This is a genomic window from Flavobacterium sp. J49, from assembly GCF_011742145.1.
Lineage (GTDB): Bacteria > Bacteroidota > Bacteroidia > Flavobacteriales > Flavobacteriaceae > Flavobacterium.
In genome coordinates, this window is sequence record NZ_JAAQQU010000094.1 from 1 (window position 1) to 57671 (window position 57671).

61 protein-coding genes and 2 pseudogenes (1 of these 63 running past the window's edge) are annotated in these 57671 nt (G+C 37.5%); 11 read left to right on the forward strand and 52 right to left on the reverse strand.

Going from position 1 to position 57671, the window contains the following annotated elements; translation table 11 throughout:
* The 5 genes and pseudogenes from HA632_RS02390 to HA632_RS02410 form a co-directional block, all read right to left on the reverse strand.
* Positions 1-1436: pseudogene (locus HA632_RS02390) on the reverse strand (hypothetical protein); the annotation flags it as partial.
* Between the two features lie 384 nt (positions 1437-1820).
* On the reverse strand, positions 1821-2765 hold the full coding sequence (locus HA632_RS02395; RefSeq protein ID WP_176305641.1) for a nitronate monooxygenase family protein: 945 nt from the start codon (positions 2763-2765) through the stop codon (positions 1821-1823).
* A gap of 22 nt (positions 2766-2787) precedes the next feature.
* Entirely contained in the window at positions 2788-4395 is a 1608-nt protein-coding gene (locus tag HA632_RS02400; RefSeq protein WP_176305642.1) for a S8 family serine peptidase, read from the reverse strand.
* A 25-nt stretch (positions 4396-4420) separates the two neighbouring features.
* Positions 4421-5608 carry a tRNA 2-thiouridine(34) synthase MnmA gene (gene mnmA / locus HA632_RS02405; protein WP_176305643.1) on the reverse strand — a complete coding sequence of 396 codons (1188 nt, stop codon included), beginning with the start codon at positions 5606-5608 and terminating at the stop codon, positions 4421-4423.
* 124 nt (positions 5609-5732) lie between these two features.
* Positions 5733-6440: a toxin-antitoxin system YwqK family antitoxin gene (locus HA632_RS02410; protein WP_176305644.1), complete on the reverse strand. Its 708-nt coding sequence runs from the start codon at positions 6438-6440 to the stop codon at positions 5733-5735.
* Between the two features lie 321 nt (positions 6441-6761).
* Here HA632_RS02410 and HA632_RS02415 point away from each other — a divergent pair, with 321 nt between their 5' ends.
* Positions 6762-7706, forward strand: a complete 945-nt coding sequence (locus tag HA632_RS02415; protein ID WP_176305645.1) for a fasciclin domain-containing protein — start codon at positions 6762-6764, stop codon at positions 7704-7706.
* Positions 7707-7876: 170 nt separating this feature from the next.
* Here HA632_RS02415 and yidC read toward each other — a convergent pair whose 3' ends face one another.
* The 8 genes from yidC to eno all read right to left on the reverse strand — a co-directional run bounded on the left by yidC (position 7877) and on the right by eno (position 18910).
* Positions 7877-9784, reverse strand: coding sequence for a membrane protein insertase YidC (gene yidC / locus HA632_RS02420; protein ID WP_176305646.1), 1908 nt, complete (start codon positions 9782-9784; stop codon positions 7877-7879).
* Positions 9785-9833: 49 nt separating this feature from the next.
* On the reverse strand, positions 9834-11450 hold the full coding sequence (locus HA632_RS02425) for a CTP synthase (RefSeq protein ID WP_176305647.1): 1617 nt from the start codon (positions 11448-11450) through the stop codon (positions 9834-9836).
* Between the two features lie 186 nt (positions 11451-11636).
* A complete protein-coding gene (locus tag HA632_RS02430; RefSeq protein WP_176305648.1) occupies positions 11637-11870 on the reverse strand; it encodes a DUF3820 family protein in 234 nt (77 codons plus the stop codon).
* Positions 11871-11960: 90 nt separating this feature from the next.
* Positions 11961-12365 (reverse strand): OsmC family protein, encoded by a 405-nt coding sequence (locus tag HA632_RS02435; protein WP_176305649.1) that lies wholly within the window; start codon positions 12363-12365, stop codon positions 11961-11963.
* Positions 12365-14407, reverse strand: coding sequence for a LysM peptidoglycan-binding domain-containing protein (locus HA632_RS02440; RefSeq protein ID WP_176305650.1), 2043 nt, complete (start codon positions 14405-14407; stop codon positions 12365-12367). Before HA632_RS02440 ends, HA632_RS02435 begins: the two co-directional genes overlap by 1 nt.
* Before the next feature lie 95 nt (positions 14408-14502).
* Entirely contained in the window at positions 14503-16032 is a 1530-nt protein-coding gene (guaA, locus tag HA632_RS02445; RefSeq protein WP_176305651.1) for a glutamine-hydrolyzing GMP synthase, read from the reverse strand.
* Positions 16033-16125: 93 nt separating this feature from the next.
* The gene (locus HA632_RS02450; RefSeq protein WP_176305652.1) at positions 16126-17463 is read right to left on the reverse strand and encodes a peptide-N-glycosidase F-related protein; all 1338 of its coding nucleotides are present in this window, start codon (positions 17461-17463) and stop codon (positions 16126-16128) included.
* Positions 17464-17617: 154 nt separating this feature from the next.
* Positions 17618-18910, reverse strand: coding sequence for a phosphopyruvate hydratase (eno, locus tag HA632_RS02455; protein ID WP_176305653.1), 1293 nt, complete (start codon positions 18908-18910; stop codon positions 17618-17620).
* A gap of 221 nt (positions 18911-19131) precedes the next feature.
* On the opposite strand from eno, the gene HA632_RS02460 reads away from it, so the two are divergent.
* Positions 19132-20193, forward strand: a complete 1062-nt coding sequence (locus HA632_RS02460; RefSeq protein WP_176305654.1) for a hypothetical protein — start codon at positions 19132-19134, stop codon at positions 20191-20193.
* A gap of 37 nt (positions 20194-20230) precedes the next feature.
* Here HA632_RS02460 and carA read toward each other — a convergent pair whose 3' ends face one another.
* From carA to rpsL, 33 genes and pseudogenes are all read right to left on the reverse strand, one after another.
* Complete coding sequence (gene carA, locus HA632_RS02465) at positions 20231-21352, reverse strand: glutamine-hydrolyzing carbamoyl-phosphate synthase small subunit (RefSeq protein ID WP_176305655.1); 1122 nt, start codon at positions 21350-21352, stop codon at positions 20231-20233.
* 687 nt (positions 21353-22039) lie between these two features.
* Positions 22040-22462: pseudogene (gene rplQ / locus HA632_RS02470) on the reverse strand (50S ribosomal protein L17); the annotation flags it as partial.
* 62 nt (positions 22463-22524) lie between these two features.
* Positions 22525-23517 carry a DNA-directed RNA polymerase subunit alpha gene (locus HA632_RS02475; protein WP_121312871.1) on the reverse strand — a complete coding sequence of 331 codons (993 nt, stop codon included), beginning with the start codon at positions 23515-23517 and terminating at the stop codon, positions 22525-22527.
* Positions 23518-23540: 23 nt separating this feature from the next.
* Complete coding sequence (rpsD, locus tag HA632_RS02480) at positions 23541-24146, reverse strand: 30S ribosomal protein S4 (protein ID WP_176305657.1); 606 nt, start codon at positions 24144-24146, stop codon at positions 23541-23543.
* An 81-nt stretch (positions 24147-24227) separates the two neighbouring features.
* Entirely contained in the window at positions 24228-24611 is a 384-nt protein-coding gene (rpsK, locus tag HA632_RS02485; RefSeq protein ID WP_133533891.1) for a 30S ribosomal protein S11, read from the reverse strand.
* 8 nt (positions 24612-24619) lie between these two features.
* Complete coding sequence (rpsM, locus tag HA632_RS02490; RefSeq protein WP_171222661.1) at positions 24620-24994, reverse strand: 30S ribosomal protein S13; 375 nt, start codon at positions 24992-24994, stop codon at positions 24620-24622.
* Positions 24995-24997: 3 nt separating this feature from the next.
* Complete coding sequence (gene ykgO / locus HA632_RS02495; RefSeq protein ID WP_002987490.1) at positions 24998-25114, reverse strand: type B 50S ribosomal protein L36; 117 nt, start codon at positions 25112-25114, stop codon at positions 24998-25000.
* A 10-nt stretch (positions 25115-25124) separates the two neighbouring features.
* The gene (infA, locus tag HA632_RS02500) at positions 25125-25340 is read right to left on the reverse strand and encodes a translation initiation factor IF-1 (RefSeq protein WP_008254466.1); all 216 of its coding nucleotides are present in this window, start codon (positions 25338-25340) and stop codon (positions 25125-25127) included.
* 5 nt (positions 25341-25345) lie between these two features.
* Positions 25346-26689, reverse strand: coding sequence for a preprotein translocase subunit SecY (gene secY, locus HA632_RS02505; RefSeq protein ID WP_176305658.1), 1344 nt, complete (start codon positions 26687-26689; stop codon positions 25346-25348).
* Positions 26690-26700: 11 nt separating this feature from the next.
* Complete coding sequence (gene rplO / locus HA632_RS02510; RefSeq protein ID WP_176305659.1) at positions 26701-27153, reverse strand: 50S ribosomal protein L15; 453 nt, start codon at positions 27151-27153, stop codon at positions 26701-26703.
* Between the two features lie 12 nt (positions 27154-27165).
* Complete coding sequence (gene rpmD, locus HA632_RS02515; RefSeq protein WP_121312865.1) at positions 27166-27348, reverse strand: 50S ribosomal protein L30; 183 nt, start codon at positions 27346-27348, stop codon at positions 27166-27168.
* 12 nt (positions 27349-27360) lie between these two features.
* Positions 27361-27885: a 30S ribosomal protein S5 gene (gene rpsE / locus HA632_RS02520; protein WP_176305728.1), complete on the reverse strand. Its 525-nt coding sequence runs from the start codon at positions 27883-27885 to the stop codon at positions 27361-27363.
* Between the two features lie 3 nt (positions 27886-27888).
* Complete coding sequence (gene rplR, locus HA632_RS02525) at positions 27889-28242, reverse strand: 50S ribosomal protein L18 (RefSeq protein ID WP_171222658.1); 354 nt, start codon at positions 28240-28242, stop codon at positions 27889-27891.
* 11 nt (positions 28243-28253) lie between these two features.
* Complete coding sequence (rplF, locus tag HA632_RS02530) at positions 28254-28796, reverse strand: 50S ribosomal protein L6 (protein WP_121312862.1); 543 nt, start codon at positions 28794-28796, stop codon at positions 28254-28256.
* Positions 28797-28812: 16 nt separating this feature from the next.
* Positions 28813-29211, reverse strand: a complete 399-nt coding sequence (rpsH, locus tag HA632_RS02535; protein WP_176305660.1) for a 30S ribosomal protein S8 — start codon at positions 29209-29211, stop codon at positions 28813-28815.
* Between the two features lie 141 nt (positions 29212-29352).
* Positions 29353-29622 carry a 30S ribosomal protein S14 gene (rpsN, locus tag HA632_RS02540; protein WP_171222655.1) on the reverse strand — a complete coding sequence of 90 codons (270 nt, stop codon included), beginning with the start codon at positions 29620-29622 and terminating at the stop codon, positions 29353-29355.
* Between the two features lie 3 nt (positions 29623-29625).
* On the reverse strand, positions 29626-30177 hold the full coding sequence (rplE, locus tag HA632_RS02545) for a 50S ribosomal protein L5 (RefSeq protein WP_176305661.1): 552 nt from the start codon (positions 30175-30177) through the stop codon (positions 29626-29628).
* A 2-nt stretch (positions 30178-30179) separates the two neighbouring features.
* Positions 30180-30494 (reverse strand): 50S ribosomal protein L24, encoded by a 315-nt coding sequence (gene rplX / locus HA632_RS02550; RefSeq protein WP_176305662.1) that lies wholly within the window; start codon positions 30492-30494, stop codon positions 30180-30182.
* Positions 30495-30506: 12 nt separating this feature from the next.
* A complete protein-coding gene (rplN, locus tag HA632_RS02555; protein ID WP_007803649.1) occupies positions 30507-30875 on the reverse strand; it encodes a 50S ribosomal protein L14 in 369 nt (122 codons plus the stop codon).
* A gap of 2 nt (positions 30876-30877) precedes the next feature.
* A complete protein-coding gene (gene rpsQ / locus HA632_RS02560; RefSeq protein WP_162128603.1) occupies positions 30878-31135 on the reverse strand; it encodes a 30S ribosomal protein S17 in 258 nt (85 codons plus the stop codon).
* A 19-nt stretch (positions 31136-31154) separates the two neighbouring features.
* Entirely contained in the window at positions 31155-31346 is a 192-nt protein-coding gene (gene rpmC, locus HA632_RS02565; RefSeq protein WP_176305663.1) for a 50S ribosomal protein L29, read from the reverse strand.
* 13 nt (positions 31347-31359) lie between these two features.
* The gene (gene rplP / locus HA632_RS02570; protein ID WP_176305664.1) at positions 31360-31785 is read right to left on the reverse strand and encodes a 50S ribosomal protein L16; all 426 of its coding nucleotides are present in this window, start codon (positions 31783-31785) and stop codon (positions 31360-31362) included.
* A gap of 19 nt (positions 31786-31804) precedes the next feature.
* Positions 31805-32554, reverse strand: a complete 750-nt coding sequence (gene rpsC / locus HA632_RS02575; protein ID WP_176305665.1) for a 30S ribosomal protein S3 — start codon at positions 32552-32554, stop codon at positions 31805-31807.
* Between the two features lie 5 nt (positions 32555-32559).
* Positions 32560-32970, reverse strand: a complete 411-nt coding sequence (rplV, locus tag HA632_RS02580) for a 50S ribosomal protein L22 (protein WP_176305666.1) — start codon at positions 32968-32970, stop codon at positions 32560-32562.
* A 6-nt stretch (positions 32971-32976) separates the two neighbouring features.
* Positions 32977-33255, reverse strand: coding sequence for a 30S ribosomal protein S19 (rpsS, locus tag HA632_RS02585; protein WP_007136562.1), 279 nt, complete (start codon positions 33253-33255; stop codon positions 32977-32979).
* Between the two features lie 10 nt (positions 33256-33265).
* Positions 33266-34090, reverse strand: a complete 825-nt coding sequence (gene rplB / locus HA632_RS02590; RefSeq protein WP_176305667.1) for a 50S ribosomal protein L2 — start codon at positions 34088-34090, stop codon at positions 33266-33268.
* 6 nt (positions 34091-34096) lie between these two features.
* Complete coding sequence (rplW, locus tag HA632_RS02595; protein ID WP_176305668.1) at positions 34097-34387, reverse strand: 50S ribosomal protein L23; 291 nt, start codon at positions 34385-34387, stop codon at positions 34097-34099.
* A gap of 6 nt (positions 34388-34393) precedes the next feature.
* The gene (rplD, locus tag HA632_RS02600) at positions 34394-35023 is read right to left on the reverse strand and encodes a 50S ribosomal protein L4 (RefSeq protein ID WP_176305669.1); all 630 of its coding nucleotides are present in this window, start codon (positions 35021-35023) and stop codon (positions 34394-34396) included.
* Positions 35023-35640 (reverse strand): 50S ribosomal protein L3, encoded by a 618-nt coding sequence (gene rplC, locus HA632_RS02605; protein WP_162126315.1) that lies wholly within the window; start codon positions 35638-35640, stop codon positions 35023-35025. Before rplC ends, rplD begins: the two co-directional genes overlap by 1 nt.
* A gap of 99 nt (positions 35641-35739) precedes the next feature.
* Positions 35740-36045 carry a 30S ribosomal protein S10 gene (gene rpsJ, locus HA632_RS02610; protein ID WP_026710316.1) on the reverse strand — a complete coding sequence of 102 codons (306 nt, stop codon included), beginning with the start codon at positions 36043-36045 and terminating at the stop codon, positions 35740-35742.
* 11 nt (positions 36046-36056) lie between these two features.
* On the reverse strand, positions 36057-38213 hold the full coding sequence (gene fusA, locus HA632_RS02615) for an elongation factor G (protein WP_176305670.1): 2157 nt from the start codon (positions 38211-38213) through the stop codon (positions 36057-36059).
* A gap of 10 nt (positions 38214-38223) precedes the next feature.
* Positions 38224-38700 carry a 30S ribosomal protein S7 gene (rpsG, locus tag HA632_RS02620; protein WP_171222646.1) on the reverse strand — a complete coding sequence of 159 codons (477 nt, stop codon included), beginning with the start codon at positions 38698-38700 and terminating at the stop codon, positions 38224-38226.
* 24 nt (positions 38701-38724) lie between these two features.
* Positions 38725-39108 carry a 30S ribosomal protein S12 gene (rpsL, locus tag HA632_RS02625; protein WP_007136570.1) on the reverse strand — a complete coding sequence of 128 codons (384 nt, stop codon included), beginning with the start codon at positions 39106-39108 and terminating at the stop codon, positions 38725-38727.
* Positions 39109-39288: 180 nt separating this feature from the next.
* Between rpsL and HA632_RS02630 the strand changes: the two genes are divergently transcribed.
* From HA632_RS02630 to rlmB, 6 genes are all read left to right on the forward strand, one after another.
* Positions 39289-40956, forward strand: a complete 1668-nt coding sequence (locus HA632_RS02630) for a hypothetical protein (RefSeq protein ID WP_228778744.1) — start codon at positions 39289-39291, stop codon at positions 40954-40956.
* A 95-nt stretch (positions 40957-41051) separates the two neighbouring features.
* Positions 41052-44195, forward strand: a complete 3144-nt coding sequence (locus tag HA632_RS02635) for a SusC/RagA family TonB-linked outer membrane protein (RefSeq protein WP_176305671.1) — start codon at positions 41052-41054, stop codon at positions 44193-44195.
* A 9-nt stretch (positions 44196-44204) separates the two neighbouring features.
* Positions 44205-45623, forward strand: coding sequence for a SusD/RagB family nutrient-binding outer membrane lipoprotein (locus HA632_RS02640; protein ID WP_176305672.1), 1419 nt, complete (start codon positions 44205-44207; stop codon positions 45621-45623).
* A gap of 34 nt (positions 45624-45657) precedes the next feature.
* A complete protein-coding gene (locus HA632_RS02645; RefSeq protein ID WP_176305673.1) occupies positions 45658-46560 on the forward strand; it encodes a hypothetical protein in 903 nt (300 codons plus the stop codon).
* A 15-nt stretch (positions 46561-46575) separates the two neighbouring features.
* The gene (locus tag HA632_RS02650; RefSeq protein ID WP_176305674.1) at positions 46576-47424 is read left to right on the forward strand and encodes a hypothetical protein; all 849 of its coding nucleotides are present in this window, start codon (positions 46576-46578) and stop codon (positions 47422-47424) included.
* Positions 47425-47490: 66 nt separating this feature from the next.
* Complete coding sequence (rlmB, locus tag HA632_RS02655; RefSeq protein WP_176305675.1) at positions 47491-48225, forward strand: 23S rRNA (guanosine(2251)-2'-O)-methyltransferase RlmB; 735 nt, start codon at positions 47491-47493, stop codon at positions 48223-48225.
* A gap of 161 nt (positions 48226-48386) precedes the next feature.
* Here rlmB and HA632_RS02660 read toward each other — a convergent pair whose 3' ends face one another.
* On the reverse strand, positions 48387-49151 hold the full coding sequence (locus HA632_RS02660) for a rhomboid family intramembrane serine protease (protein WP_176305676.1): 765 nt from the start codon (positions 49149-49151) through the stop codon (positions 48387-48389).
* A gap of 289 nt (positions 49152-49440) precedes the next feature.
* Here HA632_RS02660 and HA632_RS02665 point away from each other — a divergent pair, with 289 nt between their 5' ends.
* Positions 49441-50718 (forward strand): replication-associated recombination protein A, encoded by a 1278-nt coding sequence (locus tag HA632_RS02665; RefSeq protein ID WP_176305677.1) that lies wholly within the window; start codon positions 49441-49443, stop codon positions 50716-50718.
* Here the strand turns inward: HA632_RS02665 and HA632_RS02670 are convergent.
* The 3 genes from HA632_RS02670 to radC are packed head-to-tail and all read right to left on the reverse strand — an operon-like array spanning position 50715 to position 52822.
* Positions 50715-51446, reverse strand: a complete 732-nt coding sequence (locus HA632_RS02670) for a hypothetical protein (protein ID WP_176305678.1) — start codon at positions 51444-51446, stop codon at positions 50715-50717. The two genes, HA632_RS02665 and HA632_RS02670, sit on opposite strands and share 4 nt — an antisense overlap.
* A 1-nt stretch (position 51447) precedes the next feature.
* Positions 51448-52131, reverse strand: coding sequence for a YjjG family noncanonical pyrimidine nucleotidase (locus HA632_RS02675; protein WP_176305679.1), 684 nt, complete (start codon positions 52129-52131; stop codon positions 51448-51450).
* Position 52132: 1 nt separating this feature from the next.
* Positions 52133-52822, reverse strand: coding sequence for a DNA repair protein RadC (radC, locus tag HA632_RS02680; RefSeq protein WP_176305680.1), 690 nt, complete (start codon positions 52820-52822; stop codon positions 52133-52135).
* Between the two features lie 52 nt (positions 52823-52874).
* Here radC and HA632_RS02685 point away from each other — a divergent pair, with 52 nt between their 5' ends.
* Entirely contained in the window at positions 52875-53489 is a 615-nt protein-coding gene (locus HA632_RS02685) for a DUF1287 domain-containing protein (RefSeq protein WP_176305681.1), read from the forward strand.
* Between the two features lie 8 nt (positions 53490-53497).
* Here HA632_RS02685 and murC read toward each other — a convergent pair whose 3' ends face one another.
* Both murC and HA632_RS02695 read right to left on the reverse strand, forming a co-directional pair.
* Positions 53498-54853, reverse strand: coding sequence for a UDP-N-acetylmuramate--L-alanine ligase (gene murC / locus HA632_RS02690; RefSeq protein WP_176305682.1), 1356 nt, complete (start codon positions 54851-54853; stop codon positions 53498-53500).
* A 2-nt stretch (positions 54854-54855) separates the two neighbouring features.
* On the reverse strand, positions 54856-55554 hold the full coding sequence (locus tag HA632_RS02695; protein WP_176305683.1) for a lipopolysaccharide assembly protein LapB: 699 nt from the start codon (positions 55552-55554) through the stop codon (positions 54856-54858).
* Positions 55555-55930: 376 nt separating this feature from the next.
* Here HA632_RS02695 and HA632_RS02700 point away from each other — a divergent pair, with 376 nt between their 5' ends.
* On the forward strand, positions 55931-57671 hold the 5' end (the start) of the coding sequence (locus tag HA632_RS02700; protein ID WP_176305684.1) for an Ig-like domain-containing protein. 3287 nt of this gene lie beyond the right edge of the window; the window shows 1741 of its 5028 coding nt (coding positions 1-1741); the start codon lies at positions 55931-55933; its stop codon lies beyond the right edge, outside the window.

Here is a 57671-nt window from a genome sequence, read left to right on the forward strand (position 1 = left end):
TTAATGTTGTAAGTAACGGCTGCATCGGGTGTGCCTGTAAAAGTAAAAGTTGCGGTATCATTGGCACAGATAGTTGTTGGACTCACCGTTATACTTGCCGTTGGCAATGGTAAAACGGTTAAGGTAACACTACTGGTTTGCGGGTTAATACAACTCGGTGTACCCGAACTCGCTACACTTACAATATTGATAGTGGTGTCAGCCGAAAATGTTCCGATAATGGTAGCTATTCCGCCTGCATTTAAGGTAACCGTTTGATTGGCTCCGCCGTTAATGTTATAAGTAACTACTGCATCAGGTGTACCTGTAAAAGTAAAAGTAGCACTATCATTGGCACAGATAGTCGTTGGACTCACCGCTACACTCACTATTGGTAATGGTAATATTGTAATGGTTACCGTTGCTACGTCAGGAGCACATAGCGCAGAAGAAACAATATAAGTAAACACATATGGACTTCCAGCAAGTATCATCGTAGTAACATCTAAGGTACCTTGAAAACCATTTGTGGTAGCTATTGGCCCACTCCAAACACCAGTATTATCCGGCGACCCACCTAAAAGATTAAACAAATCAAAAGGTGCTGTTGCAGCTATCTCATTGACACAAATACTTCTATCCCCATCTGCTCCAGCATCATTTGGCTCATAAAGATTCACCAAGACTTCAAGTCTATCAACACTTTCACAAGGCGGATCAACAGTTGAAGCATAATAAGATTGTCCGTTAACCAGCGGCGTAGCCGGATTTAAAGGAATTCCGAAAACCGGAGTCAGATACCAATTATTATTTCCCGACGCCACTAAATCTGAAACTGTAGGTGGACTTCCCGGTATGTTACAAAACTCCTGAACAGCATTTCCCGTTGGCGGCGGTACCAAACCAACATTGACAAAAACAGACAACCTTGAAGTTTGACAACCGGTATCCGGATTCGTTTGACTTATATAATAAATGGTATTATCATTTAAAATATCTGTTGGAGAAAGTGCCGTCCCGCCAGTTGGAGTTGTATACCATTGCAAATTATTTCCAAAAATAACAAATTGAGGATTTGAAGGCGTTGCCTGATTCAAACTGGTCACACAAACCCCTTGGAAATTTGCTCCGGTTGGCGCGGTATATATGGTTACTGTTACGCTTTGTCTTGGACCACAGTTTCCCGTATTGTCATCAGCAAAATAATCTTCTCCATTAACTAGAACCGTAGAATTGTTCAATTGTGTATTTGAAGTAGCTGTCGCATACCATTTAATACCACCACCATTATCGGTAGCGACTAAACTGGCAACAGTTGGCGATTGGGTATCACAAAAAGATTGAGTGGTATTTGTCACTGTTGGACATTGAGAATAAATAAAACCATTCTGCCCAATTAGTGTTAATACTAAAACACAGTAAAAGAAGTAATTTTTGGCGAGAGTAGTTATTCTCATAAGCAGTTCTATTTAATACATTTGAATTCGTACAACATCACTCCTCTTCATTTTGAGACAATAAAACTTCAACCTCAATTAGCAACCGATTATAGCAAAAATCCATAGTATTGGTCGAAGTAAAATTACCACTACTATATTACCTATAATTTTGGTGGCAAACATTCACTTGTTAAAATGTTATAAACAAAATAATCAACATTGCTAACACCTTTTCAACACATCGACCACATTACATCTGTTTGATATATTGGTATTTAAAAAAATACTCTCCAAAAAAATAGGGTTACCAACAATCTTATAGAATCAATAAAAAATAAAAATTGTTAATAACTTTACGCGTTGACGTAAACCTATTAACAATAAACTGTAAAAAGAAAGTAATTAAAAAATCGAATGCTGGATTTCTCTCTTTGCCAATTCAAACTCAGAAATAATCTCATTTATAATTTCCTCTACCGATTTGATTTCATGTATTATTCCGGCGATTTGACCAATCTCTAATTCCCCTTCAATCAAATCCCCTTCAAACATCCCGCGTTTGGCTCTTGCTCTGCCTAAAAGTGTTTTTAACTCCTCTGTTGTTGGACATTTGGCATATAGTTCTTGTAGGTCGTTATAAAATTTATTTTTAATCAAACGAACCGGAGCCAATTCTTTTAGGGTCAATTGCGTATCTCCTTCTTTAACATTGACAATGGTTTGCTTAAAATTTTCATGGGCTGAACTTTCAAAAGATGCTGCAAAACGCGATCCCATCTGAACACCATCAGCACCTAATACCATAGCAGCCAACATACCTCTACCCGAAGCAATACCTCCGGCAGCAATCAAGGGAATCGAAATTTGTTCTTTGACCATTGGAATCAAAGTCAATGTAGTTGTTTCTTCTCTTCCATTGTGTCCACCGGCTTCAAAACCTTCAGCAACTACAGCATCAACACCCGCTTCTTGGGCTTTTAGGGCAAACTTGGAACTGCTCACCACATGAACCACCGTAATACCTCTTTCCTTTAAGTAACCCGTCCATGTTTTTGGATTACCGGCTGACGTAAACACAATCTTCACTCCTTCTTCAATGATGATTTGTATAATTTCTTCAATATTGGGATACAACATTGGAACATTAACCCCAAAAGGTTTGTCTGTTGCTGCCTTGCATTTTTGAAGATGTTCCCTCAATACTTCAGGATACATAGAACCGGCACCAATCAAACCTAATCCACCGGCATTACTGACGGCACTGGCTAACTTATAACCGCTGTTCCAAATCATTCCACCTTGAACTATTGGGTATTTAATATTAAAAAGTTGGGTTATTTTATTCATCTAAAAAGAAAATACTTAGGGTTTAATTCTTGATAATTTTTCCGGATTGTACCAATGAATTACTTTTTATTATATAATAGTACATACCGGAAGTCAAATGTTCTAAAGAAAGTTGTTGATTGGAAATAATGTCTCGCTCTAAAATCATTTGGCCCAAGTTATTGTAAAGTGACATAGTTGCCACTTCAAAACCGTAAGGAAAAGACACCGAAACAACATGATCAACCGGATTCGGATAAACCAAAAACCTACCCATAGTAGTATTGTTTACTGACAACGAAGCGATAGTTAAAGCACTCTGAAAATCGGGGATTCCATAACCGTACTGATTTGTTGGACTCGTAAATCTGTCAGCAGACTGTTTGACAAAATCAACCACTTGCTGGTTGGTTGCCCAAGGAATCGCTTGCCAAAAGCTGGCAACTGCACCCGCCATAATCGGACATGAAAAAGAAGTCCCGCTGGCCGTTACAATAGCTCCGCTTGTATTTGATAAAGTTGCACTTTGACCTTTGGCCATTACATCGGGTTTTATTCTTCCGTCGAAACTAGGTCCGATAGAACTAAAATTTGAATAAGTCTCGTCAAACTGAACCGAGCCAACCGCTAAAACATTAGTAGCTTCAGCCGGAACACCAATATGCGGATTAACTGTACTTCCGGTATTTCCTGCGCTGGCAATCACTATCATTCCTTTACTGAAAGCCATATTAGCGCCTTGTGAAGCAAACGCTTTATTTCCCGTCATATCAGTATAGGTATAACTGTAACTCGGATTATCATAGCCAAAATACCCCAATGAAGTTGTAATAACATCAACACCAAGCCTGTCAGCTTCTTCTGCTGCTTGTACCCAATAGCTTTCTTCTACAGGATTTTCAGCCACTACATCTTCTGTAATAAATAAATAATACTGTGCATCGGGAGCAGTTCCTACCAACTGTCCATCGACAAAACCTGCCATACAGGACAACGTCATAGTTCCGTGATTATGGGTTGAAAAAACATCTGTATTTCCACCGACATAATTGTATCCGCCCAAATACAAACCATTATTAAACATCCTGTTGAAGGGAATAATGGTATTGACTGCCGAGAATCCGGAATCCATGACGGCTATTATTTTTCCTGAACCGGTAAAATCTTGTTGGTGTAACAAATGAGCATTTAACATTTGCACCTGATTGGCTGAATTCCCATAGGCAAAAGTAGTTTGAACATCCATTTGCTTATTTACCGCAACAATCGTATTAGGTCTGCTCATTCTGGCATTAAGAGAATGATTTGCATAGTGTATATGATCTACAAAGGACAATGCGGACAAAGCCTGAATATCGGCTAAACTACCTCGTACATGAAGACAATTAAGCCATTTGGACTGGGCTTTTACTTGAATGCCTTGAGCGGCTGTGATTTGGTCGATGTAAGATTGTTCAATGGGCGCGTCACTAACAGCCAAAGCAATTCCCTGTGCTGCTCTTCTGTCTAAAGCCCTTTGGGTTAACATGGATAAAGGATTGCTTAAGAATGTTTGCGCATTGGGTTTGCCATTAAAATAAACCCAAGCATCTTCTTGAGCATAGCCTATTAAGCTACACAGAAAGAATGCAAAAAGTAACAGTTTCTTCATAGCTATACTTTTGTAAAGTGCTAATTTATGAAATTACTCCTGAACCAACTAATTCGTCTCCAATATTCCAGGCGACAAACTGCCCTTCCGTGATCGCTGATTGTGGTTCATCAAAAGAAACATATAAACCGCTTTCAAATTGATACAAAGTAGCTTTTTGTAAAGCCTGACGGTAACGAATCCGAGCCATTACTTGCATGGTTTCACCGTTTTTAAGCGTCAAATCTTCTCGTATCCAATGAATTTCTGAAGGTTGCACGCACAACGTTTTTTTAAACAGACCTGGATGGTTCGCCCCTTGACCCGTATAAATCGCGTTGGTTTTTACATCAGTGGCTATGATAAAAAGGGCTTCTTTAGTACCACCAACGTTCAATCCTTTTCTTTGACCAATGGTGAAATAATGAGCACCTTGATGCTTACCCACCACTTTTCCATTTTCTGAAGTATAGGAAATGCCACGGGACTCAAAAGCCAATTGCTCTTCTAATGAATTAAAAGTTGGAATTTCTTGGTTGTAGATATTATCATCGGCTGCGATTTCATAAATCAAGCCTTCCTTGGGTTGTAATTGTTGCTGCAAAAATTCAGGCAAACGCACTTTACCAATAAAGCACAAGCCTTGAGAATCTTTTTTTTCTGCAGTAACCAAATCCAATTGCATGGCAATTTCACGCACTTCGGGTTTGGTTAATTCTCCTATAGGGAATAAAGATTTGGACAATTGTTCTTGTGACAACTGACAAAGAAAATAAGATTGGTCTTTGTTACCGTCAATTCCCGCCAACAATTGATACGTTTCTTTTCCGTCTTTTTGGATAGTTCCTTTTCGGCAATAATGTCCGGTTGCCACATAATCGGCGCCCAAACTTAATGCGATTTTCATAAAAACATCAAACTTGATTTCACGATTACATAACACGTCAGGATTTGGCGTCCTTCCTTGCTCGTATTCGTTAAACATATAGTCGACAATCTTTTCTTTGTATTGTTCGCTTAAATCAACCGTTTGGAAAGGAATTCCCAGTTTTTCAGCCACCAGCAATGCATCGTTACTGTCTTCCAGCCACGGACATTCATTGGAAATGGTTACCGAATCGTCGTGCCAGTTCTTCATAAAAAGACCGATGACTTCATAGCCTTGTTCTTTTAACAAATAAGCAGCAACACTCGAATCAACACCTCCGGAAAGCCCGACAACAACTCTTTTCATTTTTACAGCAAAATATTTTGCTGCAAAGTTAAGTCAAAATATGAATAATTAAATCAACGCTCATTAGTTTAAGCAATTCTGAAGTAACCAAAACTTATAAACTTATTGGTATGAATTTGAAAAATTACTCTTTTGGTTGTTTAGGCATATTGGGTCTTTTGAAGTTTTTATTTTCGTAGTTCATGTTGACCTCTTTTATTTTTCCTTTTTCAAGAACTTTCCAGATCCCTATTTTCTTTCCGTTTTTGAATACACCTTGACCGGTAATTTTGTTGGTAGCATCTCTGTAAATCGCCAAACCATCCAATAGGTTATTCTTATAATTACTTTCCTCCATTACCACGTCATTTTCGGCATAACTTTTATACGGTCCTTCTTTAATTCCGTTCTTATAGGTGGTTTCCTCCGCAATTTTTCCGCTGTTGTAGTAAACCTTTCTAACCCCATTCAACTTTCCATTGGTATAATTTTCCAAAGTCATGATAACTGGAGAATTGAGATGATAGTATTTCCATTCGCCTTCAAATTGTTTATCAACCACTTTGCCTTCGCTGACTTTATTGTTCTTTTGATTGAAGAAAGTTGTATAACATGAATTGTCATTGGCACTGAAATCTCTGGTAGCAATTACAGTCCCCGCTTTGGTATCATCAAAGAATTTAAAAACACCAACTTCTTTTCCATGGTCGAAAGTTCCTTCATATCTTGGTCTTTTCGACTCTTCATAAATACCTTTCCAAAGACCGTGCTTCTTGCCATTTTCGTCTAACTGATTAAAATTTTGGGCGAAGAGAAAAAAGGTATTCAATAAAAAAAGAAAAATATATTTCATAAGAGAAAGTGGTTAACGGGATAAAAAACTATGTACAAATTTATAGTTAATATAGAAACGGCAAATATTTTTTTTTAGTATAACGCCCATTGTTAAAAATATTCTAAAATCGATACCCGTTTTGTTTAACTTTTTACACATAACTTTAGAAGTCGAAATTGACAAAACTTACGAAAAACAATATAAACCACTGTTTTAATGACACTTACACCTGTTAAACAAAACTGTTAAAATATTTATAAAATTTGTTTTGTTTATTTTTTTGTGATTTTCGTTAAACAAAAAGAAGTAATTTAGCACAAACATTTAAACAAAAAAACTATGAAAAATCTAACTAAATTAGTAGGAATTGCTTTGCTGTCCGTTTTTGCTTTTTCGTGTAGCGATGACGATGACAACTCAAATCAACTTCAAACCATTGCTGCAATTGCTGCTGCAGATGCCAACTTCAGTATTTTGGTTGAGGCATTAACCCGAACAGGATTAGCTTCAACGTTTGACAGTCCGGGAGATTTTACCGTATTTGCTCCAACGAATGACAAGTTTCAAGCTTTTTTAACCGCTAACGGATTCGCAAATGTTAATGCCGTTCCTATTCCGTTACTAACTGAAATCTTGAAAAACCATGTTGTGTCCGGTTCATTTTACAGTAACGAATTGGCTACCGGTTATGTAAAAACATTAGCTAAAGGCGCTGCTTCCAGCACAAACACTTTGAGTATGTATGTAGAAATTGGTTCTACAGTAAAATTAAACGGTGGCGCAAGCAATGGCGGTGCAACTGTAGTAACTGCCAACATTGAAGCGTCTAACGGTGTTATTCATGTGGTTGACAATGTGATTGGTCTGCCGACAGTTGTAAACCATGCTGTAGCAAACCCGAACTTCACAACTTTAGTGGGCTTAGTAAGTGGCGCTGGTTTAGTTCCAACACTAAGCGGAACAGCCGGTTCACCATTCACAGTTTTTGCTCCTACAAACGGCGCATTTACCACTTTTGAATCACAAAATCCAGGTGTATTGGCGAGCTTGACTTCGGCTCAAGTAACCTCTGTTTTAACTTATCATGTAGTTGGAGGTGCCAATGTACTTTCTACAGGAATTCCGTCAACACCAATTACTACATTGGAATCAGGAACATTCACTATTGTCGGAACCACCATAACGGATGAAGCCAACAGACAAACCGGCATTGTTGCAGTAGATGTTCAAGGTTCAAATGGCGTAATCCATGTAATCAATAACGTATTATTACCATCGTTATAATTAACCCATTGCTATGAAATAGAAAAGCGCAGTTCACACTGCGCTTTTTTTATGACCCTAATTCTAATGTCCTATAGTTGGCCGCTTTTACGGCAGCAGTTGTGTAAAATAAAAAACTCTGTTTAAAGGTATCTTATTAAACAGAGTTTTGAAAATTTACAATTCGGTAATTATTTCTTTTTGTTTTGAAGCTTCTTTTGCTCTTCGGCTTGCTCCATCATTTCACGCATCTTTCTTTGGAACTTTCCTTCTGTTTTAGGCTTAGCTTTATTCTCCTGAATTTGAGCATGAATTTTATCACTGTCGATAAAGTATTTTTTAATCACCAACATAATGCCAATGGTAATCAAGTTGGAAATAAAGTTATACAAACTCAAACCTGAACCGTAGTTATTGAAGAACAACAACATCATTATCGGCGAAAGGTAAATCATGATTTTCATAATTTTACCCATATCCGGCATACCTTCTTGTGGCGGTTGGGCCATAGCTTGATCACCTGAAGTCATTTTCATATAAAAGAAAATCGCAATAGCAGCCAAAATCGGGAACAAACTGATGTGATTGCCATAAATAGCTGATATAATAGGAATGTGCGTATCCCAAGTAATTACGGCATCAAAAGAAGACAAATCTTCTGCCCAAAGGAATCCTTTTTGTCTCAACTCAATGGCTGACGGGAAGAATTGGAAAGACGCATACATAAACGGAATCTGAATCAAAGCCGGTATACATCCTGCCATCGGATTCACTCCTGCTTTGTTGTATAATTTCATCGTTTCCTGTTGCTTTTTCATTGGATCTTTTTTGAATTTTTCTCCAATTTCCATGATTTCGGGACGCAATACTTTCATCTTGGCTTGTGACAAGAACGACTTGAACGTGATAGGTGACATCGCAATTTTGATTAAAATTGTAAAGACAATAATTGCAATTCCCAATCCCATAAAAGTGCTCAGGAAACCAAATAACGGCACAAAAATGAATTTGTTAATCCACCCGAAAATCCCCCAACCTAATGGTATAATCTCGTCTAAGTTTCTGTCATAATCGTTCAAAATGGTATAGTCTGACGGACCGTAATACCAATTCATTTTATAATCTAACTCGCCATTGGTATAAGCTAAGGCAGAGTTAGTTTTGAATTCTTTAGTGAAAATTGTGTCTTTGGAAACATCATCTACTAAATCATGTGAATGCAACTTGGCAGTCTCAAAAGGGGTTTTGGTCAACAAGATTGAAGAGAAAAAATGCTGTTTATAGGCAATGTAAGTTACTTTCTCCGGCGTTTCTTCTTTATCTTTTCCTTGGCCTACATAATCGTCTTTTCCTTCTTCATATTCAAAAACAATTTCAGCATAACGATTTTCATAAGAGATGCTTTTTTCGTTTCTGTAGGTTTTCATGTTCCATTGGAAATCGACCGGTTTTGAAGTATTCAAAGTGGTGTTTAAACCTTGAGAGCGAATATCGAAATCAAGCATGTAATCATTCGGTTTTAATACGTATTTGTATTCCAAATAACTATTGGCGCTCGACTTCAATTTCATCGAAAGCACTTGGTTACCATCAACTTTAGTCAAGGTTGGCTCAAAAAATAAATCTTTGGTATTCAACACTCGGTTGTCTTTGGTTTGCAACTGCAAATTAAAATTAGCATTGTTATTTTTGATTAACTCAACCAATTCTTTCGACTTTTTGTCAAATTTTTTGAATTTTTTTAGCGTGGCATCAGCTATATAACCGCCTTTGTTGGCAATTTTCAGCACCATCAATTCGTTTTCAATGGTGGTAAACTCTTCTTTCGCAGAAGGTAAAGTCGCTGAGTAAGCAAAGCTTCCTAAAGTACCTTGTAGTTTTTGAATTTTAACCGAATCGGCTACAGTAGTATCGGTGATGGTTTGGGCAACTTCTTTTGTGGTTTCCCCTTTTGCCTTTGTTTCTGCCGCTTTTTCTGTTTTGGCTTTGTCCTGATTCTTTACTTCATCTTCTCTGTTATTGTACATCATCCAAAGGATAATCACAAAGATTAAAGCAAAACCGATAATCGAATTAAAATCAAATTTCTTTTGTTCCATTTTTTAATTATTTGTCATATGAAGCAACAAGGGATTAATTGTTACCACTTTATTTTTTATGTTTTACCATTGCGGCCACAAAGCTAACGAAAATTGGGTGTGGATTGGCAACAGTACTCTTATATTCCGGATGGTATTGTACACCGATGAAAAAAGGATGATTTCCTAATTCAATGATTTCAACCAAACCGGTATCAGGATTAACTCCCGAAGCTTTTAAACCGGCAGCTTCCAATTGTTTTCTGTACTCATTATTGAATTCATAACGGTGACGGTGACGTTCTTGGATTTGGCTTTTGCCATAAATTTCATGGGCCAAACTTCCTTCTTTAATATCACATTTCCATGCTCCTAGACGCATCGTTCCGCCTTTGTCGGTAATGTTTTTTTGTTCTTCCATAATGGAAATTACCGGATGCTTGGTTTCCTCATTCATTTCAGTAGAATTGGCTTCTTTTAAGCCGAGGACATTTCTTGCATACTCGATAACCGCCATTTGCATACCTAAACAAATTCCGAAAAAAGGAATGTTGTTTTCACGGGCATAACGAACCGTATCAATTTTTCCTTCGATACCTCGACCGCCAAAACCAGGTGCCACCAAAATTCCGTCTAATCCTTGTAATTGTTCCGCTGCAGAGTTTTCATCAAGATATTCTGAGTGAATGCTGATTACGTTTACTTTGGTCTGATTTGCAGCACCGGCGTGAATAAACGCTTCTAAAATCGATTTATAGGAATCTTGTAATTCTACATATTTTCCAACCAAACCAACGTTAACCGATTGTTTCGGATGTTTTAATCGGTGTAAAAAAGTATTCCAGGTTTTTAAATCCGGAGCGGCTTTTTTAGGCAAGTTTAATTTCTTTAAAGCTACGATGTCTAAACCTTCTTCCAACATCAAATTGGGCACTTCATAAATCGTTGAAGCATCTATAGATTGAATAACGGCTTCGCGTTTAACATTGCAAAATAACGCTAATTTTTGACGCAATTCGTCTGACAATTCGTGTTCGGTTCTACAAACTAGGATATCGGCTTTAATTCCGCTTTCCATCAAGGTTTTTACCGAGTGTTGGGTTGGCTTTGTTTTTAATTCTCCGGCTGCCGCCAAATAAGGAACCAAGGTCAAATGGATTACTAATGAATTAGATTCTCCCAACTCCCATACCAATTGACGCACAGATTCGATATAAGGCAACGATTCGATATCACCGACTGTTCCGCCAATTTCTGTAATCACAATGTCGAAATCACCTGATTGACCAAGCAATTGCATGCGGTCTTTAATTTCGTTGGTAATATGAGGAACGACTTGAACCGTTTTTCCTAAAAATTCACCTCTTCGCTCTTTTTCTATTACCGAAAGATATACTCTTCCTGTAGTTACGTTATTCGCTTGTGAAGTCGGAACGTTTAAGAAACGCTCGTAATGGCCTAAATCCAAATCGGTTTCCGCACCATCATCCGTTACGAAACATTCTCCGTGCTCGTAAGGATTTAAAGTTCCGGGATCAACATTGATGTAAGGATCAAACTTTTGTATGGTCGTTCGATAACCTCTAGCCTGTAGTAACTTGGCTAGGGAAGCTGCGATGATTCCTTTTCCTAAGGAAGATGTCACACCGCCGGTAACAAAAATGTATTTTGTTTGTGTTTGGTTCATTGTAAATTATGTTGTTGTGTTGTTGTTGTAAAAAACGAGGCAAAAATACAATATTAAAGTCAATTTGAAGAGGTGTTAATTTGAAAATTTGAAAATGATAATTCATACTTAATAAAACAAAATTTTCAAATCTTCAAATCGTTAAATTTTCACCCGAAGGCAAAGCCTGAATTGAGCGAAGCTAAATTAAATTGGTCTAGGATATTGCTTTTTGATATTGCGCACCAATTCTTCCAAACCGTTTAATTTGAGTTCGTATACAAGTTGGAGTTGCTCACCGAGTTGTCCTTTCGGAAATCCTTTTTGCGAATACCAAACCACGTAATATTCGGGCAAGTCAATCAGATAGTAGCCTTCATATTTGCCGAAAGGCATCTTGGTGTGTGCTAGTTTGATAAGAAGTTGTTGTTGTGAATTCATTAAAAGAAAATAGAATAAAGAATATAGAACATAGACTTGAAATTAATGAGAAAGAATCTATGTTCTATTTTCTATTCTCTTTATTCTAAATCATTTCCAATTAAAAACGATTTCTCTTTTGATATCAGGATGTAAGCTAAAATGCACCGGACAAGTTAATGCTGTTCTTTCCAAAATAGTTTTGGTCTTCTCATCGGCTTCGACATTCATTTCGAAAGTCACGTGAATTTCGGAAATTCTCCTTGGGTCGGCGGCCATTATCTTAGTTACTTCGGCAGTTGAACCGGTAAAATCCACTTCCATTTCTCGGGCTTTGATTCCCATAACGATCATCATACAAGTCGCAAATCCATTGGCGACAGTATCGGTTGGAGAAAAAGCTTCTCCTTTGCCGTTATTGTCTAATGGTGCATCTGAAATGATTTCGCTTCCTGATTGCAAGTGAATGGAAGAGGTTCTTAAATCTCCTAAATAAGTAACTTTGGATGTGGGCATTATAAAGCTTCTTTGATGGTTAAATCAGTGTCGTAATACAAAATATAAATTCCGTTATTAGAATAACCGTAGCTAGTATTTTGGGTATAATCGAATTTGTTTTCTATTTGCTCGGAAGCATCGGTTTGAATGGTTTCTTCAAAAGTCTTTTCCTGAGACAAACGCAGTAAAGCATCAAATGTCACATCAAAACCTCTTATGGCGTATTGATTGGGAATGATTTTATTGAACTTCTTGTACTTCGCATCAAACTGATTGGCTTCAATAGTTTCGTTAGGTCTGGACAAGGACGGATAGAGTAATTTCAATTTCGTCAAACGGGTTAAAGATATTTCTTCAAAATCTAATGTTTCATTAGGTTCCATTATGACCAATTGTACTTGATAGTCTTTTTGCGCAGCCAGCATTGCATTGGTCATCGCCAAAATCATCCCGGTACTTTCGGAAGCCAACAGTACATAGTTCATTTTGTCCTTTTGTAAATGCACCCGCAAACTGTCAGCTACAAAACTTCCTTTGGCACTTAAACCAACTAGTTTAGTATCGCTTTGCATTTCCTGAATGTATTGTTTTACACTTCCTTTTTTGGCATCAATAACAGCAATAATATTACCGCCTTTGGCTTTCATATATTGAAAAACAGAACCGCGCATTTGCTCTAAAGAAGGCATTGACTGGTACAAATTGGCAAATTTCTTTCCAATCTCTTTGGATAACGGAGAAATAACCGGTGTTTTGGTTGGCTCAACTAACTCGGCTAATTTTTCAACATTGGCTTGGTAAAACGGCCCAATAATCGCGTCCATGCTTGCTAAACTGTTTTGCTGCACCAATGTGGCAACGTTGGAACTGCTCTTGGTTTCTTGGGAATCTAAAATTTTGATATCAACGTTCATGCCCAGTACTTTGGCAGAATCAATAGCCATCAAAGCGCCGGAATAGAAATCTAAAGTCAGGTTAAGGAACTTGTCCTTTTTCAAACGCGCCTGGGTCGAATTGACCGTATCGTTTTCAATCTTACTGATGTTAAAGGGTAAAAGTAATGCGAGTTGTTTTCTCGCATTGGTGTTTAAATTCTTCATTAAATTGCCTTGCTCCTTTTTGGGGATATTTACTTTTTCACCCATGGGCACTCGCAAAATCATGCCGAGTTTAATTCCTTTTTTCAATTCAGGGTTTAGCTGAATTAATTCGGTTTCTGTGATACCGAAATCATTGGCTATGCTTTGAATGGTTTCTTTAGGTTTCACCACATACTCCTGCAGGTATTTTTTTCCTGAATTCGGATTGGCGTCTTTGGGTTTGTCTTTTATCGGTTCGGCCGATTCCACAGGCTTTGAAGCAACCGCAGGTGCATTTCCCGAAACCACTAATTTTAATCCCACCGGAAAATCGGAAACAATCGCCGGATTTAATCTTTCCAACTCTTGAATAGTCATTCCGTATTTTTTAGAAATACCGTACTTGGTTTCCTTTGGTTCGATGATGTGATAAGCAGCATTTGCCTTTGGAGTTTCTACTTTTGGTTCGCTTTTCACGACTACTTTCGGTGTCTCTTTTGGTGCCGAAACCGGTTTTTCTAGAGGTGGTTTTTCATAAGTATCCTTACTTGCTATACCAACGGAAGGAATCTTAATGGTTTGACCAATTTTCAAACCCTCTTTTAGCAAATCACCATTGGCTTCTTTTATAGCCTCAACCGAAACACCATATTGTCTTGAAAGACTGAACAAGGTTTCTTTCGGTTGTACCAAATGAGTGGTTGGATTTGAACCGGCTTTAGGCTGCGTTTGCTTTGGCACAATTACCGTTGGCTCTGCCGATGATGGCGGAATCAATAAAACGCTGTTCAGTTGGATTCCGTTTTGGGAATCGGGATTAAGTTTATAAATGTCAAAAGGAGTTACCTTGTATTTTTGCGCTATTAACGTAATCGTTTCCCCTTGCGCCACAGTGTGCTTGACGTATTTGTCCTGTTTCGCCGAAGAGCTAAACGAGACAATCAGTACAAAAAGCAGTGAGAAAATAATTCGGTTTTTCATAAATTGGTCATTTATTTAACGTTAAAGTTAACAAAACTTTTGACTTGCAATGTTTATTGCTTCATTTTTCATTAACTATTTTATGTTAACAAAAACTATTCCCATTCTATCGTGGCAGGCGGTTTTGAACTGATATCATAAACCACTCTGTTTACTCCTTTTACTTTATTGATAATTTCGTTGGATATTTTCATTAAGAAATCGTAAGGCAGATGAACCCAATCCGCGGTCATTCCGTCAGTGGATTCTACGGCGCGAAGCGCGACTACTTTTTCATATGTACGTTCGTCTCCCATCACCCCTACACTGTTGACCGGCAACAAAATAGCCCCGGCTTGCCAAACTTTATCGTACAAACCATGCTCTTTCAATCCGTTGATGAAAACAGCATCTACTTCTTGCAGAATCCTTACCTTTTCCGGTGTGATGGCTCCCAAAATTCTTATCGATAATCCCGGTCCCGGGAACGGATGTCTTCCCAAAAGTTCAGGATCAATGCCCAATGTTTTGCCAACGCGACGTACTTCATCTTTGAAAAGCATTCGCAAAGGTTCCACGATTTGGAGTTTCATAAAATCGGGTAAACCGCCCACATTGTGGTGTGATTTAATAGTAGCTGATGGTCCTTTCACAGAAACCGACTCGATTACATCGGGATAGATGGTTCCTTGGGCCAACCATTTTACATCTTCAATGCGATGCGCTTCATCGTCAAACACTTCGATAAACACGCGACCAATGGCTTTTCGTTTGGCTTCAGGATCTTCTACGCCGTCTAAAGCTGAAAGAAAACGTTCGGAAGCGTCAACGCCTTTTACGTTTAATCCCATGTCTCTGTATTGGTGCAATACATTCTCGAATTCATTTTTGCGAAGTAAACCATTGTTTACAAAAATGCAATACAGGTTTTTACCAATGGCTTTATTCAACAATACAGCTGCCACGGTAGAATCTACACCGCCCGAAAGTCCGAGTACGACTTTATCGTCTTTTACTTTTTCTTTCAAATCTTTCACGCAATCTTCAACGAAAGCATTAGGGGTAAAATTTTGAGGTACTTCGGCTATTTTTACTAAGAAGTTTTCTAAAATTTGTTTTCCATCGGTAGAGTGATATACTTCCGGATGGAATTGAATGGCATAGGTTTTCTCACCTTCAATTCGGTAAGCAGCATTAGCTACGTCTTTGGTACTGGCTAACAATACCCCATTGGTAGGCAATTGCTTAATGGTATCACTGTGACTCATCCAAACTTGACTGTTTAAAGCCACTTCATCAAAAAAAGCTTCATCGTCTTTGACAAAAGACAAATTGGCTCTACCATATTCACGAATATTACTTGGCGCAACTTCGCCACCATTGAAATGGGCTAAATATTGGGCACCATAGCAAACTGCCAACAAGGGCATTTTTCCGCGAATTTGAGATAAATCAGGATGAGGAGCATCTTCGGCTCTTACGGAATAAGGGCTACCCGAAAGGATAACTGCTTTGTAGGACGATAAATCATCTGGAAAATGATTGAAAGGAAAAATTTCGCAGAATATATTTAATTCGCGAACGCGGCGTGCAATAAGTTGTGTGTATTGCGAACCGAAATCTAAAATAAGTACGTTGTGTTGCATGCGCAAAAGTACTACTCTCGATTGAAAATAAAAAACGGCAAGAGAAGAATCTTTAAAGGAATTTTCTTTTGCCGCAAATTTTAAGAACCTTGCCTACTCTTTTATTATTTTTTTAGTCTTTTCACCGCTGATTGAATCTACTTTTAAGAAGTAAATTCCATTCGAATAATTAGAAACATCAATAGTTGCTTGTGGCATATCGGTAATTTGAGTCAATAAAACCCTTCCTTGTACATCACACAACTGAATAGATTTGATAATGCTATTGGCCATAACCGTGATGCTGTTTTTGGCCGGATTAGGATAATAATCAAAATCTAACCGGGTAAAACTTTGCACGCCTAAAACGGCATTCTCTCCTTGTAAATACAGAGAAACCGGGATATAACCTTGTGCGCCTACAAATACTGCATCAGGCACCGCAATTTGAAATGAATGAGCACCCGGACTTAAATTGCCCAAACTGATTTCACGAATTGGAATTACCGAACCCGGACACCAATTGCTAAATGATTGCCATTGCGAGGGTGTTCTTGGAGTTGGACCATAAATTCCGTTGGCCTGTGTATTGTAAATCCTATAGGGTTCACAAGTAAGTTCGCCGGGACGATACGTTAAAATCTGATTGGAATCCAAAGAGATATAATGCCATCTTCTGTTGTATTCTTCGCCACCCGAATTAGCTCCGTGGTTGGAAGTAATCAAATAAAATTTAGCATTATTTATTTGGGAATCAAGATTAAAATTGATGGTTCTGACCGTTGTTCCTATGGCATCCGAAGCACCGGCTGCATAATTATTCAAATCCTTTTTGAAATTTAAAGGCAATATAAAAGTATCGTCAGGCACTGTGGCATCAGTATTAGTAACAAAATTCAATGTTCCGTAAAACACATCATTTCGCCCTGAACATCCGGCGATTTGTGTATTGGCTGCATAAGGCACACCAAACAATTCAAACTCTATCCAAAAATCATAAAGTGTATTGAGATACTCGTCTTTTAATATTTTGGTTGCGTTATCTACCGTAAAAGTGTAAGGCACCAAATTGGGTGCTACATTTTTATTCATAAACGGTGTTATAAACCTAGCCAATTCAATTCTGCTCGTTGTGGCCGGGCTGTAAAACGGAGAACCTTTGGGCACCAAAGCCAAATTGATATTTCCGATTCGGTCATAATTATCACAAGCCGCTGAAATTGAAATATCTAGAATTAAAGTACTGCCAATTTGCGACAATACTTCCGGGGTGAGTTTTTTGGTAAATAAATCGTTTCTCAATCTGGTTACATCGGGTGCAGTAGGATGGTTTACCAGCGCAGCGTAGCCGTCATAAAACAAAACGTTATCATAAATTGGAATGGTAGTTTGCGCTTTAGATATTTGGAACAATCCAAAAAGGAAAAAGAGCAATAAGTAAAATTTTCTCATAGTTAAGTTGCTAGTTGTTTCGAGTGCTAAAATAAGAAAAAAGCTGTGTTTGCCAGCGCTTATTTGTTTGAATGCCAACAATAATCAAAGTAAATAAAAAACACCTGACAAGTTTTAGAAACCTGTCAGGTGCAAATTAAATATTTTAAATAAATTACTTCTGCTTAAAAGCTCTTAAGCCCGGGAAATAAGCGGTGCCGCCTAATTCTTCCTCAATGCGCAATAACTGATTGTATTTGGCCATACGATCAGAACGAGAAGCCGAGCCGGTTTTGATTTGGCCACAGTTTAACGCTACCGCTAAATCCGCAATAGTGTTATCTTCTGTTTCTCCTGAACGGTGTGACATTACCGAAGTATAACCGGCGTTGTGCGCCATGTTAACGGCTGCAATGGTTTCTGTCAAGGTTCCGATTTGGTTTACTTTTACTAAAATGGAATTGGCAATACCTTTTTCGATTCCGGTTGATAAACGCTCAACATTGGTTACGAATAAATCGTCTCCAACCAATTGGGTTTTACTTCCGATTAATTCGGTTAAATATTTCCAACCTTCCCAGTCATCTTCATACATACCGTCTTCGATAGAAATAATCGGATAGTTGGTGGCCAATGACGCTAAATATTCTGCTTGTTCTTTTGAAGTTCTGATTTTTCCGGTTGCACCTTCGAATTTCGTATAATCGTATTTTCCGTCTACATAGAATTCTGAAGCGGCACAGTCAAGAGCAATCATTACTTCATCTCCAAATTTGTAACCGGCATTTTCAACCGCTTTTTTGATGGTATCTAAAGCATCTTCTGTTCCACCGGCTAGATTGGGAGCAAAACCACCTTCATCACCTACAGCTGTTGACAAATTTCTATCGTGTAATACTTTTTTTAAGTTGTGGAAAATTTCTGTTCCCATTTGCATCGCATGCGTAAACGACGTTGCTTTTACCGGCATAATCATAAACTCTTGGAACGCGATTGGCGCATCAGAATGTGAACCGCCATTAATGATGTTCATCATTGGTACCGGCAAAGTATTGGCAGAAACACCACCTATGTAACGGTATAATGGCAAACCTAACTCATTCGCCGCTGCTTTGGCAACCGCTAAAGAAACACCTAAAATAGCATTGGCTCCAAGGTTGGATTTGTTTGGTGTGGCATCCAATTCAATCATTAATTGGTCAATATGGTTTTGTTCGAAAACAGAAACACCCATTAATTCAGGAGCGATACTTTCATTTACATTCTTAACCGCTTTTAAAACCCCTTTACCCATGTAGGCTTTTCCGCCATCTCTTAATTCTACAGCTTCGTGTTCGCCGGTTGAAGCACCACTTGGTACAGCCGCACGACCTAAAACGCCGTTTTCGGTTACTACATCTACTTCTATTGTTGGATTTCCTCTTGAATCAAGAATTTGTCTTGCGTGAACTTTGATGATTATGCTCATTGTATTTTGTTTTTAGATTTTAATAAGGTTCACAAATTTAAGAAATTTAAAAAAGCTATTATTAATTATTTGCACAACTTATAAACGCAATCGATTTAGTTTCCTAAAAATTTAACACCAATTCATTTTACTGTTAATTATACAAGTTTAATACAATATTACATAACAACTGCCTTTGAAGTCCAGTCTAATTTTACAGTACTATTTAAAACCCTTTTGTCATGAAATTTTCTACTCATAAAAACAGTCTTCAAAGCAATCTGCTAACTATGATTTGCTTAATGTTATTGGTTGGACTTCCAACTTCCGCACACTCACAAGATTATCGCAATATCAATGCTTATATGGATGATTTCGGCAAGAACGAAATGTTTGTAAAGAAAACATTGATGGATTATTCGGTTACTATCGTAGAGTCGCAATTGGCTTCAAGGTCTAATGCTGCTGCGGGGAAAATTATTGAAAAATTGGAAAGCATGAATGCCAATTTAAGAAATAACAACAAAGGTTTTGAGAACAACACTTCACTTAGAGACAGCTTTATTAAAATGAATCAAAAAACTATATCGTCTTTGCTTAACGGGAGTTTGATTTTAAACGATTATGAATACCAAAGCACTTTGTCATTAAGCGAAATTGGGATAAATCTTAATCAGAAAGAAAAAGACCTTGTCAGTTATTATGAAGAGATGAAAATTTACGAAAAAAGCAAAAAAGCCTTTGGAAACCAATACAATATGATTTTAAAAAGCAGTAACAGCAAAAATGTTTTAGAATACAATGCCCTACAAAACGTATTGTTTTATAAAATCAATGTAATTGATCAAAAACTGACTTCAGTAATTTCGGCGAGAGACAAAAAAGGCTTTTCCGACTGTTTGAATAGCATAACCGATTTGCACCAAGCGACTTTGGCTAAAACTACTCAGTACAATAATGCTTTTAAAGACAACACACTTAACGCGGCCAACATAAAATATTCGAATTTTATCAATGACCAGAGAGCCAAATTCGCCAACTTATTTAATGACTATGTGGATGAATACAATGCACTTCAAATCTTAAAAAATTCAAAAGCACCACAAACCAACGAGACTGTTGCTAATTACAACCAAGTCGTTAGGAATTATAACACCAAAAAGAATTCGTTTTATACTGTTTTTAACACCCTTCAAACTGCCAAAAAAGTATTGTATGACAGTTGGTTTGTAACCAATGGTACTTTCTTAAAAAACAACGGGGAATTTGAAAACATCCATGACAAATATGTTGTTACCAAATAATTCCCCGTTTAGAGTTAAGCTTGTAAAGGCAAAAGATTTATACTTCGAGTAAGCTTTTTGCCTTTTTTATGTTGGTGATAAAATCATCAAATAAATAAGAAGAGTCATGCGGACCGGGACTGGCTTCCGGGTGGTATTGCACCGAAAATACATTTTTTGATTTCATTCTCATTCCCGCAACAGTATTGTCGTTAATGTGGTAATGGGTGATTTCTAAATCGGGATGCTTTTCGAGTTCTTCTCTATTGACTGCAAATCCGTGGTTTTGTGAAGTGATTTCCCCTTTTCCGGTTAAGATATTCATCACCGGATGGTTGATTCCTCTGTGACCGTTAAACATCTTATAAGTTGACACGCCGTTGGCCAAGCCAATAATTTGATGTCCTAAACAAATTCCGAAAACCGGTATATCTGAAGCAATCATTTCTTTTGCCACAGCAATTACGCCTTCTAACGGTTCAGGATCGCCCGGTCCGTTTGACAAGAAGTAACCGTCTGCGTTGAATGCCTTCAATTCTCCGAAAGTGGTGTTGTATGGAAATACTTTGATGTAACAATCTCTTTTCGCGAGGTTTCTCAAGATGTTTCTTTTGATTCCTAAGTCTAGGGCTGCGATTTTATAAGTAGCATTTTCGTCACCAAAGAAATACGGTTCTGTCACCGATACTGTGGAAGCCAACTCTAATCCTTTCATATCGGGAACGTTGGCTAATAATTGTTTTAATTCTTCTACCGAAGTTCCGTCAGTGCAGATTACTGCATTTTGTGCTCCGTGATCTCTGATGTAACTTACCAGCGCTCTTGTATCCACATCGGAAATGCAGATTAGGTTTTCTTTTTCGAAATAATCGTAAAGATTGCTTTCTGAATCGGGACGCGAGTGGGTAAAGCTGAAGTTTTTACAAACCAAGCCGGAGATCATGATTTTGTCGGCTTCAACCTCGTTGGCATTGACTCCGTAGTTTCCGATGTGTGGATTGGTAGCCACCATGATTTGTCCGAAATAGGAAGGATCGGTGAAGATTTCTTGGTAACCGGTCATTCCGGTGTTGAAACAAACTTCGCCAAAGGTTTTTCCGGAGATTCCGATGGATTTGCCGTAAAAGATAGTGCCGTCTGCTAGTAATAAGAGGGCTTGTGGTCTTGTTGTGTATTTCATTCGTCGTAGTTATTGTTTTTTTAAGGTCTCATGCACTCGTTTCGCTCGTGTCATTCGTTGTAAGTTGTGTATTGTCTGTTTTGCTGATTGTTCTAAATTTCTCTCAAAGACGCTAAGACGCAAAGTATTGCCTATTGCCTATTGCCTATTGCCTATTGCCTATTGCCTATTTAATCAACAAAATTAATTTATTGTACTGTGATAATAAAAAGGAATTATAAAAGTTTATAAACATTCCTTTAGTTTCCTTCCTAGCCCCGATTGCAGTGCAAATCCTTTTTGTTTTGAAATACGGCCCTTCGACTGCGCTCAGGGTGACAAAACAAAAAGATTGTAACGTAAAGCGGGAATATGGATTCCTGATAAAGCCCGTACGATTCGCTCCTGACTTTAAAACCAAATCTTTGTTCAGTTCGAGCCAAAAAAAAAGGATAAACAAAACGTTTATCCTTTATATTTAAGAATGGGCAACCATTATGCTTGCTCTTCTTTAGATTCTTCATCAGCCGGAGCTTCCGGAGTTTCTTCTGCTGCAGGAGCTTCTGCTTCAGCGATTGGAGTTTCCTCAACCACCGGAGTTTCAACAACTTCTGCAACCGGAGTTTCCACAACTTCTTCCACCACAGGTGCAGGAGCTGCTTCCACCACTGGAGCTTCCACTTTTTCAGGAGCTGCAGTAGAAGTTGATTTAGCTTTTCCACCACGACGGCTTTTGGCTTTTTTCTCTTCTTTTTTACCTCCGTTGTATAGTTCATTGAAGTCTACTAATTCGATCATAGCCATATCAGCGTTATCTCCAAGACGGTTACCCATTTTGATGATACGAGTGTATCCACCCGGACGATCACCTACTTTTGGAGCTACTTCTCTGAAAAGTTCAGTTACACCATATTTGTTACGTAGGTAAGCGAAAACGATACGTCTGTTGTGCGTAGTATCTTCTTTTGATTTTGTTACTAATGGCTCAACAAATTGTTTAAGCGCTTTAGCTTTAGCAACAGTAGTAATAATACGTTTGTGCTCGATAAGAGAACAAGCCATATTAGCCAACATAGATTTTCTGTGTCCGGTCTGTCTGCTTAAGTGATTTACTTTTTTTCCGTGTCTCATGACGTCTTTTTTTAACCTTCATCTTGCTTCAATCCTCTAGGGAGCGCAAAATATGAAGTAATTTATTCTTTATCTAATTTGTATTTACCTAAGTCCATTCCGAAAGTTAAATTTTTATTGGCAACCAATTCATCTAACTCAGTTAGCGATTTTTTACCGAAATTACGGAACTTCATTAAGTCATTTTTGTTGAAAGATACAAGATCTCCAAGGGTGTCAACTTCGGCTGCTTTCAAACAGTTCAAAGCTCTTACTGATAAATCCATATCAACAAGCTTAGTTTTAAGCAACTGTCTCATGTGTAGAGATTCTTCGTCGTAAGATTCTGTTTGAGCAATTTCATCAGCTTCAAGAGTAATTCTCTCATCAGAGAATAACATAAAGTGGTGAATTAAAACTTTGGCAGCTTCTGTTAAGGCATCTTTTGGATTGATTGAACCATCAGTTTTGATTTCAAAAACTAATTTTTCGTAATCTGTTTTTTGCTCCACACGGAAGTTTTCAATGGCATATTTTACATTTTTTACCGGGGTAAAAATAGAGTCTGTAAAAATAGTACCAATGGCTGCATTTTGTTTTTTGTTCTCCTCAGCAGGAACATAACCACGACCTTTTTCGATGGTCAATTCCATGTTTAGGTTAACTTTGCTATCCAAGTTACAAATTACCAGTTCCGGGTTTAACACCTGGAAACCGGAGATGAATTTTTGAAAATCACCAGCTGTAATTTGGTCTTTTCCTGAGATTGAGATAGAAACTGTTTCATTATCTACATCTTCGATTTGACGTTTGAAACGTACTTGTTTTAGATTTAGGATAATTTCAGTAACATCTTCAACAACTCCTGAAATAGTAGAGAACTCATGCTCAACACCTTCGATACGAACCGAAGTGATGGCATAACCTTCTAACGCAGAAAGTAAAACTCTTCTAAGTGCATTACCAACGGTCAATCCGTATCCCGGTTCTAAAGGTCTGAATTCAAACTTACCTTCAAAATCGGTTGAATCGATCATGATAACTTTATCGGGCTTCTGAAAATTAAATATTGCCATATAATTTAGACTATTGTCAATTATTATTTGTTGTACAACTCTACGATTAATTGTTCTTTAATGTTTTCCGGAATTTGAAGTCTTTGAGGAACTGAAACAAAAGTTCCTTCTTTAGTGTCATTATTCCAAGTAATCCACTCATATACGTGAGAAGAGTTGGCTAATGAACGCTCGATAGCTTCAACAGATTTAGATTTTTCACGAACAGCAACTTTGTCACCCGGTTTTAGGTGGTACGATGGGATGTTAACCAATTCTCCGTTTACAGTGATGTGACGGTGAGAAACGATTTGTCTTGCAGCTCTTCTTGAAGGCGCAATTCCCATTCTGAATACAACGTTATCTAAACGAGCTTCACATAATTGTAAAAGGATTTCACCTGTTACTCCTTTAGAAGCTGCTGCTTTTTCGAAAAGGTTTCTGAATTGTTTTTCTAAAATTCCATAAGAATATTTAGCTTTTTGCTTTTCCATTAACTGAACAGCGTACTCAGATTTTTTACCTCTTTTTTTAGCCATCCCGTGTTGTCCGGGTGGATAATTTCTTTTTTCGAAGGATTTGTCTTCTCCGAATATTGCTTCGCCAAATTTACGAGCAATTCTAGTTTGTGGACCAGTATATCTTGCCATTTTAAATTGTTTTAAGATTGAGATTATGAATTCAGGTCACATCCTTCGATAATCTATTCGCCAATCTTGATTATACTATAATTATACTCTACGTCTTTTAGGAGGACGACATCCGTTGTGTGGCATTGGAGTAACGTCGATGATTTCGGTTACTTCAATTCCTGAATTATGAATAGATCTGATAGCAGACTCACGTCCGTTACCCGGTCCTTTTACATACACTTTTACTTTTTTAAGACCAGCTTCTAAAGCCACCTTTCCACAATCTTCTGCTGCCATTTGAGCGGCGTATGGAGTGTTCTTTTTAGAACCTCTAAAGCCCATTTTACCGGCTGAAGACCAAGAGATAACCTCACCTTTTTTGTTGGTTAACGAAATGATGATGTTATTAAAGGTAGCATTAATATGAGCTTCACCCGTTGATTCAACGATAACTTTACGTTTTTTTGCAGTCGTTTTAGCCATACTATTTATTATTTAGTTGCTTTTTTCTTGTTAGCAACAGTTTTTCTTTTACCTTTTCTTGTTCTAGAGTTGTTCTTAGTTCTTTGTCCTCTTAACGGAAGACCAGATCTGTGACGGATACCTCTATAACATCCAATATCCATTAAACGTTTGATGTGCAATGACACTTCTGAACGAAGCTCACCTTCAATTTTGTAGTATGATACCGCATCACGGATTCCTCCGATTTCGTCATCATTCCAATCTTGAACTTTTTTATCTTGGCTTACTTGAGCTTTTTCTAAAATCTCAATAGCTCTACTTCTGCCTACTCCGAAGATGTAGGTTAAAGCGATAACTCCTCTTTTGTTTTTTGGGATGTCTACCCCTGCTATTCTTGCCATAACTTATCCTTGTCTTTGTTTAAATCTAGGATTCTTTTTATTAATCACGTACAATCTGCCTTTGCGACGTACGATAATGCACTCGGCACTTCTTTTTTTAACTGATGCTCTTACTTTCATATTAGTAGCTTTAGTATCTATAAGTAATTCTTGCTTTTGACAAATCATAAGGGCTCATTTCCAATTTCACTTTGTCACCAGGTAACAATTTGATGTAATGCATACGCATTTTACCGGAGATGTGAGCAATCACAATATGTCCATTTTCTAATTCTACACGAAACATAGCATTTGATAATGCTTCAATGATCGTTCCGTCTTGTTCTATTGCTGATTGTTTTGCCATAAAAATTAAGCTACTGCTTTTCTATTTTTACCACTTTTCATCAATCCGTCATAGTGTTTATTCAATAAATAAGAATTTATTTGTTGAATAGTATCGATAGCAACACCAACCATAATGATTAATGAAGTACCACCATAGAACATTGCCCAAGATTGTTGTACATCAAGACTAACAACAATGGCTGGGAACACAGCGATTAATGCTAAAAATAATGAACCAGGGAATGTTATAAGAGACATGATTCTGTCTAAGAAATCAGCTGTTTCTACTCCGGGTTTAACTCCAGGAATAAAACCGCCACTTCTTTTCAAATCATCGGCCATTTTGTTTGTTGGAACTGTAATTGCAGTGTAGAAGAATGTGAATATTAAAATCAACAAAGCAAATACAAAGTTGTACCAAAATCCGAACATATTACTAAAAGTACCTGCAATAGACTGAGACGTTTCAGATTTTGAAAGTCCGGCTACTGCTGCCGGTATAAACATAATCGCTTGCGCGAAAATGATTGGCATAACTCCAGCTGAGTTTAATTTCAATGGAATCCATTGTCTGTTACCACCCATCATGTCTTGTTCAAAATCACCGGTTGTTGTACGACGTGCGTATTGTACCGGAATTTTTCTAACCGCCATTACTAATAGTACACAAGCAATAATCACCAATAACCAAACTACGATTTCAAATACCAATAACATAGGACCTCCATTATTGTTGGTCACTTTAGAGGTAAACTCTTGAAATAGTGCTTGTGGCAATCTGGCTAAGATACCCACCATAATCAATAGTGAAATACCGTTACCAATACCTTTATCTGTAATTTTTTCACCTAACCACATGGCAAAGATTGTCCCTGTAGTTAGAATCAATACTGAAGAGAACAAAAATTGGAATGAATCAAATCCTAAAAGGAATGCTCCCGGAGGTAAAGTGGTGTATAGGTTATAAATATAACCCGGACCTTGTACCAAGGTGATAGCGATGGTTAACCATCTTGTAATTTGATTCAATCTTTTTCTGCCACTTTCGCCATCTTTTTGCAATTTTTGCAAGTAAGGAATGGCGATACCCATTAATTGAACAACAATTGAAGCTGAAATGTAGGGCATGATACCCAAAGCAAAAACAGACGCTTTAGAAAAAGCTCCACCGGTAAACATATCCAGGATTGATCCAATCCCTTTATCTGTTTGACCAGCTAAGTTTTCTAATTGTGTAGCATCAATTCCCGGAAGAGTTACATGCGCTCCAAATCTGTAAACTAATAAAAGAAGTAACGTTAAAGTTATTCTGGTTCTTAGTTCTTCTATTTTCCAAACATTATTTAATGATTCAAAAAATTTCTTCATTGTTCTATTAGTTATAAGGTTACGGCTTCACCACCGGCAGCTTCAATAGCCGCTTTTGCTGTAGCAGTAAATTTGTGAGCAGTTACTTTTAATTTTGCTTTTAATTCTCCTCTTCCTAAAATCTTTACCAATTCGTTTTTAGTAGCCAAACGGTTTTCTACAATTACTGTAAAATCTACAGTATCTGTAACAGTTCCGTTATCTACCAATAACTGAAGTGCATCAAGATTGATCCCTTGATATTCTTTACGGTTGATGTTTGTGAAACCAAACTTAGGCACACGTCTTTGAAGTGGCATTTGACCTCCTTCAAAACCAATCTTTTTAGAATATCCAGAACGAGACTTAGCTCCTTTGTGACCTCTTGCAGCGGTACCACCTTTACCAGAACCTTCTCCTCTACCTAATCTTTTGTTTTGATTGTGTGTAGAACCTTCAGCAGGTTGTAAGTTACTTAAATTCATAACTATGATTTGTTATTTAACTTCCTCTACGGAAACTAAGTGTTTAACTTTATTTATCATTCCAAGGATAGCTGGATTTGAATCATGCTCCACAACCTGTCCCATTTTACGAAGACCTAAAGCCTCTAATCCTCTCTTTTGTGTAAGAGGACAATTGATTTTGCTTCTAACTTGTTTTACTAATAATTTAGCCATAATTTCCTTGAATTAACCTTTAAAAACTTTTTCTAAAGAAATACCTCTTTGTTTTGCAACAGTAACGGCACTTCTCATTTGTAATAAAGCATCAAAAGTTGCTTTTACCACGTTGTGAGGGTTTGATGAACCTTGTGATTTTGACAATACATCGTGGATACCAACTGATTCAAGAACTGAACGAACAGCTCCACCAGCGATTACTCCGGTACCGTGAGATGCAGGCATCAAATATACTGCTGCTCCACCAAATTTTCCTTTTTGTTCGTGAGGTACAGATTGACCACTTAAAGGAATTCTAACTAAGTTTTTCTTTGCATCTTCTACTGCTTTGGCAATAGCTTCAGAAACATCTTTAGATTTTCCTAATCCGTGACCTACTACACCGTTTTCATCACCTACCACAACAATCGCAGAAAAGCCGAAAGCTCTACCTCCTTTTGTTACTTTGGTAACACGATTTACACTTACCAGACGATCTTTTAATTCAAGACCGCTAGGTTTTACTAATTCTACATTTTTGTATTTAGACATAATATATTAGAATTTAAGTCCAGCGGCTCTTGCGCCTTCTGCTAATGATTTAATACGACCGTGGTACAAATAACCTCCTCTATCGAAAGTTACTTCTGTAATTCCGGCTTTTAACGCTTTTTCTGCTGCTAGTTTTCCAACTGCTGCGGCAACTTCTACGTTTGTACCTTTAATATCTACTCCTTTATCTTTTGATGAAGCAGCCAATAAAGTAACTCCATTCACATCATCGATTAGTTGTGCATAGATTTCTTTATTACTTCTGAATACAGATAATCTTGGTTTAGCAGCAGTACCGCTAACAATCTTTCTGATTCTGAATTTAATTCTTTGTCTTCTTTCAGTTTTTGTTAATGACATAATACTACTTTTTACGCTGATTTACCTGCTTTTCTTCTTAATACTTCACCAACAAACTTAACTCCTTTTCCTTTGTAAGGCTCAGGCTTACGGAAACCTCTGATTTTCGCAGCGATTTGACCGATTAATTGTTTGTCGAAAGATGTTAACTTCACGATTGGGTTTTTCCCTTTTTCAGAAATTGTTTCCAATTTTACTTCGGGAGCAACTTCTAAAACGATATTGTGAGAGAACCCTAAGGCTAAGTCTAATTTTTGTCCTTGGTTTGAGGCTCTGTAACCTACTCCAACCAATTCTAATTCTTTGGTAAAACCTTCAGATACACCAATAATCATGTTGTTGATTAATGATCTGTATAATCCGTGTTTTGCTCTATGATCTTTACTATCAGATGGTCTTTCTACTACTAATTGACCTTCTTCAACTTTTACTGTTACGTCTGCGTAATCTTGTGTAAGTTGACCTAATTTTCCTTTAACTGTAATTACTGTTTCACTAACTTCAACAGTTACACCAGCAGGAATCGAAATTGGATTTTTACCTATTCTTGACATTGTTTAACTGTTTTTATTAGTATACGTAACAAATTACTTCTCCACCAACATTTAATTGCTTAGCTTGTTTTCCGGTCATTAAACCTTTTGAAGTGGAAACAATAGCAATTCCTAAACCGTTAAGGATTCTAGGTAATTTTGATGCACCTGCATATTTACGTAAACCTGGTTTACTAATTCTTTGGATATCTTTGATTACTGACTCTTTAGTATCTTTATCATACTTCAAAGCGATTTTGATGGTACCTTGAACAGTACTGTCATCAAATTTGTAACTTAAGATATATCCTTGATCGAATAAAATCTTTGTGATTTCTTTTTTCAAGTTGGAAGCCGGGATTTCAACCACTTTGTGGTTAGCCATCACTGCATTTCTAACTCTCGTAAGATAATCTGCAATAGGATCTGTATACATATTTATTAAATTGCGGCAACGGTTTTCAATAGAACTATTCCATTGAACCTGAAGCCATTAAACTCTATTTTAACAACAGATAATTGCACGTTACCGGCAAAAATCCGGCAAATGTACAATTATCTGCTGAAATTCCAACTATTACCAGCTGGCTTTTTTTACTCCTGGAATTAATCCTTGGTTGGCCATCTCACGGAATGTTACACGTGAAATACCAAATTGTCTCATGTACCCTCTTGGTCTTCCGGTTAATTTACAACGGTTGTGTAAACGAACTGGAGAAGCATTTCTTGGTAATTTTTGTAACGCTTCGTAATCTCCGGCTTCTAATAAAGCTTTTCTTTTCTCAGCGTATTTTTCTACCACTCTTTGTCTTTTAACCTCACGGGCTTTCATTGATTCTTTAGCCATATCTTAATTCTTTTTAAAAGGTAAACCTAATTCAGCCAATAATGACTTTGCTTCTTTGTCTGTTTTTGCAGAAGTTACAAAAGTAATATCCAAACCAGAGATTTTGTTTACTTTGTCAATATCAATTTCAGGGAAAATGATTTGCTCAGTAACTCCAAGGTTGTAATTTCCTCTTCCGTCAAAACCAGTTGCTTTGATACCATTAAAATCTCTTACACGTGGTAAAGATGACGTGATAAGTCTGTCTAAAAACTCATACATTCTTTCTCCTCTAAGAGTTACTTTTGCACCAATTGGCATACCTTTTCTCAATTTGAAAGACGCAACGTCTTTCTTAGAGATTGTTGATACTGCTTTTTGTCCAGTAACTTTTGTTAACTCGTCCACTGCATAGTCAACTAGTTTTTTATCAGATACTGCTGCTCCAACTCCACGGCTTAAAACGATTTTTTCCAATTTAGGAACTTGCATTACGTTTTTATAACCGAATTCTTCTTTAAGGGCAGAAACTACTCTGTCCTTATATTCTTGCTTAAGTCTAGGTGTATAAGCCATAACTATAATACTTGATTAGATTTTTTTGAAAATCTCACTTTCTTATCTCCTTCAGTCTTGATTCCAACTTTGGTTGCTTTTTTAGATTTTGGATCTACCAAAGCCAAGTTTGAAATATGGATAGGAGCTTCTTTCTTAACAATTCCTCCTTGAGGGTTTTTAGCACTTGGTTTTGTATGTTTCGAAACCATGTTTACTCCTTCAACGATTGCTTTGTTTTTCTCACGGTCAACACGTAACACTTTACCTTCAGTACCTTTGTGGTCACCTGCGATAACAGTTACTGTGTCTCCTGATTTTATTTTTAGCTTTATCATTTTACTAACGAATTAAAGCACTTCTGGTGCTAATGATACAATTTTCATGAATTGTTTTTCACGAAGTTCTCTCGCAACCGGACCAAAAACACGTGTTCCTCTCATCTCACCTGCTGCATTCAAAAGAACACAAGCATTGTCATCAAAACGGATATAAGAACCATCGGCTCTTCTCACTTCTTTTTTGGTACGTACAACAACTGCAGTAGAAACAGCACCTTTTTTCACGTTTCCGTTTGGTGTTGCATCTTTAATTGATACTACAATTTTATCTCCAACAGAGGCATAACGACGTTTCGTTCCTCCTAAAACACGGATAGTCAAAACTTCTTTTGCTCCTGTGTTATCTGCTACTTTTAATCTTGATTCCTGTTGTACCATAATTACTTAGCTCTTTCAATGATTTCAACTAATCTCCAACATTTGGTTTTTGATAAAGGTCTTGTTTCCATGATCTTTACGGTATCTCCGATGTTACAGTCGTTTGTTTCGTCGTGTGCATGAAACTTTTTAGTTTTTAACACGAACTTACCATATAACGGGTGTTTTACTCTGGTTACTTGAGCCACAACAATAGACTTGTCCATTTTGTTTGACGTAACAACACCAATTCTTTCTTTTCTTAAATTTCTTTTTTCCATCTTTTCAGCTAGCATACAATTATTGTAACTCTCTTTTAGTTAGCTCTGTTGCCACTCTAGCAACGGCTCTTCTGGCACTTCTGATTTGAAGTGGATTGGCAATTGGAGAAATAGCATGTGCAGATTTTAAATCCAAATAGGCTTTTCTCAACTCAGTAAGTTTCACTTGCAACTCAGCTGCAGATAGATTGATAATTTCTGATTGTTTCATAATATTTTTTTGATTATGCTTCGAAATCTCTAGCAACTACAAACTTAGTTTTTACAGGAAGTTTTTGAGCAGCAAGACGTAAAGCCTCTTTTGCAACAGAAAGTGGCACGCCACCAACTTCAAACATAATTTTTCCTGGTTTTACAACAGCAGCCCAATATTCGACTGCTCCTTTTCCTTTACCCATACGTACCTCAAGAGGTTTTTTGGTAATTGGTTTGTCCGGAAATATTTTAATCCATAACTGTCCTTCTCTTTTCATAAAACGAGTTGCAGCGATACGCGCAGCTTCGATTTGACGTGAAGTTAAGAACATTCCATTTTCATGTACTGATTTAATTCCAAACATTCCATTAGAAAGTTCGTGTCCTCTTTGAGAAACGCCTTTCATTCTACCCTTCTGTACCTTACGGTATTTTGTTCTTTTAGGCTGTAACATTTTTCTTTAGTTTAAAAATTTACTTTCTCTTACGAGGATTTGGTTTTCCGTTTGATTTTCCACCACGTGGAGCATCATTTCCTTTTCCACCACCTTGACCGGCTTGTTTTTTGTCCATGCCAACAAGTGGAGAAAGATCTCTTTTTCCATAAACCTCACCTTTCATGATCCATACTTTGATACCCATTCTACCATAAGTAGTGTGAGCTTCACCCAAAGCATAATCAATATCGGCTCTGAAAGTTGATAGAGGAATTCTTCCTTCTTTGAATTGCTCTGAACGTGCCATTTCAGCTCCGTTCAAACGACCTGAAATCAAAACTTTAATACCTTCTGCATTCATACGCATTGCTGCTGCGATAGCCATTTTAATAGCTCTTCTGTATGAAATACGGCTTTCGATTTGACGAGCGATGCTAGTCGCAACTAGATAAGCATCTAACTCAGGTCTTTTGATTTCAAAGATGTTGATTTGAACCTCTTTGTCAGTAACTTTCTTAAGTTCTTCTTTCAACTTGTCTACCTCTTGTCCGCCTTTCCCGATAATGATACCCGGACGAGCAGTAGTGATAGTAACGGTTACAAGTTTCAAAGTTCTCTCGATGATTACTTTTGATACACTAGCTTTTGATAAACGAGCGTGGATATACTTTCTGATTTTATAATCCTCAGCGATTTTGTCACCGTAATCATTTCCACCATACCAGTTTGAATCCCATCCTCTGATGATCCCAAGTCTGTTTCCAATTGGATTTGTCTTTTGTCCCATCTTAATTAATTTGCTTGTGTGTTATCTAATTGTCCTAATACGATAGTAACGTGGTTAGAACGTTTTCTAATTCTGTGTGCTCTTCCTTGTGGGGCAGGACGAAGTCTTTTCAACATCATTCCACCGTCAACACGGATTTCTTTAACGAATAAGCCTGCTTCTGAAACATTACCTTCACTATTTTTTTGCTCCCAGTTGTTGATCGCTGATAATAATAGTTTTTCTAATTTTCTAGAAGCTTCTTTAGTACTAAATCTTAAGATATTTAGTGCTCTTTCCACTTTCTGACCTCTTACCAAGTCTGCTACTAAGCGCATTTTTCTAGGTGAAGTAGGGCAGTTATTCAATTTCGCGAAAGCAATAGACTTATTAGCCTCTTTTCTCGCATCTGCTGTTTCTCTTTTACGAACTCCCATTGCTTCTTATTTTTTACCTTTATTTTTTGCTCCAGCGTGACCTCTAAAAGATCTGGTTGGTGAAAACTCTCCTAATTTGTGTCCTACCATGTTCTCGGTTACATAAACCGGAACGAATTGGCGACCATTGTGAACTGCGATAGTTTGTCCAACGAAATCCGGGGTAATCATAGAAGCTCTAGACCAAGTCTTTACTACTCCTTTGTTTCCACCAGCGATGTTTTCCTGAACTTTTTTATCTAATTTATAGTGTACAAAAGGTCCTTTTTTTAATGAACGTGCCATGTCTATCTAATTATTTCTTTCTGCGTTCAACAATATACTTATTACTCGGGTTAACTTTAGAACGAGTTCTATAACCTTTAGCAGGAAGACCTTTTCTAGAACGTGGGTGACCTCCAGAAGAACGTCCTTCACCACCACCCATTGGGTGATCTACAGGGTTCATTGCTACCGGTCTTGTTCTTGGTCTTCTTCCTAACCATCTGCTTCTACCTGCTTTACCAGATACAATTAATTGGTGGTCAGAGTTAGAAACTGCTCCAATAGTTGCTGAACAAGTCAACAAGATCAATCTTGTTTCTCCTGACGGCATTTTGATGGTTGCATATTTTCCGTCTCTTGCCATTAACTGAGCAAAAGTTCCAGCTGAACGAGCGATTACTGCTCCTTGACCCGGACGTAATTCAATACAAGAAATTACAGTTCCCAAAGGAATTTTGCTTAACGGCAAAGTATTTCCTATTTCAGGAGCTGCACCTTCACCAGACACAACCGTTTGTCCTACTTGTAAGCCGTTTTGAGCAACTACATAAGTTTTCTCTCCATCAACATACCACAATAACGCGATAAACGCTGTTCTGTTTGGATCATACTCGATTGATTTCACTGTAGCAGGAATTCCTACTTTAGTTCTTTTGAAATCAATGATACGATACCTTTGTTTGTGACCACCGCCTGTATAACGCATGGTCATTTTTCCTTGACTATTTCTACCACCTGAGTTTTTTATCGGTGCGATCAATGAACGCTCCGGCTTATCAGTCGTGATGGCGTCAAAACCATTCACAACTCTAAAACGCTGACCAGGGGTAATAGGTTTTAATTTTCTAACTGACATTTTCTATTAGATATTATTATAAAAATCTATTGTTTCTCCTTCTTGTACTTGTACGACAGCTTTCTTGTAGCTGTTCGTTTTTCCGCTGATCAAACCACTTTTTGTGTATTTAGTAGATCGGTCAGCTCTATAGTTCATCGTGTTCACAGCAACAACAGTAATTCCGTAAGCAGCTTCTACAGCTTTCTTAATTTGAACTTTGTTGGCTTTTTTGTCAACAACAAAACCAAAACGGTTGAAAACCTCACCATCTTTGGTGATTTTTTCTGTTATGATAGGTTTAATTATGATACTCATGGCCTGTTATTTGCTTAAATTTTCAACAATTCCTTCTAATGAACCTTCAGATAGCACTAAATTATTAGCGTTTAAAATTGCGTAAGTGCTTAATTCTGAGTTAGTTACAACGCTAGAAGCTTTCAAATTGCGTGACGACAAATATACATTTTTATTTGATTCACCCAACACAAACAAAGATTTTTTGTTTTCTAATCCTAATGCTTTCAAAACGTTAATGAAATTTTTAGTGTTTGGTGCTTCGAAATTGAAATCCTCAACAACTACTAAATTTGATTCTTTAACTTTTAAAGAGAAAGCAGATTTTCTTGCTAATCTTTTTACGGTTTTGTTCAATTTGAAAGAATAGCTTCTTGGTCTTGGACCGAATACTGTTCCTCCACCTTTGAACAATGGACTCTTTTTAGATCCTGCACGTGCAGTACCTGTACCTTTTTGTTTTTTAATCTTACGAGTACTTCCCGCTACTTCAGCTCTTTCTTTTGCTTTGTGCGTTCCTTGTCTTTGATTTGCTAAGTATTGCTTAACATCAAGATATACTGCGTGATTATTTGGCTCAATGCCGAATACTGAATCAGAAAGTTGCACTTTTCTTCCAGTATCTTTTCCGTTGATATCTAAAACTTTTACTTCCATTACTTCTGAATGATTACGTAAGAGTTTTTGTGTCCAGGAATTGCTCCTTTAACTACAAGTAGGTTCTTTTCAGCTACTACTTTTAAAACTCTAAGATTTTGTACTTTTACATTATCACCTCCCATTCTTCCGGCCATACGCATTCCTTTGAATACACGTGATGGATAAGAAGATGCTCCTACAGAACCTGGCGCTCTCAAACGGTTGTGTTGTCCGTGTGTAGCTTGTCCAACCCCACCAAAACCGTGACGTTTTACAACCCCTTGGAAACCTTTTCCTTTTGATACACCTTGTACATCAACAAATTCTCCTTCGCTGAATACTTCCACAGTGATGTTATCACCTAATTTGTAATTTTCTTCAAATCCTTGGAATTCAACGACTTTTTTCTTAGCAGAAGTACCCGCTTTTTTAAAGTGACCTAAGTCAGCTTTAGTAGCGTGTTTTTCGCCTTTGTCATCGAAACCAAGTTGAAGAGCTGAATACCCGTCAACCTCATTGGTTCTGACTTGGGTAACGACACAAGGTCCAGCCTCGATTACAGTACAAGGAATGTTTTTCCCGTTCTCATCGAAAATGCTAGTCATGCCGATTTTTTTTCCAATTAACCCAGACATATTAAACTATTTATAATTATTACTTGTTTACTTTTTGATAAAGAAATAAGTATCAGGAATAAATTTACTCCTGATACTCATTTCAGAAAATTTGTTTTATCACACTTTGATTTCTACTTCAACTCCACTTGGCAATTCAAGTTTCATTAAAGCATCAATAGTTTTCGAAGAAGAACTATAGATATCTAGTAATCTTTTGTATGAACTTACTTCAAACTGCTCTCTCGCTTTTTTGTTAACGTGTGGAGAACGCAATACAGTAAATATTTTTTTGTGTGTAGGTAACGGAATAGGACCTGTTACAACAGCACCTGTGCTTTTCACAGTTTTTACGATTTTCTCTGCTGATTTATCAACCAACATGTGATCGTAAGACTTCAATTTTATTCTAATTTTTTGACTCATCTTGATAAGAATTAAGCGTTACCTTTTGCTTTTTTGATTACTTCTTCTGAAATGTTAGCAGGAGTTTGCTCGTAGTGAGAAAATTCCATTGTAGAAGTTGCTCTACCTGAAGACAATGTTCTTAAGGTTGTTACATAACCAAACATTTCAGACAATGGCACGTTAGCTTTGATGGTTTTAGCACCAGCTCTGTCTCCCATGTCATTTACTTGACCTCTACGACGGTTAATATCACCTACGATATCTCCCATGTTTTCTTCCGGAGTAATTACTTCCATTTTCATGATTGGCTCAAGGATTACAGCTCCGGCAGCTTTTGCTACTTCTTTGTATCCCATTTTAGCAGCCAACTCGAAAGAAAGCGCATCAGAATCTACCGGGTGGAAAGATCCATCCAATAAAGTTACTTTTAAACTATCTACTTGGTATCCGGCTAACGGACCAGTTTTCATAGCTTCTCTGAAACCTTTCTCTACAGAAGGAATATATTCTTTAGGAACGTTTCCACCTTTTACTTCGTTAACGAATTGTAATCCTACAGGCACTTTTCCATCAACTTCATCAGCAGGCTCCAATCTAAATACGATATCACCGAATTTACCACGACCTCCAGATTGTTTTTTATAGGTTTCTCTGTGTTGAGCAGATTTTGTGAAAGCTTCTTTGTATTCTACTTGAGGCTCACCTTGGTTCACTTCAACTTTGAATTCACGTTTCATACGATCTACAAGAATGTCTAAGTGTAACTCACCCATACCTGAAATAATCGTTTGACCTGAAGCCTCATCTGTTCTTACTGTAAACGTTGGATCTTCTTCAGCCAATTTAGCCAAAGCCATACCCATTTTATCAACGTCAGCTTTAGTTTTTGGCTCGATAGCGATACCAATTACCGGTGCAGGGAATTTCATTGACTCAAGAATGATTGGGTGTTTTTCGTCACACATCGTATCTCCGGTCTTGATATCTTTAAATCCAACTGCTGCTCCAATATCACCTGCTTCGATGTACTCGATTGGGTTTTGTTTATTAGCGTGCATTTGGTAGATACGCGAAATTCTTTCTTTGTTTCCTGAACGAGTGTTCAAGATGTATGAACCTGCATCTAAACGACCTGAATAAGCACGGAAGAAAGCCAAACGACCAACATAAGGGTCAGTAGCAATTTTAAATGCTAAAGCTGCGAACGGCTCTTTTACATCAGGACGACGTAAGATTTTAGTCTGATCTTCTTCTAATAAATCAGCATCATCAGGGTGAATCCCTTGGATACCTTCTTTATCTAAAGGAGAAGGTAAATATTTACATACAGCATCCAACATAAATTGAACACCTTTGTTTTTGAATGAAGAACCGGCAATCATCGGGATGATAGCCATATCCATTGTAGCAGCTCTTAACGCTTTGTTGATTTCTTCTTCTGTGATAGATTCTGGATCTTCCATGTATTTATCAAGCAAGTTTTCATCATAATCAGCTACCGCTTCAATAAGGATATCTCTGTATTCTTTTACTTCAGCAACCATATCAGCAGGAATGTCAACAATATCAAAAGTCGCCCCTTGAGTTGCATCATGCCAAATAATCGCTTGGTTTTTTACTAAATCAACCACCCCTTTGAAATCATTCTCTTCACCAATTGGCAAAGTGATTGCTACTGCATTTGATTTCAACATATCTCTAACTTGTTGACAAACTGCCAAAAAGTTAGAACCTTGACGGTCCATTTTATTAACGAATCCCATACGAGGCACACGGTATTGGTCGGCTAATCTCCAGTTAGTTTCTGATTGCGGCTCAACACCGTCAACCGCACTAAATAAGAATACCAATCCATCCAATACACGCAAAGAACGGTTTACCTCTACAGTAAAGTCAACGTGTCCCGGGGTATCAATAATGTTAAAGTGGTAAGATTGTGTTTCCGGTAAAGGCTTACCTTGTTCCGTTGGAAAGTTCCACTCACAAGTTGTCGCAGCAGAAGTAATGGTAATCCCTCTTTCTTGCTCTTGCGCCATCCAGTCCATGGTTGCTGCACCATCGTGCACTTCACCAATTTTGTGTGATTTTCCGGTATAGAATAATATACGCTCCGTTGTTGTTGTTTTACCAGCATCAATGTGAGCAGCAATTCCGATATTTCTTGTAAATTTTAAATCTCTAGCCATTTCTTAAATATTAAAATCTAAAGTGAGAGAATGCTTTGTTTGCTTCTGCCATTTTGTGAGTATCCATTCTCTTTTTAACAGCAGCACCTTCTTCTTTAGCCGCAGCTAAAATTTCAGAAGCTAATTTTCCAGCCATTGACTTTTCGTTTCTTCTACGTGCATAAAGTATCATCCACTTCATGGCCATAGATATTTTTCTGTCCGGTCTGATTTGCATTGGAATTTGAAAGGTAGCTCCACCTACTCTACGACTACGTACTTCTACGTGAGGCATAACGTTTGTTAAAGCATCTTTCCAAACTTCTAATGATGACTTTTCATCATTGTTCTTTTTTGCTTCTACGATATCAATTGCATCATAGAATACTTTGAAAGCTGTTGATTTCTTACCATCCCACATTAAGTTGTTTACAAAACGTGTTACCAATTGGTCGTTAAACCTCGGATCTGGTAAAAGTGGTCTTTTCTTTGCCGCTCTTTTTCTCATGTCTTTTCTTTAAAAGTTTTAAAATTACTTTTTAGCTTCTTTTGGGCGTTTAGCACCGTACTTAGATCTTCTTTGTGTTCTTCCTGCTACACCTGAGGTATCAAGCGCACCACGCACAATGTGGTATCTAACTCCTGGTAAATCTTTTACCCTTCCGCCTCGCACTAATACTATCGAGTGCTCTTGTAGATTGTGTCCTTCTCCGGGGATGTATGCATTTACTTCGTTTCCGTTAGTCAAACGTACACGCGCTACTTTACGCATCGCTGAGTTTGGTTTTTTCGGAGTAGTAGTGTAAACACGCGTACAAACACCTCTTCTTTGAGGACAAGAATCTAAAGCAACCGATTTACTCTTCTTAGTGATTTGAGTTCTTCCTGTTCTTACTAATTGTTGAATTGTTGGCATAATTAAATACTAAAATTTCTTTATTTATTAAAATCCCGCTTTTTTAGGGGTTGCAAATGTAGTAATTATTTTTAATGAAACAAATCATAATTAATTAATTTTCAAACAGATTGTTTTTAGAATAGATTAATAACAATAAAAACAGATTTTTTGCGTTATTTTGAAGCAAACTTTTAGTCTTTGAAAAAGATTTTCCTCCTTTTTTTTCTGCTACTTATCAACCGGAATGTCTCCGCCCAAAATTTCTATCTCAAAATTGTCGGCCAAAATGAATCTGAAAACAGGTCAATTGACAGTATCGATTACATCAAAAAACACCAAAATCTCAAATCCATAACCAACGAGAATAATTCATTCTACGAAAAGCTAACCAAAAAAGGCTATTTAAACGCTCAATTCATAGAAAACTTCAAGCTAAATGACAGTGTTTTTTGCTACAAATACAGCCTCGGAAAAAAAATAAATTATGCACGCATATATATAGGTATAAAAAACCGTGAAAACATACCCGCAACTTACAGCCTAAAAAACGACACCCTGCACCTTTCTTACGAGGAGATTGATGCTTTTTTAAACAACACCTTGATAAAACTAGAAAACAACGGTTTTTCAATGTCCAAAGTCAAACTCAGCAACCTCCATTACAAAGACAACAACATTATTGCTGATTTAGAGGTAGCCAAAGAAAACAAAAGACAACTCAACAGCATCGTGATAAACGGTTACGACAAATTTCCTGAGAGTCACAAAAAAAACATTTCACGCTTTTACCGCAATAAGGTTTTCAATCAAAAGAATCTGGAAAAACTCTTCAATGATTTTGAAAAATTCAGATTTGTTAAGCAAACCAAATACCCCGAAATCTTGTTTACCAAAGATTCCACCAAAGTTTATGTGTATTTGGAAAAGGCTAAGCCCAATTCTTTTGACGGCTATATAGGCTTTACTAATGATGAAGAAAGCAAATTAATTTTGAGTGGGTATTTAGATTTGACATTGATTAACATATTGAACTCTGGAGAAAAATTCTCTCTGTATTGGAAAAGTGACGGTCAGGATCAAAAGACATTTAACCTGGGCCTTGAACTGCCCTATATCTTTAAAAGCCCAATGGGACTTAAAACAGAACTCAATATTTTCAAACAAGACAGCACATTTCAAAACACACGAACCAACATTGAACTTGGCTATTACTTCAATTACAACAACCGTTTGTATATCGGCCATCAATCAACAGAATCAAGCGATATTCAAAACGCAAACACTCTCAGCTTGAGCGACTTTGACAATTCCTACCTCACCACAGCATTGGAATTTACTGATTTTAATAATGATGATTTTCTGTTTCCGGAAAAAACAAGCTTCAATTTAAAATTAGGCAGCGGCAAAAGAAAGTCAAAACTCCTGTCCGACAATCAATTCTTTGGAAGTTTGTATTTAAAACACAATTTTTATCTGAACCCAAAAAACATCATCAATCTCAAGTCACATAATTTCTATTTGCAGAGCAATAATTACATTGTCAATGAGCTGGCTCGTTTTGGCGGTATAAATTCCATTAGAGGATTTAATGAAAACAGTTTGCAAGGCAACACTTTTACTTCGCTATTGACAGAATATCGACATGTACTCACCTCAAATCTTTACCTTCATTCTATTCTTGACTATGGATTTTTACAAGATGACACCACCTACAATCGGGCAAATCTTCTCGGCTTTGGATTTGGTTTCGGACTTTTGTCAAAAAACGGATTATTCAATATTGTTTACGCCAACGGAAGCACCAACAATCAAGCCATCAAGCTTTCAAATTCAATAGTTCACATCAGCTTTAAAGCAAGTTTCTAAATGTTTAAAACTTTAACATTAAAATTTAATATTTAATTAGGATTTTTAAGATTTTTTTAAGACTTTTGGGTCACTAATTATAACCAAATTAAATAATGAAAACAAAGTTAAATGGATTCTTGACGCTTTTTATAGCGTTGTTGGTGCAAATCTCTTTTGCGCAAGAAAGGATTGTTACTGGTGTTGTTACAGACAATAGCGGTTTACCAATTCCGGGAGTTAATGTTCTTGTTAAAGGAACTAAATTAGGCACACAAACCGACTTTGATGGTAAGTTCTCCATCAGTGCCTCTCCGACTCAAACGTTAATTTTTAATTATGTAGGCATGAAATCCCAAGAAATCTTGGCTTCTTCAACTACAATTAATGTAAACATGAAAGACGATGCTGTTGAGTTAGAAGGAGTAGTAGTAACTGCTTTGGGTGTTAAAAAATCCGAAAAAGCAGTGACCTATTCCGCGCAATCTGTTAAAGGTGGCGCCTTAACTGAAGCCCGAGAGTCAAATTTAGTTAATGCATTATCCGGAAAAGTTGCCGGGGTCAATGTTACAAACTCATCTGGAGCAGTTGGTTCCTCTTCAAGAATTGTTTTGAGAGGTAATTCAACCATTACGGGTAGCAATGAAGCTTTATTTGTAATTGACGGTGTTCCTTTTGACAATACCAGCTATGGTAACTCAGGATCCGGCGGTGGTAGAGATTTACCAAATGGCGCTGCCAGTATCAATCCGGACGACATTGAGTCGGTAACGGTGCTAAAAGGACCAACTGCTGCGGCATTGTATGGTATTCGCGCAAGTAAAGGGGTTATATTGATAACCACAAAATCCGGAAAGAAAAAAGACAAATTTGAAGTGTCTTTCAACTCAAATACTACTTTCTCTAATCCATTAGCATTACCAAATTTCCAAAACTCATACGGTCAAGGTGCTACCTCGGATTACTTTGAGTTCGTAGACGGTGCCGGTGGTGGTTACAATGATGGTGTTGACGAAAGCTGGGGGCCTGCATTGGACAGAGGTTTGTCTTTTGTACAATGGGATTCCTTTAAAAATGGAGGATTACCAACTCCTTGGGTTTCACATCCAGATAACGTAAAAGATTTTTACGAAACAGGTGTGGCGCAATCCAACAATATTTCAATCATTAGCGGAGGTGAAAACTCTAACTTCAGATTATCAATCGGAAATAGTGATGAAAAAGGGATGATTCCTTTTACTGAGTTCAAAAAATTCAATGTTGGATTCAATGGAAACATGACTTTAGGAAAAAAACTAACGGCTGGTATCAGCATGACTTACTTCAACAACAAAAGTGATAACTTACCGGTTGTAGGGTATTCAAGTCAAAACGTAGTGCAACAATTCATTTGGTCTGCCCGTAACGTTCAGTTTACTGACTTAAAAGATTGGAGAAATTTCCCATTAGCAGGTGCAAACACTCCGGCCGCCGGAACTCCAATAAGTTGGAATACCAATTTCCAAAATAACCCTTACTGGCATTTGGAAACAAATATCAACACTTTTGATCAAGACAGAATTACAGGTAATACTTTCTTGAATTACAAATTCACTGATAATTTATCCATCAATGGTAAATTAATGTTAGACCAATACTCTCAAAGAGAAACGTTAAGAAACGAAAAAGGGTCTAATGAAAATATAGATGGTTACTATGCTGAAATTTCCAGAAGATATTCTGAGATTAACGCAGAAGCAATTCTTAATTACCAAAGAAACATAACCAATGATTTATCTATGACTCTTAATGCTGGTATGAACACCATGAAAAGAATCAGCACAAGACAATTAGGAGAGTTATCGGGAGGATTAGAATTACCGGGATTGTTCACGCTTTCAAATGTAAAAGCAGGAACAACTCCTAACATTGATAGCGATTATACAGAACAAAGAATTAATAGTGTTTTAGGTTTTGGACAATTGGCTTATAAAGGTTATGCTTTCCTTGATTTTTCAGGTAGAAATGACTGGGCTAGTGTTTTACCGGCTAAAAACAACTCATTCTTCTATCCTGCTGTTTCAGGTTCATTAGTATTATCTGAAATATTTGGATTTACAAGCAGTAAAGTTAGCTATGCTAAATTTAGAGGGGGTTGGTCAAAAGTTGGAGGTATTGGTCCATTAGAGCCATATAGCTTGAACAGAACATTTGCCCTTGCCAATAACAACTTTGGTACTGTATCATCAGTTCCAAATACCCAATGGAATCCAAATCTTAAACCGGAAAGCACAACAGGAGTTGAGTTTGGTTTAGACTTGAATGCCTTCAACAACAGAGTTCGTTTTAGTGCAACTTATTATAATCAAACCAGTAAAGATTTGATTTTGCCTTTACAGATTGATGCTGCTTCAGGATTTACTTCATCTTGGGAAAATGCAGGAGAAATGAACAACAAAGGTATTGAGTTACAATTAGGTGCTACTGTATTGAAAAAAGGTGATTTTTCATTTGATGTGGATTTAAACTTTGCTAAAAACAAAAATGAAGTAGTTAGTTTAGGTATAACTGATGCTTATGTTTTAGGCGGACAATGGGACATGGAGCTACAAGCCAGAGTTGGTGAAGCTTATGGTTCAATTGTTGGTTATCCTTTCTTGAGAAATGATGCCGGTCAAATCGTTTACGAAAATGGTTTGCCTCAAGTAAACAATACCGAAAAAGTTGTCCTTGGAAACATTACCCCTGATTGGACTGGTGGTGCAAACTTCACTTTCAAATACAAAAACTTTGATTTAAGCACACTATTAGACGCAAAAATGGGCGGAGAAATATTCTCAATGACCTACATGTGGGGTAGATATGCCGGAACCTTGGAAGAATCTCTTATCGGTAGAGAAACTGGGGTTATTGGAAATGGTGTTATAGCTGACGGAAACGGAGGTTATGTTCCTAACAACGTAGTTGTTGACGCAAAAACATTCAACCAATTTGCTTACGATTATTCTAATTTTACAGAAAGTGGTGTATTCGATGCCAGCTACGTAAAATTAAGACAAATTATCTTTGGGTATTCATTACCTAAAAAATGGTTAAACGGTACGTTTATTCAAGATTTCAGAGTATCTGTAGTAGGTAGAAATTTAGCTATTCTATACAAAAAAGTACCTCACATTGATCCTGAAACAGGTTTCAGTAGTGCTAATGGCGAACAAGGTCAAGAATTTGGTCAATTACCATCTGCAAGAACTTATGGGTTTAACATTAACATTAAATTCTAAAAAAAAGTTATGAAAAAAATATTTTCTTTAATTATGGCAACCTTCGTTTTATGGAGTTGCGATAATAATTTTGAAGAGATCAACACCTCTCCAAATAACTCTCAGACAACAGACCCTAATCTATTGCTATCATCAGCAATGATTACAACTCAAAACACTTTGTACAACGCACAAATTGGAGGTGATATGGGTATTTGCTGGGCACAACAATGGTCAAAAGTTCAATACAATTCCGAAGAAAGATACACTCCGAGAAGAGCGGTTATGAATTCGGTTTGGACTAATCTTTACGCAAGCGCTATTGCAGAATGCAAGGCTGCTTATGAATTAGCTGGAGAAAGTGGGAACACTAATTTACAAGCTATTAGCTTGGTGTTAGAGGCCAATAATTTCCAAATCTTAACTGATGTTTTTGGTCCTGTACCTTTCCATGAAGCTGTAGTTCCTGGTATTACTAAACCAGTACACGATACTGAAGAAGTTGTATACGATGGAATTTTAGATTTACTGGATGAAGCAGAAACATTATTTGCTTCTGGAACCGGTGATTTTACCACAACAGCTGACTTTATCTACCAAGGCGACGTTGCTAAATGGAGAAAATTTGGTGCTTCACTTAAATTGAAAGCCTTAATGAGAATCTCCGGTAAAAGAGATGTATCTGCTCAGGTAAATGCACTTGTTAATTCAGGGCTTTTGATGTCTTCAAACGCTGATTCTGCTCAATTGGCTTACACTTCTGCACAACCGGATGCGAACCCAATTTACGAAACTATTGTATTTGGTAACAGAGCAGAATATAAAGTAAGTTCTGTTTTAGTAGATAAATTAAACCAATTAAGTGACCCTAGACTTAGCAAGTTTGCTCAAGTAAACGATGTAGGTGCTTATGTTGGTAATGTCCCTGGCGTTGAAAATCCTGGAAACTACAATGGTTTCTCTTCTCCGGGAGTAGATTATTTGTCTCCAAACTTACCGGGTGTATTATTGTCGTATGCACAAGTTGAGTTTTATTTAGCAGAAGCTGCTTTAACAGGAATTATTTCCGGCGGTGTAGCAGCAGCTGATAATCACTACAGAAACGGAATTGCAGCTAATATGAATTTCAACGGTGTTTCTGCCTCACAAATCACAACTTATTTGTCGCAACCTTCATTAGATTTCACTACAGTTGTTGGAGGGAAAGAAAAAATAGGTTTACAAATGTGGTTTGCACTATATGGCCAAGGCATAGAAGCTTGGACCGAGTGGAGAAGAACAGGACAACCGGCTTTATCTCCCGTAGTAGATGCACAAATTAGTGTGATACCAAAAAGATTCTATTATTCAACTGATTCACAAAACTTTAATCAAACAAACTATCAAGCAGCCGTAGCTTTACTAGACAACGGTGATACAATGCTTTCAAAAGTTTGGTGGATGAATTAATAAAAAAACTATGAAAAAATTTATTTATTTATTTATGGCAATAGCATCATTAGGTGTTGTGTCATGCGAAGAGGATGATAATGACCTTCTTACCGGTAATAACAACGAAGGCGGTCTATTAAACGTTCAAAACAACTTAGTAGCCTATGTTGTAGGTAATGGTGATGACTTTGAATACTCCGCAGGTCTTAGAGCATTTCAAGGTGACGTTCAAGTAGAATCTGTAGATATCTACAAACAGTTTACCTCTGTTGATGGGGTAACTTCTAATAAAGTATTCCTTAAAAATGTACCTTTTCCAAATGTTGACCAAATGGAAAATATCACTTTTAACTTTACTTATAACGAACTTACTCAAGGAATTGTTGTAAATGGTCAACCCTTACCAACTTCTGATTCAGATTTAGAAATCGGTGACTATTGGACTCTTAGTTATGTATCAAAAACATCAAGTGGTAATGAAGCTTTAAACCGTAGTACTACAAAAGTAGCTGTCGGAACAAGATTTGCCGGTAATTACAGATGTATAAATGCTGAATACTACAGACTAGGTGTTTTGACCTATTCAACAGCCAACTGGCCAGCTTCAACTACTATTGAATCTGTAAACTCTACTACCTATAGAGTTGTAGAATATTTTGGTGCTGCTGCATTTAGCGGAAACGAATATTATTTTACAATTGATGAAAATGATGTCATTGGTTATCCAGAAAACACTCCTGATGGAACACCACAATCCGGAAATGGACAGCCATTTATCACTTGTCAAACCAATCCAGCCGATATGGCACCGGTATACTGCGGAAATTCCAATTATGTCATTAGAGATGATGTTGATGGAAAAGACAGATTGGTAATGTCTTTTGGTTATTACACAACCTCTGGCGCAGTAGGTCCAAGAGTTTTCTATCAAGTTTTAGAAAAAATTGTTGAATAATATTAAATCACTATTATGAAAAAAATATTTAATTATAAATTTGGTTTTGCCTTGCTTTTATCACCCATGCTTTTTGTAGCATGTGATGATTCAGGCGATGCAACAGGCTATAGTAATTTAATAGTCAATGAAAATGTTGTAGGTACTATCAACTTAGTCAGTCCTTTAACAAATTCGCAAACAGTTCGTGAGGGAGATCAAGGAGTATACACTTATACCATCACTTTAGACAATCCTCAACCTGTTGATATTCACGTATCTGTTTTACAAATTGCAGGTGATGCTGACGATCATGACTTCGAATACGATCATGAAATCGTAATCCCTGCTTACTCTACTTCTGCTTCTGGAGAAATTAAAATCTTAACTGATGATGAAGACGAAGAGACTGAAACATTTACACTTCGTATTAGCAATGCTAACACTTCTAATGCCTCTATAGCTTCTCAAGAATTGACTTTTTCAATTATTGATTGCTATTCTGACTTAGCAGGAACTTACAGCTACACTACTACTAACATCGGGGAACCGGGAGGTGGTTTTGTTGCCGGACCTGTTACTGGAACTGTAACTTTCACAGCTGCCGGTGCCGGAGTATACAACATCTCTGACGCTTCTTTTGGTGGTTGGATCGGTTTATACGGCCCTGGAAATATTGCTACAGGAGTACAATTAGTTGACTCTTGTGACGAAATAGCCTACGATGGTGTTGACCAGTATAATGAAGTATTTACCTTCTCTAACCTAGTGATTAATGGCGCTAACATGTCATTCCACTGGGAAAATGATTACGGCGAATTCGGTGATACCACTCTGACTAGAACAGATGGTACCAATTGGCCAAACTTGACTTTACAACCATAAAACGGTAAAGTTCAAAACTCTTAAAACCACCAGTTTTCACTGGTGGTTTTTTTATATCTTTGCGCCATGGAAAAAGAAAACCAAATCTTCGGAATCAGAGCTATTATAGAAGCCATCAACGCAGGAAAAGAAATCGACAAAGTATTTATACAAAGCGATGCCCAAAGCGAATTGATGCAGGAATTGATGAAAGTGATGAAAAAAAACAGCGTCAACTTCTCCTATGTTCCCGTAGAAAAACTTAACCGTTTAACCGCCAACAACCACCAAGGTGCGGTTGCCACCATTGCTCCTATCACCTTCGTGAAATTGGAAACACTAGTCGACAGTGTTGTAGAAAGTGGTAAAACACCTTTATTCTTAATTCTGGACCAACTCAGTGATGCCCGTAACTTCGGAGCCATCATCAGAACCGCAGAATGCACAGGCGTTGATGGAATCATCGTTCAAAAAACAGGTTCTGCACCAGTAAACGGTGACACGGTAAAAACTTCAGCCGGAGCCGTTTTCAACGTGCCTATTTGCAAAGTAGACCACATTAAAGACGCCATATTTTATCTGCAAGGCAGCGGCATCAAAACCGTAGCGGCAACTGAGAAAACTGAGGACAGTATTTACAACATCGACTTAAACCAACCCGTAGCCATCATCATGGGAAGCGAAGACCGCGGCATCAACCCGTCTGTGTTGAAAATCGTAGATGAAAAAGCCAAATTACCCATGTTCGGAACTATTGGTTCTTTGAATGTTTCCGTGGCTTGTGGAGCGTTTCTTTATGAAACCGTTCGCCAACGTCAATAAATAATTTGTCAGACTTAGCTTGACTTTCTGAACGAAGTCGAAGTATTAAAGCCGGGAGCGAAAGGCTTGGGATATATCGGCAATCCCTATTCCCGCTTTACGCTCTACTCCGCCGGCCTACAGGCCGGCAGGTGCCGCTGCAATCGGGGCTAAAAAGCCAACTATTCCGCAGATTTGTTATCCTCTTTATCTTCCTTATAAGTATAAAAATAATTAAGAAACGATGTGCGCTCCTCAGGCGCTTCTTCCTCAGGTTTTGGGGTATTGACAAAATTTCCGTTTTCATCAAAATGCTTCATAAAGCTATCCTCTTCCGGATTGAAATCGGGCTTCTCCCATTCATACTGTATGGTTTTGTTATAATCGGGCGTCTTGAACCATTTGGCAAATAAAAACCCGGTAATCAAACCCGCCAAATGCCCTTCCCAAGATATTTTGTGATCAATCTGCGGAAAAACATACCAAATCATTCCGCCATAAAACATCACAACAGCCAAAGACAAAGCCATCAAACGGAAATACTGCGACATTAATCCTTTGAAAAAAATAAAGGAAACCAACACATAAATCAAACTGCTCGCGCCTATGTGAAAAGAATTGCGACCAATTACCCAAGTAATCATCCCCGACAACAAAACACCGTAAAACAAAACTTTTAAAGAGATTGACCGGTAAAAATAAATAAGCGCTGTAGTCAGCACAAATAAGGGAATGGTATTATTGGCAATGTGATTCAAATCTCCATGCAAAAACGGACTGAAAATCACGCCCTGCAAACCCGAAAAGTTTCGAGGCAAAATGCCGTGAGTAGTCAAATCAATATTGGTCATGTTTTCAAACAGAAAAACAACCCATATAAAGCCCAACAATAAAGAAGGAACCAACCAAACAGAAGGTGAAAATTTAAAATGATGATAATCGTTCATGGTTTCAATTTAACTGTAGATTCTTGTCAAAAACGCAGCCAAATTAAAAGTAATGCTAATTTGTCAGTTAGAAAAATTTAAAAGAAGCCAACCGTTTGTATTTAGCCCCGATTGAAGTGAAAATACTTTTCTGTTTTTAAATAAAAGCCCTTCGACTGCGCTCAGGGTGACAAAACAGAAAAGATTGAAACGGAAAGCGGGAAAATGATTTAAAAAACGCCCAAGCGATTGGCTCCAACATTTCGACAAGCTCAATGTGACAATCAAAAAAATAACATAAATTTACAGCATGGAAGCACCACTTGCCGAACGCATCAGACCGCAACGTTTAGAGGATTACATCAGCCAATTGCATTTGGTTGGCGACAATGGTTCGCTAACACAACAAATTGCGCGTGGTGTCATTCCGTCGATGATTTTTTGGGGTTCTCCGGGAACGGGAAAAACGACATTGGCCCAAATCATAGCCAAACAAAGCCATCGCCCGTTCTATGAATTGAGTGCGATTAACAGCGGTGTAAAAGACATCCGCGACGTGATTGAAAAAGCCAAAACCAGTGGTGGTTTGTTTACGGCTAAAAACCCGATTTTATTTATCGATGAGATTCACCGTTTTAGCAAATCGCAACAAGATTCACTTTTGGCGGCAGTCGAAAAAGGTTGGGTAACCTTAATCGGCGCCACGACTGAAAATCCGAGTTTTGAAGTGATTCCGGCTTTGTTGTCACGTTGTCAGGTATATATTCTAAATCCGTTTTCCAAAGAAGATTTGCTGGCTTTGCTTCACCGAGCGATGAAAGAAGACCAAATCATTTCTGCCAAAAAAATAAAATTAAAGGAAACCGAAGCGTTATTGCGCCTTTCGGGCGGTGACGGACGCAAGCTATTAAATATTTTTGAATTGGTCGTAAACGCCAGCCCTGAAGGTCAAATTACGATTACCAACGACAAAGTTTTAGAATTGGTACAACAAAATACGGTGCTTTACGATAAAACCGGCGAGCAACATTATGATATTGTTTCGGCTTTTATCAAATCTATCCGCGGGAGCGATCCCAATGGTGCGGTTTATTGGTTAGCCCGAATGATTGAAGGTGGCGAAGATGTCAAATTTATTGCCCGACGCATGTTGATTTTGTCAAGTGAAGATATCGGTAATGCCAATCCGACGGCATTTATCATGGCCAACAATACTTTTCAAGCCGTTTCGACTATTGGCTATCCAGAGAGCAGAATTTTGCTAAGCCAGTGTGCGATTTATTTGGCCACTTCACCCAAAAGCAATGCAAGTTATATGGCCATTGGCGAAGCACAGGCTTTGGTCAAACAAACCAGAGATTTATCGGTACCGATTCACTTGCGCAATGCACCTACCAAATTGATGAAAGAATTAGGTTATGGCGAAGAATACCAATATTCGCATAATTACGCCAATAACTTTTCGGAACAGGAATACTTGCCCGATGAGATTAAAAACACGAATTTCTACAAACCCGGAAACAATGCCCGTGAGAACGAAATGCGGACATTTTTAAAGAATCGCTGGAAAGATAAATACGGTTATTAGAATTTCAGGTTAATCGGTTCTGAAACTAGTTTGCCGTTATCATAGTATTCAAAAACCCATTTGCCTTCTTTGATTAAAACGGTTCCATTCACCCCATTTTTATCGGCCATAAAAACATTTTTTTGGGAAGTGTTATACAAACGCATAATGACTTTGGGCTCATTGTCTATCACTTGATAGCCATTGGCGGTTGGTTGTGCAAAAAAGAAAACTTCATTGGTAGTAACCGGAACGGTATCGATTTTTGAATCGATTACTTTAACAACCGGTTTTGGTTCGGCTGCCGGTTCAACAGCCACTGAACCGTTGTACTTATAATTCAGGGTTTCAAATGATTTGGCTGCGGCTCTTAAGGCCTGACTGTATGCGATAGAATATTGCTTTTCTCTACTGCTTCCGATTTCAGTTTGGTAAACTACATTGCCTTTGCAATCTTTTAAAGCAATTCTTATTTTGGTTACAAACAATCCACTTTCATTGATTAAATCGGCGGTTAAAAAATCACAACGGTTGCCAACATTTGTATCAAAAAAAGAATCATCACTAAAATAGGCTTTGAAACCATATTTTTGAAGTAATAATTTCACTGAGGTATTTAAACCATGCTTGTCGTCTTCTTTAAAAGAATCAAATCTTTTGGGTACTATTACAAACTGATAATCATTCACACTTTGTGCAGAAGACGCAAGAGACATCAACAAAATCAAACACAGCATTATTTTTTTCATGTTACAATATATTTTTTAATTCTACTAAACGATTTATGGTCTGCACCTCAGGTATATTATGGTTGTTTTTCTCGTCAAACAAAATCGCCTTCATTCCGAAATCAATAGCACCTCTGACATCCGCATCGATACAATCACCAATCATGATGGCATTTTCTTTGTTGGTTTTAGCCAAAGATAAGGCAAATTCAAATATGTTTCGATGTGGTTTTTTAACGCCGGCCATTTCTGAATTGGTTACCGTTTTAAAATAACTTCCCAAACCTGAATTGTTGATTTTTTTGTACTGAACTTCGGCAAAACCATTGGTGATGATGTGCAGATTGTACTTGGGCAACAAATAATCTAAAACTTCAATGGCTCCTTCAAACAGTTGGTTGTTTTCGGGTAAAAAAGCGATGTAATCATGGGCGATTTGATCAATAGCTTCATCCGAAATAGAATAGTTTAAAGCATCAAACGATTGTTTCAACCGCTGATAACGCAGTTCTTCATGGGTAATTTTATCCACTTGGTACAACTTCCAGCAAGCTTGGTTGATGGGCGCGTAAACTTCTATAAATTTGGTTGTATTTAGAGTTGGATGATGCACTTTGAATATTTTATCAAAAGCCAAGACCGAATTGCGGTCGAAATCCCAAAGTGTGTGATCTAAGTCAAAAAAAATATCGGTGATGTGTTTCATTTTAAAATAGGCCTTCGTCCTGAAAGCTCAAATAACTTTTTTCTGTGATAATAACATGGTCGAGCACTTTGATATCGAGTTGCTCTCCGGCAAATTTAAGCTTTTTAGTAATTTCTTTGTCGGCATCACTGGCCATTAATTTACCCGAAGGATGATTGTGGGATAAAATAATAGCCGTAGCATTGTGTTCTAAAGCCATTTTGAAGATTAAACGAACATCCACCACGGTTCCGGTAATGCCGCCTTTGGACAATTGCGCTTTGTAAATGACTTTGTTGGAATTGTTCAAATACAACACCCAAAACTCTTCATGAGGTAACTCACCTATAATAGGCTGCATGATTTCAAAAACGGCTTTGCTTGAAGTGATTTTGTCTAAAACAGTAGTTTCTTCGGTTCTTCGTCTTCGCCCTAATTCTAAAGCAGCCGCAATAGTAACAGCCTTTGCCTCTCCTATTCCTTTGAATTCCATTAATTGTTTTAAAGACATTTTTCCTAAAGCGTTCAAGTTATTATTGACACTGGCCAAGATTCTTTTGCTCAAAGAAACGGCGCTTTCATTCCTGCTTCCTGAACCAATGAGAATCGCGATTAGTTCAGCATCGCTTAAAACTGCTTTGCCTTTCAGCATCAGCTTTTCGCGTGGTTTATCGTCTTCTGACCAATGTTTTATGGAAAAATTTTGTTCCAAGGCAAAATACTAAAATGAAAGATTTATCGTTAGTTATTCAAACCATAAAATTATGAAAACTTTTTATTTATCGCTAATTTTACTTACATTTTTGACTTGCGCACAAAAAAGCAATGAGAATAATGTTGTGGAAACAAACCCTAATTCATTTCAAGAGCAATTATCAGCAGCTGCCATTTCTATTGTTGACCCGAGTATCATTTATACGCCAAACTATGTTTCAATAAAATACCCCAATGGCGATGTTCCAGCCAAAACCGGTGTTTGTACTGATGTTGTGATTCGAGCCTATCGAAAAGTAGGCATTGATTTGCAAAAAGAAGTTCATGAAGATTTGAAAACCAATTTCTCAAAATATCCCAATCTTAAAAAATGGGGATTAAAAAAACCCGATACCAACATCGACCACAGAAGAGTACCCAATTTAGAAGTTTTCTTTACCAGAAAAGGACAAAAGTTAGCCGTTACCCAAAAAGCCAAAGATTACAAAACCGGGGAAATAGTAACATGGATGATTAACGGTAAATTGCCGCACATTGGCATCATAACCCATAAAAAATCACCGGACGGTAATCCGATGATAGTGCATAATGTTGGTGGCGGACAGGTTTTAGAAGATTGTCTTTTTAGTTATGAGATTGTTGGGCATTTCAAATATGAGAAGTAATTTGAAGACTACTCAATCAAGCCTTTCACCTCATCAAAGTTCAATCCACCATAATTTCCTGAACTCATTAACAGCAAAGCGGAATTATTCAAATCATAAGAGAACAAAAAGTCTTTGAACTCGGTCGGATTCGTGTAAATAATCAAGTCATCTCGTTTGAAAGATTGCGCGATTTGGTCATAAGTTACTTCCTCCAATTGTTTGATTTTTACTGCATCTGGTGAATAAAAAACGACCGCTACATCAGCGGCATCCAATGCACCTTCATATTCTTTTAGGAACTCAGCGTTCAAACTACTATAGGTGTGCAATTCCAAACACGCCACTAATTTTCTATCCGGATATTGAGCTTTAACGGCTTTAGTGGTTGCCGATACTTTGCTTGGTGAATGTGCGAAATCTTTGTAGGCCACTTTGCCTTTGCCTTCGGCTATTTTTTCCAAACGTTTGGAAGCGCCTTTGAAACTCGCAATGGCTTCATAGAAATCGGCTTCATCGACACCCATATTTTGGCAAATCCATTTGGCGCCGGCCAAATTGTTGAGATTGTGTGCACCGAAAACTTCAATTGGCATTGGACCTTCGGGTGTGTCTAATAAAGTTGTGCCGTCTTTTACCGAATAACTTGGTGTTTGATAAGGCAATCTTCGAATGGTATTGGTGCTTTCTTCGGCTACTTTTTTAACGGTTGCATCTTCTTCATTATAGACTAAAATACCGCCTTTGGTAATTTGGCTGACAAAAATTTCAAATTGTTCCACATAGTTTTCAAAGGTTGGAAACACATTGATATGATCCCAAGCAATTCCGGAAAGTAAAGCAATATTGGGCTGGTACAAATGAAACTTTGGTCTTCTGTCGATTGGTGATGACAAATATTCATCGCCTTCTAAAACGATAAAATCATTGTCGTGTGTGAGATGCACCATAGTATCAAAACCTTCCAATTGTGCACCTACCATGTAGTCGACTTCAATATTGTGAAAATGCATCACATGCAAAATCATAGAAGTAATGGTGGTTTTTCCGTGAGAACCGCCAATGACTACACGGGTTTTATTTTTGGATTGTTCGTATAAAAATTCGGGATATGAGTAGATTTTAAGCCCAAGTTCTTGAGCTTTCAACAACTCCGGATTATCTGCTTTGGCATGCATTCCAAGTATAACTGCTTCAATATCGGAAGTAATTTTTCCTGGAAACCAACCCATTTCAACAGGTAATAATCCTTTCTTTTCTAATCTTGACTTAGACGGTTCAAAGATGGCATCATCGCTTCCGGTTACTTGGTATCCTTTATGGTGTAGGGCCAAAGCTAAATTGTGCATGGCTGCACCGCCAATGGCTATGAAATGTGTTCGCATTACTATGGTTTGTTTTTTTCTTGATAGGCTTGCATCAACAATTTGGCCTTCTCAGGTTGATTCATTTTGTTTTTATACAAATTGGCTAATTTTTGATAGGTCGTTTTAGAACCGCCTACGGCAATGGCTCTGGCATAATTTCTCTCTGCTTCATTGTATCGCTCAAAATATTCAGCTATACGACCTTTGGCCAAGTAACCGTCAACAGGAGAAATTTTGAACAATTCTCCGGCATATTTCTGTGCTTTTCGCTCACTTCCTCCAACAATTCCCGGCAATTCAAGGTATAATTCGATTAAAGCCCAACGTGCTTCGATATGATTAGCATTGAGTTGAATGGCCTTTTCAAAAGACGCTTTGATATCATCAATCATTCCCAAGGCTTTGAATTTATTGGATTCTTTGGCTTTCATCCCAAGACATCCGCCATATTTGTAATGGTAATTGGCTTCTGCCGGTTTGAGTTTTCTCAATTTATCATAATAGTTCATGGCTTTGTCCCATGATTTATTGGCGCCTTCAATATCGCCCAAGTATTCCAATACTTTTAAGTCGTTTGGATTCTCCTTGATAACATCCTCAAAAATTGGTTTTGCCAAAACATATTTGGCTTGTAAAAACAACTTTTCACCTCTTTCAAAATCAGATTGAGCGGAAATGATCAGCGGAAACAGAAGTATGATTTTTAAAAAAAATTTCATCAAACTTATCTTGGTTTAGTGAAAAACAAATATAGACAATTTATAGTATTTCCTTCTATTGAATTGTACTGAATTTAGCCCTAAAAATCACAAATAAATCGGCTTTTATTTACAAGAATCCTTGATTTCTCAAATAAAAACAATCTGTGAACGGTGAAAAACTATCGTTGAAATGCATGCTTTTTCAAATCGTAAACTGCTGTTTTTAAATGATTTACATAAAAACCATTTCCAATTAACCCCAAAAAAGCTACCTAAAAAACAAAAAAAATGCCGTTTATCGATTTTTGAGGCAGTATAACTAAGAATGTAATCATCTGGTGATGCCCACTTTAAATTTGTAAAAGTATTAACGGAGTTTAAAATTCATCGCCCTATGAAAAAAAACTACATGCAAACAGAAATTAATTTATTGCTAGAATTATTTTTATCAAAAAAATACATCCTACTTCTAGCTGCGCTTTTACTTTTAGCAAGTGCATCCTCATCGGCCCAAACTAGCGGACCAAACAATCCAAGTAATGGTACTTTTGTTGCTGGAGCCAATGTAGATTGGACAACACCAGGAAACATAACAAATACTGCCGACGCTAATTATACAACTGCTGTTTTTGCAGTCGCCGCTAACACTGACAATCTTATTGGAAGCAATTATGGCTTTTCAATACCAAACAATGCCATCATTAATGGTATTGTATTAACAGTTAATAGAAGAACAAGTGCCACCAATGCCGGAAGAATTACCAAAGACAATTTTGTGAGCTTAGTAAAAAATGGCGTAATAACCGGAAACAACAAAGCTGTAACTACAGCATACGGCACTATTTTTTCTGTAGCAACTTATGGCTCTTCAACTGACACTTGGGGTACAACTTGGACACCGGCTGATATCAATGCTACTAATTTCGGCGCAGTGATTTCGGTAAACGCCAACAATAGCTTAACTGCTACAGTGGACTACCTTAAAATTACAATTCATTATACAACTATTGGATTCTTCTCTTCGAGTGCTTGTGAAGGATCTAATGCATCTATAATAATAACCGGAAATTATATCGCAGGTACTAATGCTGTGAGTTTTGACGGTACCTCAGCCACTTTTGTTCAAAACAGCAACACTCAAGTGACCGCAACCTTGCCAACCGGAGCTACTTCAGGAACGATTTCTTTAACAACTCCACAAGGTACCGCAACAAGCTCGACAAGCTTTACGATTAATCCGCTTCCTACAGTAAATGCCATAACGGGAACTACAATCCTTTGTGCAGGTGGAACAGCTACGCTTTCAAATACTACATCTGGCGGAAGTTGGAGTTCTGCTTCACCTTCTATTGCTACGATTAACGGTTTTGGAAATGTAAGCGGTTTAACAAATGGAAACGCAATGATAACTTACTCCTTTACTGATGGTAATGGCTGTTCCAATTCGGCTACAACTACGGTAACTGTTAATGCATCACCTATAATTACTGCTCCAAGCAGCATTTGTATCGGAAGTACAATACAACTCTCTCCAAGCACAGGCGGAAACTGGGCAAGCAATGATACCTCTATTGCAACAATAGACAATAGCGGTTTGGTAACCGCCATAAACTATGGAAATGTAACTTTTACTTTTACAGATGACACAACTACTTGTTCCAATACAACAAATAGTATAGTGGTTCCGCAATCAATGTCAATAACAACACAACCTGTTGTAAGTCAAACAATTTGCGAAAACAATTTGGTTACTCTTTCACTTACTGCTGCCGGAGACAACTTGTCTTATCAATGGTTTAAAGGAGCTACTGCTTTGGTTAATGGCGGAAACATTTCTGGAGTAACGACTCCGATTGTAACTTTCAATTTAATTACACCCGCAGACTCTGCTGTCGATTATCATTGTATTGTCAGCAATGGATGTAATAGCGATTTAGCCACTGATTATGCTACTGTAACGGTAAACGAGCAAAGTGTTGGCGGAACAGCTTCAATTTCTTTACCTAATGTAACGCCTGTGGTGAGAACCACTACTGTTTGTCATTTTGGATCCGGAAACGTATACTTAAGCGGTCACATAGGAAATATTATCCGTTGGGAGTCAACAACAAACGGCGGGGTAACTTGGACACCAA

Bases quoted from the DNA above. Each gene is read 5' to 3' on its own strand.
- HA632_RS02395 (WP_176305641.1), bottom strand. From the start codon at position 2,765: ATGAATAAAATAACCCAACTTTTTAATATTAAATACCCAATAGTTCAA.
- HA632_RS02400 (WP_176305642.1), bottom strand. From the start codon at position 4,395: ATGAAGAAACTGTTACTTTTTGCATTCTTTCTGTGTAGCTTAATAGGC.
- mnmA (WP_176305643.1), bottom strand. From the start codon at position 5,608: ATGAAAAGAGTTGTTGTCGGGCTTTCCGGAGGTGTTGATTCGAGTGTT.
- HA632_RS02410 (WP_176305644.1), bottom strand. From the start codon at position 6,440: ATGAAATATATTTTTCTTTTTTTATTGAATACCTTTTTTCTCTTCGCC.
- HA632_RS02415 (WP_176305645.1), top strand. From the start codon at position 6,762: ATGAAAAATCTAACTAAATTAGTAGGAATTGCTTTGCTGTCCGTTTTT.
- yidC (WP_176305646.1), bottom strand. From the start codon at position 9,784: ATGGAACAAAAGAAATTTGATTTTAATTCGATTATCGGTTTTGCTTTA.
- HA632_RS02425 (WP_176305647.1), bottom strand. From the start codon at position 11,450: ATGAACCAAACACAAACAAAATACATTTTTGTTACCGGCGGTGTGACA.
- HA632_RS02430 (WP_176305648.1), bottom strand. From the start codon at position 11,870: ATGAATTCACAACAACAACTTCTTATCAAACTAGCACACACCAAGATG.
- HA632_RS02435 (WP_176305649.1), bottom strand. From the start codon at position 12,365: ATGCCCACATCCAAAGTTACTTATTTAGGAGATTTAAGAACCTCTTCC.
- HA632_RS02440 (WP_176305650.1), bottom strand. From the start codon at position 14,407: ATGAAAAACCGAATTATTTTCTCACTGCTTTTTGTACTGATTGTCTCG.
- guaA (WP_176305651.1), bottom strand. From the start codon at position 16,032: ATGCAACACAACGTACTTATTTTAGATTTCGGTTCGCAATACACACAA.
- HA632_RS02450 (WP_176305652.1), bottom strand. From the start codon at position 17,463: ATGAGAAAATTTTACTTATTGCTCTTTTTCCTTTTTGGATTGTTCCAA.
- eno (WP_176305653.1), bottom strand. From the start codon at position 18,910: ATGAGCATAATCATCAAAGTTCACGCAAGACAAATTCTTGATTCAAGA.
- HA632_RS02460 (WP_176305654.1), top strand. From the start codon at position 19,132: ATGAAATTTTCTACTCATAAAAACAGTCTTCAAAGCAATCTGCTAACT.
- carA (WP_176305655.1), bottom strand. From the start codon at position 21,352: ATGAAATACACAACAAGACCACAAGCCCTCTTATTACTAGCAGACGGC.
- HA632_RS02475 (WP_121312871.1), bottom strand. From the start codon at position 23,517: ATGGCAATATTTAATTTTCAGAAGCCCGATAAAGTTATCATGATCGAT.
- rpsD (WP_176305657.1), bottom strand. From the start codon at position 24,146: ATGGCAAGATATACTGGTCCACAAACTAGAATTGCTCGTAAATTTGGC.
- rpsK (WP_133533891.1), bottom strand. From the start codon at position 24,611: ATGGCTAAAACGACTGCAAAAAAACGTAAAGTTATCGTTGAATCAACG.
- rpsM (WP_171222661.1), bottom strand. From the start codon at position 24,994: ATGGCAAGAATAGCAGGGGTAGACATCCCAAAAAACAAAAGAGGAGTT.
- ykgO (WP_002987490.1), bottom strand. From the start codon at position 25,114: ATGAAAGTAAGAGCATCAGTTAAAAAAAGAAGTGCCGAGTGCATTATC.
- infA (WP_008254466.1), bottom strand. From the start codon at position 25,340: ATGGCAAAACAATCAGCAATAGAACAAGACGGAACGATCATTGAAGCA.
- secY (WP_176305658.1), bottom strand. From the start codon at position 26,689: ATGAAGAAATTTTTTGAATCATTAAATAATGTTTGGAAAATAGAAGAA.
- rplO (WP_176305659.1), bottom strand. From the start codon at position 27,153: ATGAATTTAAGTAACTTACAACCTGCTGAAGGTTCTACACACAATCAA.
- rpmD (WP_121312865.1), bottom strand. From the start codon at position 27,348: ATGGCTAAATTATTAGTAAAACAAGTTAGAAGCAAAATCAATTGTCCT.
- rplR (WP_171222658.1), bottom strand. From the start codon at position 28,242: ATGTCATTAACAAAAACTGAAAGAAGACAAAGAATTAAATTCAGAATC.
- rplF (WP_121312862.1), bottom strand. From the start codon at position 28,796: ATGTCAAGAATAGGTAAAAATCCAATTTCGATTCCTGCTGGTGTAACT.
- rpsH (WP_176305660.1), bottom strand. From the start codon at position 29,211: ATGTATACAGATCCTATTGCAGATTATCTTACGAGAGTTAGAAATGCA.
- rpsN (WP_171222655.1), bottom strand. From the start codon at position 29,622: ATGGCTAAAGAATCAATGAAAGCCCGTGAGGTTAAAAGACAAAGAGTG.
- rplE (WP_176305661.1), bottom strand. From the start codon at position 30,177: ATGGCTTATACACCTAGACTTAAGCAAGAATATAAGGACAGAGTAGTT.
- rplX (WP_176305662.1), bottom strand. From the start codon at position 30,494: ATGATAAAGCTAAAAATAAAATCAGGAGACACAGTAACTGTTATCGCA.
- rplN (WP_007803649.1), bottom strand. From the start codon at position 30,875: ATGGTACAACAGGAATCAAGATTAAAAGTAGCAGATAACACAGGAGCA.
- rpsQ (WP_162128603.1), bottom strand. From the start codon at position 31,135: ATGGAAAAAAGAAATTTAAGAAAAGAAAGAATTGGTGTTGTTACGTCA.
- rpmC (WP_176305663.1), bottom strand. From the start codon at position 31,346: ATGAAACAATCAGAAATTATCAATCTATCTGCAGCTGAGTTGCAAGTG.
- rplP (WP_176305664.1), bottom strand. From the start codon at position 31,785: ATGTTACAGCCTAAAAGAACAAAATACCGTAAGGTACAGAAGGGTAGA.
- rpsC (WP_176305665.1), bottom strand. From the start codon at position 32,554: ATGGGACAAAAGACAAATCCAATTGGAAACAGACTTGGGATCATCAGA.
- rplV (WP_176305666.1), bottom strand. From the start codon at position 32,970: ATGGGAGTTCGTAAAAGAGAAACAGCAGATGCGAGAAAAGAGGCTAAT.
- rpsS (WP_007136562.1), bottom strand. From the start codon at position 33,255: ATGGCACGTTCATTAAAAAAAGGACCTTTTGTACACTATAAATTAGAT.
- rplB (WP_176305667.1), bottom strand. From the start codon at position 34,090: ATGTCAGTTAGAAAATTAAAACCTATTACCCCTGGTCAGCGTTTTAGA.
- rplW (WP_176305668.1), bottom strand. From the start codon at position 34,387: ATGAGTATCATAATTAAACCTATCATAACAGAAAAAATCACCAAAGAT.
- rplD (WP_176305669.1), bottom strand. From the start codon at position 35,023: ATGGAAGTAAAAGTTTTAGATATCAACGGAAAAGATACTGGAAGAAAA.
- rplC (WP_162126315.1), bottom strand. From the start codon at position 35,640: ATGTCTGGGTTAATTGGAAAAAAAATCGGCATGACTAGCATTTTCGAT.
- rpsJ (WP_026710316.1), bottom strand. From the start codon at position 36,045: ATGAGTCAAAAAATTAGAATAAAATTGAAGTCTTACGATCACATGTTG.
- fusA (WP_176305670.1), bottom strand. From the start codon at position 38,213: ATGGCTAGAGATTTAAAATTTACAAGAAATATCGGAATTGCTGCTCAC.
- rpsG (WP_171222646.1), bottom strand. From the start codon at position 38,700: ATGAGAAAAAGAGCGGCAAAGAAAAGACCACTTTTACCAGATCCGAGG.
- rpsL (WP_007136570.1), bottom strand. From the start codon at position 39,108: ATGCCAACAATTCAACAATTAGTAAGAACAGGAAGAACTCAAATCACT.
- HA632_RS02635 (WP_176305671.1), top strand. From the start codon at position 41,052: ATGAAAACAAAGTTAAATGGATTCTTGACGCTTTTTATAGCGTTGTTG.
- HA632_RS02640 (WP_176305672.1), top strand. From the start codon at position 44,205: ATGAAAAAAATATTTTCTTTAATTATGGCAACCTTCGTTTTATGGAGT.
- HA632_RS02645 (WP_176305673.1), top strand. From the start codon at position 45,658: ATGGCAATAGCATCATTAGGTGTTGTGTCATGCGAAGAGGATGATAAT.
- HA632_RS02650 (WP_176305674.1), top strand. From the start codon at position 46,576: ATGAAAAAAATATTTAATTATAAATTTGGTTTTGCCTTGCTTTTATCA.
- rlmB (WP_176305675.1), top strand. From the start codon at position 47,491: ATGGAAAAAGAAAACCAAATCTTCGGAATCAGAGCTATTATAGAAGCC.
- HA632_RS02660 (WP_176305676.1), bottom strand. From the start codon at position 49,151: ATGAACGATTATCATCATTTTAAATTTTCACCTTCTGTTTGGTTGGTT.
- HA632_RS02665 (WP_176305677.1), top strand. From the start codon at position 49,441: ATGGAAGCACCACTTGCCGAACGCATCAGACCGCAACGTTTAGAGGAT.
- HA632_RS02670 (WP_176305678.1), bottom strand. From the start codon at position 51,446: ATGAAAAAAATAATGCTGTGTTTGATTTTGTTGATGTCTCTTGCGTCT.
- HA632_RS02675 (WP_176305679.1), bottom strand. From the start codon at position 52,131: ATGAAACACATCACCGATATTTTTTTTGACTTAGATCACACACTTTGG.
- HA632_RS02685 (WP_176305681.1), top strand. From the start codon at position 52,875: ATGAAAACTTTTTATTTATCGCTAATTTTACTTACATTTTTGACTTGC.
- murC (WP_176305682.1), bottom strand. From the start codon at position 54,853: ATGCGAACACATTTCATAGCCATTGGCGGTGCAGCCATGCACAATTTA.
- HA632_RS02695 (WP_176305683.1), bottom strand. From the start codon at position 55,554: ATGAAATTTTTTTTAAAAATCATACTTCTGTTTCCGCTGATCATTTCC.